Origin of the sequence: Streptomyces sp. ISL-12 (genome assembly GCF_018614415.1) — a bacterium.
GTDB lineage: Bacteria > Actinomycetota > Actinomycetes > Streptomycetales > Streptomycetaceae > Streptomyces.
Map to the genome: position 1 here is coordinate 1 of NZ_JAGGOO010000081.1, position 56157 is coordinate 56157.

General features: G+C 71.6%; 54 protein-coding genes and 1 pseudogene (1 of these 55 only partly in view). 22 read left to right on the forward strand and 33 right to left on the reverse strand.

What is annotated here, in order from left to right:
• On the reverse strand, positions 1–1141 hold a 1141-nt coding region (locus J7I94_RS22550), incomplete at its 3' end, for a DUF6545 domain-containing protein (protein WP_215169348.1).
• Between the two features lie 204 nt (positions 1142–1345).
• Between J7I94_RS22550 and J7I94_RS22555 the strand changes: the two genes are divergently transcribed.
• Genes J7I94_RS22555 through J7I94_RS22575 form a run of 5 tightly spaced genes read left to right on the forward strand, consistent with a single transcriptional unit; the run spans position 1346 to position 7038 of the window.
• On the forward strand, positions 1346–2704 hold the full coding sequence (locus tag J7I94_RS22555; RefSeq protein WP_215169350.1) for an extracellular solute-binding protein: 1359 nt from the start codon (positions 1346–1348) through the stop codon (positions 2702–2704).
• Positions 2701–3642, forward strand: coding sequence for a carbohydrate ABC transporter permease (locus J7I94_RS22560; protein WP_215169352.1), 942 nt, complete (start codon positions 2701–2703; stop codon positions 3640–3642). The genes J7I94_RS22555 and J7I94_RS22560 overlap by 4 nt, the downstream gene beginning before the upstream one ends.
• The gene (locus J7I94_RS22565) at positions 3639–4496 is read left to right on the forward strand and encodes a carbohydrate ABC transporter permease (RefSeq protein WP_215169354.1); all 858 of its coding nucleotides are present in this window, start codon (positions 3639–3641) and stop codon (positions 4494–4496) included. The genes J7I94_RS22560 and J7I94_RS22565 overlap by 4 nt, the downstream gene beginning before the upstream one ends.
• Before the next feature lie 21 nt (positions 4497–4517).
• Complete coding sequence (locus tag J7I94_RS22570; RefSeq protein WP_215169356.1) at positions 4518–5483, forward strand: arabinan endo-1,5-alpha-L-arabinosidase; 966 nt, start codon at positions 4518–4520, stop codon at positions 5481–5483.
• 49 nt (positions 5484–5532) lie between these two features.
• Entirely contained in the window at positions 5533–7038 is a 1506-nt protein-coding gene (locus tag J7I94_RS22575) for an alpha-N-arabinofuranosidase (RefSeq protein ID WP_215169358.1), read from the forward strand.
• 7 nt (positions 7039–7045) lie between these two features.
• Here the strand turns inward: J7I94_RS22575 and J7I94_RS22580 are convergent, their stop codons facing one another.
• The gene (locus tag J7I94_RS22580; protein ID WP_215169360.1) at positions 7046–9730 is read right to left on the reverse strand and encodes a beta-galactosidase; all 2685 of its coding nucleotides are present in this window, start codon (positions 9728–9730) and stop codon (positions 7046–7048) included.
• Positions 9731–9971: 241 nt separating this feature from the next.
• On the opposite strand from J7I94_RS22580, the gene J7I94_RS22585 reads away from it, so the two are divergent.
• On the forward strand, positions 9972–10979 hold the full coding sequence (locus J7I94_RS22585; RefSeq protein WP_215169362.1) for a sulfite exporter TauE/SafE family protein: 1008 nt from the start codon (positions 9972–9974) through the stop codon (positions 10977–10979).
• Between the two features lie 50 nt (positions 10980–11029).
• Here J7I94_RS22585 and J7I94_RS22590 read toward each other — a convergent pair whose 3' ends face one another.
• From J7I94_RS22590 to J7I94_RS22600, 3 genes are all read right to left on the reverse strand, one after another.
• Entirely contained in the window at positions 11030–11230 is a 201-nt protein-coding gene (locus J7I94_RS22590) for a DUF2191 domain-containing protein (protein WP_215169365.1), read from the reverse strand.
• Between the two features lie 97 nt (positions 11231–11327).
• Positions 11328–12098, reverse strand: coding sequence for a type I methionyl aminopeptidase (map, locus tag J7I94_RS22595; protein ID WP_215169366.1), 771 nt, complete (start codon positions 12096–12098; stop codon positions 11328–11330).
• Positions 12099–12325: 227 nt separating this feature from the next.
• Complete coding sequence (locus J7I94_RS22600; protein WP_215169367.1) at positions 12326–13222, reverse strand: SDR family oxidoreductase; 897 nt, start codon at positions 13220–13222, stop codon at positions 12326–12328.
• 120 nt (positions 13223–13342) lie between these two features.
• Here J7I94_RS22600 and J7I94_RS22605 point away from each other — a divergent pair, with 120 nt between their 5' ends.
• Positions 13343–13936 carry a TetR/AcrR family transcriptional regulator gene (locus J7I94_RS22605; protein WP_215169368.1) on the forward strand — a complete coding sequence of 198 codons (594 nt, stop codon included), beginning with the start codon at positions 13343–13345 and terminating at the stop codon, positions 13934–13936.
• A gap of 19 nt (positions 13937–13955) precedes the next feature.
• On the opposite strand, the gene J7I94_RS22610 is transcribed toward J7I94_RS22605, so the two are convergent.
• Positions 13956–14729 carry an intradiol ring-cleavage dioxygenase gene (locus J7I94_RS22610; protein ID WP_215169369.1) on the reverse strand — a complete coding sequence of 258 codons (774 nt, stop codon included), beginning with the start codon at positions 14727–14729 and terminating at the stop codon, positions 13956–13958.
• Positions 14730–14962: 233 nt separating this feature from the next.
• Between J7I94_RS22610 and J7I94_RS22615 the strand changes: the two genes are divergently transcribed.
• Complete coding sequence (locus tag J7I94_RS22615; protein WP_215169370.1) at positions 14963–16054, forward strand: hypothetical protein; 1092 nt, start codon at positions 14963–14965, stop codon at positions 16052–16054.
• A gap of 138 nt (positions 16055–16192) precedes the next feature.
• Positions 16193–17083, forward strand: coding sequence for an AraC family transcriptional regulator (locus J7I94_RS22620; RefSeq protein WP_215169371.1), 891 nt, complete (start codon positions 16193–16195; stop codon positions 17081–17083).
• Here J7I94_RS22620 and J7I94_RS22625 read toward each other — a convergent pair whose 3' ends face one another.
• Positions 17084–18214 (reverse strand): alkene reductase, encoded by a 1131-nt coding sequence (locus J7I94_RS22625; RefSeq protein WP_215169372.1) that lies wholly within the window; start codon positions 18212–18214, stop codon positions 17084–17086. It lies immediately after the preceding gene.
• 61 nt (positions 18215–18275) lie between these two features.
• Between J7I94_RS22625 and J7I94_RS22630 the strand changes: the two genes are divergently transcribed.
• Positions 18276–18635 (forward strand): MerR family transcriptional regulator, encoded by a 360-nt coding sequence (locus tag J7I94_RS22630; RefSeq protein WP_215169374.1) that lies wholly within the window; start codon positions 18276–18278, stop codon positions 18633–18635.
• Here J7I94_RS22630 and J7I94_RS22635 read toward each other — a convergent pair.
• The gene (locus tag J7I94_RS22635; protein WP_215169377.1) at positions 18624–18866 is read right to left on the reverse strand and encodes a DUF397 domain-containing protein; all 243 of its coding nucleotides are present in this window, start codon (positions 18864–18866) and stop codon (positions 18624–18626) included. The genes J7I94_RS22630 and J7I94_RS22635 overlap by 12 nt on opposite strands.
• Positions 18863–19672: a helix-turn-helix transcriptional regulator gene (locus J7I94_RS22640; RefSeq protein ID WP_215169379.1), complete on the reverse strand. Its 810-nt coding sequence runs from the start codon at positions 19670–19672 to the stop codon at positions 18863–18865. Before J7I94_RS22640 ends, J7I94_RS22635 begins: the two co-directional genes overlap by 4 nt.
• Before the next feature lie 129 nt (positions 19673–19801).
• On the opposite strand from J7I94_RS22640, the gene J7I94_RS22645 reads away from it, so the two are divergent.
• Positions 19802–20257, forward strand: a complete 456-nt coding sequence (locus J7I94_RS22645; protein ID WP_215169381.1) for an ATP-binding protein — start codon at positions 19802–19804, stop codon at positions 20255–20257.
• A 23-nt stretch (positions 20258–20280) separates the two neighbouring features.
• Here J7I94_RS22645 and J7I94_RS22650 read toward each other — a convergent pair whose 3' ends face one another.
• A complete protein-coding gene (locus J7I94_RS22650; RefSeq protein WP_215169384.1) occupies positions 20281–21105 on the reverse strand; it encodes a DUF1963 domain-containing protein in 825 nt (274 codons plus the stop codon).
• A 661-nt stretch (positions 21106–21766) separates the two neighbouring features.
• On the opposite strand from J7I94_RS22650, the gene J7I94_RS22655 reads away from it, so the two are divergent.
• Positions 21767–23167 (forward strand): DUF3500 domain-containing protein, encoded by a 1401-nt coding sequence (locus tag J7I94_RS22655; protein ID WP_251075568.1) that lies wholly within the window; start codon positions 21767–21769, stop codon positions 23165–23167.
• Here the strand turns inward: J7I94_RS22655 and J7I94_RS22660 are convergent.
• Entirely contained in the window at positions 23161–23403 is a 243-nt protein-coding gene (locus J7I94_RS22660; RefSeq protein ID WP_215169386.1) for a hypothetical protein, read from the reverse strand. The genes J7I94_RS22655 and J7I94_RS22660 overlap by 7 nt on opposite strands.
• Positions 23404–23601: 198 nt before the next feature.
• Between J7I94_RS22660 and J7I94_RS22665 the strand changes: the two genes are divergently transcribed.
• Complete coding sequence (locus J7I94_RS22665; protein WP_215169388.1) at positions 23602–24570, forward strand: arabinan endo-1,5-alpha-L-arabinosidase; 969 nt, start codon at positions 23602–23604, stop codon at positions 24568–24570.
• 63 nt (positions 24571–24633) lie between these two features.
• Here J7I94_RS22665 and J7I94_RS22670 read toward each other — a convergent pair whose 3' ends face one another.
• From J7I94_RS22670 to J7I94_RS22710, 9 genes are all read right to left on the reverse strand, one after another.
• Entirely contained in the window at positions 24634–25053 is a 420-nt protein-coding gene (locus tag J7I94_RS22670; RefSeq protein ID WP_215169390.1) for a hypothetical protein, read from the reverse strand.
• Positions 25054–25223: 170 nt separating this feature from the next.
• Positions 25224–26801 (reverse strand): histidinol-phosphate transaminase, encoded by a 1578-nt coding sequence (locus tag J7I94_RS22675; RefSeq protein ID WP_215169392.1) that lies wholly within the window; start codon positions 26799–26801, stop codon positions 25224–25226.
• Positions 26802–26912: 111 nt separating this feature from the next.
• A complete protein-coding gene (locus tag J7I94_RS22680; protein WP_215169394.1) occupies positions 26913–28064 on the reverse strand; it encodes an aldose epimerase family protein in 1152 nt (383 codons plus the stop codon).
• A 58-nt stretch (positions 28065–28122) separates the two neighbouring features.
• On the reverse strand, positions 28123–29367 hold the full coding sequence (gene mmsB, locus J7I94_RS22685; RefSeq protein WP_215169396.1) for a multiple monosaccharide ABC transporter permease: 1245 nt from the start codon (positions 29365–29367) through the stop codon (positions 28123–28125).
• Entirely contained in the window at positions 29364–30914 is a 1551-nt protein-coding gene (gene mmsA, locus J7I94_RS22690; RefSeq protein WP_215169398.1) for a multiple monosaccharide ABC transporter ATP-binding protein, read from the reverse strand. The genes mmsB and mmsA overlap by 4 nt, the downstream gene beginning before the upstream one ends.
• A 32-nt stretch (positions 30915–30946) precedes the next feature.
• On the reverse strand, positions 30947–32059 hold the full coding sequence (gene chvE / locus J7I94_RS22695; protein WP_215169400.1) for a multiple monosaccharide ABC transporter substrate-binding protein: 1113 nt from the start codon (positions 32057–32059) through the stop codon (positions 30947–30949).
• Between the two features lie 96 nt (positions 32060–32155).
• Positions 32156–33124, reverse strand: coding sequence for a hypothetical protein (locus J7I94_RS22700; RefSeq protein WP_215169402.1), 969 nt, complete (start codon positions 33122–33124; stop codon positions 32156–32158).
• Positions 33125–33251: 127 nt separating this feature from the next.
• On the reverse strand, positions 33252–34256 hold the full coding sequence (locus tag J7I94_RS22705; protein WP_215169404.1) for a zinc-binding dehydrogenase: 1005 nt from the start codon (positions 34254–34256) through the stop codon (positions 33252–33254).
• Positions 34253–35416: a mandelate racemase/muconate lactonizing enzyme family protein gene (locus J7I94_RS22710; RefSeq protein WP_215169405.1), complete on the reverse strand. Its 1164-nt coding sequence runs from the start codon at positions 35414–35416 to the stop codon at positions 34253–34255. The genes J7I94_RS22705 and J7I94_RS22710 overlap by 4 nt, the downstream gene beginning before the upstream one ends.
• A gap of 214 nt (positions 35417–35630) precedes the next feature.
• Here J7I94_RS22710 and J7I94_RS22715 point away from each other — a divergent pair, with 214 nt between their 5' ends.
• On the forward strand, positions 35631–36515 hold the full coding sequence (locus J7I94_RS22715) for a hypothetical protein (RefSeq protein WP_215169406.1): 885 nt from the start codon (positions 35631–35633) through the stop codon (positions 36513–36515).
• A gap of 21 nt (positions 36516–36536) precedes the next feature.
• Here the strand turns inward: J7I94_RS22715 and J7I94_RS22720 are convergent, their stop codons facing one another.
• On the reverse strand, positions 36537–36920 hold the full coding sequence (locus J7I94_RS22720) for a helix-turn-helix domain-containing protein (protein WP_215169407.1): 384 nt from the start codon (positions 36918–36920) through the stop codon (positions 36537–36539).
• A gap of 103 nt (positions 36921–37023) precedes the next feature.
• On the opposite strand from J7I94_RS22720, the gene J7I94_RS22725 reads away from it, so the two are divergent.
• Positions 37024–37893 carry an alpha/beta fold hydrolase gene (locus J7I94_RS22725; protein WP_215169408.1) on the forward strand — a complete coding sequence of 290 codons (870 nt, stop codon included), beginning with the start codon at positions 37024–37026 and terminating at the stop codon, positions 37891–37893.
• On the opposite strand, the gene J7I94_RS22730 is transcribed toward J7I94_RS22725, so the two are convergent.
• Positions 37796–38269 (reverse strand): ATP-binding protein, encoded by a 474-nt coding sequence (locus J7I94_RS22730; RefSeq protein ID WP_215169409.1) that lies wholly within the window; start codon positions 38267–38269, stop codon positions 37796–37798. The two genes, J7I94_RS22725 and J7I94_RS22730, sit on opposite strands and share 98 nt — an antisense overlap.
• Positions 38270–38424: 155 nt before the next feature.
• Here J7I94_RS22730 and J7I94_RS22735 point away from each other — a divergent pair, with 155 nt between their 5' ends.
• Positions 38425–38958, forward strand: coding sequence for a GntR family transcriptional regulator (locus J7I94_RS22735; protein WP_215169410.1), 534 nt, complete (start codon positions 38425–38427; stop codon positions 38956–38958).
• On the forward strand, positions 38955–39713 hold the full coding sequence (locus J7I94_RS22740) for a GntR family transcriptional regulator (RefSeq protein ID WP_215169412.1): 759 nt from the start codon (positions 38955–38957) through the stop codon (positions 39711–39713). Before J7I94_RS22735 ends, J7I94_RS22740 begins: the two co-directional genes overlap by 4 nt.
• 12 nt (positions 39714–39725) lie before the next feature.
• On the opposite strand, the gene J7I94_RS22745 is transcribed toward J7I94_RS22740, so the two are convergent.
• Positions 39726–40181, reverse strand: a complete 456-nt coding sequence (locus J7I94_RS22745; protein WP_215169414.1) for a MarR family winged helix-turn-helix transcriptional regulator — start codon at positions 40179–40181, stop codon at positions 39726–39728.
• An 87-nt stretch (positions 40182–40268) separates the two neighbouring features.
• Between J7I94_RS22745 and J7I94_RS22750 the strand changes: the two genes are divergently transcribed.
• Positions 40269–41291: an NADP-dependent oxidoreductase gene (locus J7I94_RS22750; protein ID WP_215169416.1), complete on the forward strand. Its 1023-nt coding sequence runs from the start codon at positions 40269–40271 to the stop codon at positions 41289–41291.
• A gap of 93 nt (positions 41292–41384) precedes the next feature.
• Here the strand turns inward: J7I94_RS22750 and J7I94_RS22755 are convergent, their stop codons facing one another.
• Positions 41385–41813 (reverse strand): MerR family transcriptional regulator, encoded by a 429-nt coding sequence (locus J7I94_RS22755; RefSeq protein ID WP_215169417.1) that lies wholly within the window; start codon positions 41811–41813, stop codon positions 41385–41387.
• A gap of 281 nt (positions 41814–42094) precedes the next feature.
• Here J7I94_RS22755 and J7I94_RS22760 point away from each other — a divergent pair.
• Both J7I94_RS22760 and J7I94_RS22765 read left to right on the forward strand, forming a co-directional pair.
• A pseudogene (locus J7I94_RS22760) lies at positions 42095–43596 on the forward strand (SulP family inorganic anion transporter).
• Between the two features lie 55 nt (positions 43597–43651).
• A complete protein-coding gene (locus J7I94_RS22765) occupies positions 43652–44458 on the forward strand; it encodes an EI24 domain-containing protein (protein ID WP_215169419.1) in 807 nt (268 codons plus the stop codon).
• On the opposite strand, the gene J7I94_RS22770 is transcribed toward J7I94_RS22765, so the two are convergent.
• Both J7I94_RS22770 and J7I94_RS22775 read right to left on the reverse strand, forming a co-directional pair.
• Complete coding sequence (locus J7I94_RS22770; RefSeq protein WP_215169421.1) at positions 44427–45770, reverse strand: pyroglutamyl peptidase; 1344 nt, start codon at positions 45768–45770, stop codon at positions 44427–44429. The two genes, J7I94_RS22765 and J7I94_RS22770, sit on opposite strands and share 32 nt — an antisense overlap.
• 119 nt (positions 45771–45889) lie before the next feature.
• Positions 45890–46465, reverse strand: coding sequence for a TetR/AcrR family transcriptional regulator (locus J7I94_RS22775; protein WP_215169423.1), 576 nt, complete (start codon positions 46463–46465; stop codon positions 45890–45892).
• A gap of 104 nt (positions 46466–46569) precedes the next feature.
• On the opposite strand from J7I94_RS22775, the gene J7I94_RS22780 reads away from it, so the two are divergent.
• The gene (locus J7I94_RS22780) at positions 46570–49002 is read left to right on the forward strand and encodes a glycoside hydrolase family 3 C-terminal domain-containing protein (RefSeq protein WP_215169425.1); all 2433 of its coding nucleotides are present in this window, start codon (positions 46570–46572) and stop codon (positions 49000–49002) included.
• Positions 49003–49094: 92 nt separating this feature from the next.
• On the opposite strand, the gene J7I94_RS22785 is transcribed toward J7I94_RS22780, so the two are convergent.
• Positions 49095–50072: an aldose epimerase family protein gene (locus tag J7I94_RS22785; RefSeq protein ID WP_215169427.1), complete on the reverse strand. Its 978-nt coding sequence runs from the start codon at positions 50070–50072 to the stop codon at positions 49095–49097.
• A 25-nt stretch (positions 50073–50097) separates the two neighbouring features.
• On the reverse strand, positions 50098–50994 hold the full coding sequence (locus tag J7I94_RS22790; protein ID WP_215169429.1) for an SGNH/GDSL hydrolase family protein: 897 nt from the start codon (positions 50992–50994) through the stop codon (positions 50098–50100).
• A gap of 265 nt (positions 50995–51259) precedes the next feature.
• Here J7I94_RS22790 and J7I94_RS22795 point away from each other — a divergent pair, with 265 nt between their 5' ends.
• Positions 51260–51754, forward strand: a complete 495-nt coding sequence (locus J7I94_RS22795; RefSeq protein ID WP_215169431.1) for a DUF3145 domain-containing protein — start codon at positions 51260–51262, stop codon at positions 51752–51754.
• A gap of 163 nt (positions 51755–51917) precedes the next feature.
• Here J7I94_RS22795 and fabF read toward each other — a convergent pair whose 3' ends face one another.
• The 5 genes from fabF to fasR form a co-directional block, all read right to left on the reverse strand.
• On the reverse strand, positions 51918–53189 hold the full coding sequence (gene fabF / locus J7I94_RS22800) for a beta-ketoacyl-ACP synthase II (RefSeq protein WP_215169433.1): 1272 nt from the start codon (positions 53187–53189) through the stop codon (positions 51918–51920).
• 83 nt (positions 53190–53272) lie between these two features.
• Positions 53273–53521, reverse strand: coding sequence for an acyl carrier protein (locus tag J7I94_RS22805; protein ID WP_215169434.1), 249 nt, complete (start codon positions 53519–53521; stop codon positions 53273–53275).
• 81 nt (positions 53522–53602) lie between these two features.
• Positions 53603–54634 (reverse strand): ketoacyl-ACP synthase III, encoded by a 1032-nt coding sequence (locus tag J7I94_RS22810; RefSeq protein WP_215169436.1) that lies wholly within the window; start codon positions 54632–54634, stop codon positions 53603–53605.
• Positions 54635–54650: 16 nt separating this feature from the next.
• On the reverse strand, positions 54651–55574 hold the full coding sequence (locus J7I94_RS22815) for an ACP S-malonyltransferase (RefSeq protein WP_215169438.1): 924 nt from the start codon (positions 55572–55574) through the stop codon (positions 54651–54653).
• An 89-nt stretch (positions 55575–55663) separates the two neighbouring features.
• Positions 55664–56157 carry the final stretch of a fatty acid biosynthesis transcriptional regulator FasR gene (fasR, locus tag J7I94_RS22820; RefSeq protein WP_215169440.1) on the reverse strand. The gene runs 709 nt beyond the window's last position, so 494 of the gene's 1203 nt are visible here — the last part of the coding sequence; its start codon lies beyond the right edge, outside the window; its stop codon occupies positions 55664–55666.

Consider the following 56157-nt stretch of genomic DNA (forward strand, 5'->3'; position numbering starts at 1 on the left):
GCCCCGCCCCGGCGCGGTCCCGGACGGCCCCTGAGGGGCCCCGGACGGCCTCCACGGAGTCCACGACCGCCACCGCCGCGGCCAGCGCCCTCGCCCGGTCCGGGGCGTGGCCGAGGGCGCGGGCGGCCTCGTAGGACCTGCGGCGCAGGTCCTCGTCGAGGGACCGGGCCAGCGGCAGCAGCGCGTCGCGGATGAATGTCTCCCGGCGGGTCAGCCGCAGTTCCGGGCTGCCCCGCCGGACGAACCCGGCGCGGTCCCCGGCGACCGTGCGCATCAGCACGTACAGCGGGCGCAGTTCGCGGTGGGCGAGCCGGACCCGCCAACGGTCGTGCAGGTACTGTCCGGCGTGCGGCAGGATGAAGCCGGCCGCGATCAGCACGGCGGAGACGCAGGCGGCCGCCGGGGCCACGTCCGTGTTGAGCCGGTCCAGGTCGTGCCCCGTCCAGCGGGCGACGACGGCGGTGAGTTTGGCGGCGTCGAACAGCAGGTTCATCGCGTAGCCCACGCCCAGGAACTTCAGGCCCCAGCGCAGCCAGGCGTCCAGGCCGTCGGCGCGGATCCAGTTGCGGATCAGCCGGGACGTGATGAGCGCGGCCGTGGTGTGCGCGAGCAGGTAGAGCAGGATCATCTCGCGCATGAACGGCGTGGTGGCGTAGTACGTGTCCAGGTCCCGCAGCCGCTCCACGGGCGCGTGCGCGAGGGCGAACAGCACCCACAGGGCGACGATCACGCCCGCGTAGACGCCGACGACCCAGCGGGCGGCGCGGCGGGTGGCGCCCGAGCGGCCGGACCGGTCGTCCAGGTCACCCCGCCCGCCCCGGTCGTCCAGGTCGCCCCGCCCGCCCCGCCAGGCGATGATCAGCAGCAGACACGACCCGCAGAACGCGGTGAGCAGCGAATACACCCAGGGCGCCGAGATGTTGGGCACGCCGGTGAGCCGGTTGACGCGGGCGATGGTCGAGGGCGCGACGAAGACGAACACCGCGCAGGCCAGCAGCAGCAGACCGCCGACCGCGCGCAGCATCGGGTCGGCCCGGAAGCGGATGATCACGGGCAGCTTGATGGTCAGGGCGGCGGCCAGCACGGTGGCCGGGATCCACCAGAAGTCCGTGTAGAAACCGCTGAGGACCGCGAAGTCCATCGCTCCCCCTTCGCGACTCCTCCGGCCCGCCGTTCGGCGGGGTACAGAGCGTACGCGCCTGTGGATGTGCGCGTCATCGTGTCCAACCCATTGACGTGGGAGGTGTTCGACTTTACGGTCCGTTCGAAGTTACGGGCATCATTCGAGATACCGAACACCAGGGGACCGGTGTGCCCGGTCACCGACGGACAGATGGGGCAGGGCATGGGACGACCTGGCCTGAATCGCAGGCAACTTCTCGCCGGACTCGGCGGGTTGACGGTCGCCGGAAGCTTCGGCTTCGCGGCGCTCGGAACCGGAGCCGACGCGCTCGCCTCCGGAGCGGACACCCGCGTGCGCTACTGGAACCTCTTCAGCGGCGGCGACGGATACAACATGATCGCGATGCTGGACTCCTTCCGTAAGGACAATCCGGGCATCGAGGTGAAGGACTCCACCCTCCAGTGGGGCAGCCCCTTCTACACCAAGCTCGCCATGGCCGCGGCGGGCAACCGCGCACCGGACCTCGGCGTGATGCACCTGGGCCGCGTCACCGGCTTCTCGCCCGGCCGCCTCCTGGACCCCTGGGACGTCGACCTGCTCGCCAAGTACGGCGTACGGGAGCGGGACTTCAACCCCGAGCTGTGGAAACGCGCCGTCATCGACGGCAAGCTCTACGCCCTCCCGCTCGACATCCACGTCCAGCTCTGCTTCTACCGCAAGGACGTGCTGGGGAAGGCGGGCCTGCTCGGCGCCGACGGGCACATGGTGTCGCCCACCTCGGTCGACGAGTGGTTCGCGATGCTGAAGGAGGCCAAGGCGGCCACCAAGAAGGGGCTGCAGACCATCGGCCTGTGGCACAACGACCAGAACTTCCAGTGGTGGTTCTTCGTCGCCTTCTACACCCAGCTCGGCGGCACCTGGTTCAGCGCCGACAACACCGAGGTCACCTTCGACACCGACAAGGCCACCCAGGTCCTGGAGTTCCTGCGCCGGCACCTCGCCGAGGGGTACGCCGACCCGGGCTTCGGCGGCTCCGCGGGCGCCGAGCAGTTCGTCAACGGCTCCCCCTTCTGCTGGGAGGGCAACTGGTCGGTGCCGGTCTTCGACAGCGCGAAGGTCGAGTACGGGGCGGTCCCGCTGCCGCCCGTCTTCGGCAAGCAGGCCACCCACGCCGAGTCGCACTCCTTCGTGCTGCCGCACCAGTCCGGCCGCGGCGGCGCCACCAACGAGGGCGCCCACCGCCTCGCCGCCTACGTCGTCAAGCACGCCCGGCAGTGGGCGGCCGGCGGACACATCCCCGCCTACACCCCCACCCTGACCACGGCCGCGTACCAGAAGCTCCAGCCGCAGAGCGAGTACGTCACGGCGATGGACCACCAGGCCACCGAGCCCAAGGTGTGGTTCGCCGGGTCCACCGGCATCCTCGCCCAGCGCGTCGGCCCGATCGTCGTCTCCTCGACGACCGGCTCCGCGAAGCCGGACGCCGTCGCCCGAAAGATGAAGAGCACCCTGGCCACGCTGCTCGCCATGAAGAACCCGATGGACGGCAAGACCGCCGCCGAGGGAGGTGCGGTCGCATGACGACGACCAGCGCTGAGACCGTCATCCGCCCGGCGCGCGCCAAGGCCGCCGCCGACAGCGTGACCGTCCGCCGCAAGCAGGGCTTCCAGCACGGCGGCTGGTTCGTCGCCCCGTTCCTGCTGCTGTTCACGCTCTTCGTGATCTGGCCGCTGGTGCGCGGCGTCTGGCTCAGCTTCACCGACGCCAACATCTCCGGCGACGCCGCGAGCTTCGTGGGCCTCGACAACTACCGGGAGGCCCTGGGCGACTCGCTGATGTGGGACGCGCTCGGCCACAGCGCGTTCTTCACGCTGCTGGTGGTGCCCTGCATCACCGTCCTCGCCTTCCTCCTCGCGATGCTCGCCCACCACATCGAGCGCGGCAAGTGGCTGTGGCGGCTCTGCTTCTTCCTGCCGTTCCTGCTGCCGTCCACCGTCGCGGGCAACCTGTGGCAGTGGCTGTTCAACCCCGGCAACGGCATGATCAACCACGTCTTCGGCCTGGAGACGCCCTGGCTGACCGACAAGTCGTACGCCATGTTCGCCATCGTCATCTGCACCCTGTGGTGGACGGTCGGCTTCAGCTTCCTGCTCTACCTCGCCGCCCTCCAGGGCATCCCCGCCCACCTCTACGAGGCCGCGCGCCTCGACGGGGCCAACGCCTGGCACCGCATGGTCCACATCACCCTGCCGATGCTGCGCAACATCACCGGCCTGGTCGTCGCCCTGCAGATCCTGGCCTCGCTCCAGGTCTTCGACCAGGCCGTGGTGATGACCGACTTCACCACCGGCCCGGAGGACAGCACCCGCACCTTCGTGCAGTACACCCTCGAACAGGGCTTCACCAGCTACCGCGTGGGCTACGCCTCCGCGATCTCCATCATCTTCTTCGTGCTCATCGCGGCCGTCGCCCTGGGGCGGATGTGGCTGCTGCGCAACCGTGAGGAGGGCGGCCGATGACGACCGTACCGATGACCAGGCGGCCCCGCCGGTCCTGGACCCCCAGCCAGATCGTCCTCACCCTGCTCGGCGTCGCCGTCTCCGCGGTGATGCTCTCCCCCCTCCTGTGGGCCCTGTTCACCTCGCTCAAGTCGGAGACCGAGTCCGTCGAGGTGCCCACCCACTGGCTGCCCGAGGACTGGACCGGCCAGGCGTGGTCGGCCATCTTCGAGAACGGCAACATCACCAACTGGTTCGTGAACTCCCTGGTCGTGTCGGTGTGCGTGACCGCCGTCGTCCTCCTGGTCAGCAGCCTGGCCGGATACGGCTTCGCCCGCACCGAGTTCCGCGGCAAGGGCCTGCTCATGGGCGTGGTGATGGCGGGGCTGATGATCTCCCCGGCCGTACTCGGCGTCCCCCTGTTCACCACCGTCCAGCAGATGGGGATGGTCGACACCTACTGGGGCATGATCCTGCCGCAGTGCGCGCCCGCCGCGATGGTCTACATCCTCTACAAGTTCTTCCAGGGCGTCCCGCGCGAACTGGAGGAGGCCGCGTTCATCGACGGAGCCGGCCGCTGGCGCGTCTTCTTCACGATCATCCTCCCGCTCTCCCGCCCCTCCCTCGCGGCGGTCGGCATCTTCACCTTCATCAGCTCCTGGAACAACTTCCTGTGGCCGTACATGGTGACCAACAACCCCGACCTGATGACCATGCCGAACGGCATCGCGACCGTCATGAACTCCTACGGCATCCAGTGGGCCCAGCTCATGGCCGGCGGCCTGATGGCGGGCCTGCCCCTGATCATCGTCTTCGTCTTCTTCCAGCGGCAGATCGTGGCGGGTGTGGCGCACACCGGCCTCGCCGGCCAGTAACCCACCCCCAGGGAACCCGACTTGAGACGCTTCCGACTCGCGGCACTGCTCGCCGCGGCCGTCGTCGCCCTGCTCCCGTCCACCGCGACGGCGGCCACCTACCCCGACCCGCGGCCCGTCACGGGCCAGCAGATCATCCACGACCCGACCGTCATCCGCCTGAAGTCCGGCGGCTACGTGGCGTACTCCACCGGCGGGGTCATCGGCGCCCGCACCTCCACCGACCGTGAGCACTGGGAGGACGCGGGCAACGCCTTCGCCACGCCCCCGTCCTGGTGGTACGAGTACAACGCCACCGGCGACCCGTGGGCGCCGGACATCAGCTACCGGGCCGGCCGCTACTGGCTGTACTACGCCGTCTCCTCCTGGGGCACCAACCACTCCGCGATCGGCGTGGCCACCTCCCCGACCGGCCTGCCCGGCACCTGGACCGACCAGGGCAAGGTCTTCACCTCCGAGACCACCGACACCTGGAACGCCATCGACCCGGCGCTGATCCGCGCCGACGGCAAACTGTGGATGGCGTTCGGCTCGTACTGGTCCGGCATCCGCATGGTCGAACTCGACCCCCGCACCGGCAAGGCGCTCCCCGGCACCACCGTCCACCACCTGGCCACCCGCCCCGACGAGCCCTACGCCGTCGAGGGCCCGTACATCGTCAAGCACGGCCGCTACTACTACCTCTTCGCCTCCTACGACGCCTGCTGCTCGGGCGTGAACTCCACGTACAAGATCCGCGTCGGCCGCTCGGCGTCGGTCACCGGCCCTTACGTCGACAGCACCGGCACCCCGATGCCGGCGGGCGGCGGCGACCTCCTCCTGGCGGGCCACGGCCGCTACATCGGCACGGGCGGCCAGTCCGTGTTCCGCGACCGGGGCCGCGACGTCCTCGCCTACCACTACTACGACGCCGAGGACGAGGGCACGCCCAAGCTCGGCCTGAACGACCTGACCTGGCAGAAGAACGGCTGGCCGGTGGTCCGTTAGCCACCGTCCCCCTCCCCGGACCGGACACCCACCCCCCTGGAAGGAAAAAATGCGCACCGCCCGCTTCACCCTCGACCCCGCCTTCACCGTCGCCGAAGTGAACCCCCGCCTCTTCGGCTCCTTCGTCGAACACCTCGGCCGCTGCGTCTACACCGGCGTCTACGAGCCCGGCCACCCCACCGCCGACGAGGCCGGCCTGCGCCAGGACGTCCTGGACCTGGTCAGGGAACTCGGCGTCACCGCCATCCGCTACCCCGGCGGCAACTTCGTCTCCGGCTACAAGTGGGAGGACTCCGTCGGCCCCGTCGAGGACCGCCCCCGCCGCCTCGACCTCGCCTGGCGCTCCACGGAGACCAACCGCTTCGGCCTCTCCGAGTACATCGCGTTCCTGAAGAAGATCGGCCCCCAGGCCGAGCCGATGATGGCCGTCAACCTCGGCACCCGCGGCGTCGCCGAGGCCCTGGAACTCCAGGAGTACGCCAACCACCCCTCCGGTACCGCCCTGTCGGACCTCCGTGTCGAGCACGGCGACAAGGACCCCTTCGGCATCAGGCTGTGGTGCCTGGGCAACGAGATGGACGGCCCCTGGCAGACCGGCCACAAGACCGCCGAGGAGTACGGCCGGGTCGCCGCCGAGACCGCCCGCGCCATGCGCCAGATCGACCCCGGCGTCGAACTGGTCGCCTGCGGCAGCAGCGGCCAGGCCATGGAGACCTTCGCCGAGTGGGAGGCGACGGTCCTCAAGGAGACCTACGACCTCGTCGACTTCATCTCCCTGCACGCCTACTACGAGCCCCTCGACGGCGACGTCGACTCCTTCCTGGCCTCCGCCGTGGACATGGAGTCGTTCATCGAGAACGTCGTCGCCACCTGCGACCACATAGGCGCCCGCCTGAAGTCCAAGAAGAAGATCAACCTCTCCTTCGACGAGTGGAACGTCTGGTACCTCTCCCGCACCGACGCCGAGGTCGCCGCCCTCGACTGGCCCGAGGCCCCCCGCCTCCTGGAGGACAACTACAGCGTCACCGACGCCGTCGTCTTCGGTTCCCTGCTGATCGCCCTGCTCCGGCACGCCGACCGCGTCACCGTCGCCTGCCTCGCCCAGCTCGTCAACGTCATCGCCCCGATCATGACCGAGCCGGGCGGCCCGGCCTGGCGGCAGACCACCTTCTTCCCCTTCGCCGCCGCCTCGCGGTACGGCCGCGGCCAGGTCCTCGACGTCCGCGTGGACTCACCGACGTACGAGACGAAGAAGTACGGCGAGGCCGACCTGCTGCACGCCACCGCCGTGCGCGCCGAGGACGGCACGGTCACCGTCTTCGCCGTCAACCGCTCCCGCACCGACGCGCTCCCCCTCGACGTGGCCCTCAACGGCCTGGACCTCACCGAGGTCGTCGAGCACAGCGCCCTCGCGGACGCCGACCCCGAGGCCCGCAACACCCTCGCCGAGCCGGAGCGCGTCGTCCCGCACCCGGTGGACGGCACGGCCCTGGACGGCGGCCGGCTGACCGCCACCCTGGAGCCGCTGTCCTGGAACGTGATCCGCCTGGCCTGAGCCGCGTTCAGCGGCCGGGGGAGGACACCGCCTGAAGCGGCACGCCCCCGGCCGCGCCGCCCAGCACCGTCAGCCGTACGGTGCCGGGCCCGGCGTCCGTCGTCCCGTCGGTCAGCACCGCGAGCGCGAGGGTGTTGGCGGAGCGGGGGCGCAGGATGCCGCCTGGCAGGACGAAGGTGTGCTGGGCGCCGTCCTGTCCGGGGGCGTACTGGCCGATGTTCCAGCCGTTGAGGAAGATCTGGGCGCGGCAGGCGCCGCCGTCCTCCAGGACGAGCCCGAACGAGGCGTCGACCCCGGCGGGCACCTCCGGCCGGAAACCGGTCCGGTACCAGGTCTCGCCCTGGCGCCGCCCGGTCCGCGTCGACTCCACCGGCTCCCAGCCGTCGCCGTCGGCACCCGGCAGGTGCCAGCCCTCCCGTTCCCCGTGCAGCCCGCCGTTGTTCAGGGGACCGCGCACGGGGTCGGGCGTGCCCGCGCCCCGGATCCGCCACGCGGCCCGCGGCGCGGCACCGCGGAAGGACACCTCCGTCAGCCCCCGGGCCGTCTTGTGGCCGTCGTGCGGCCCCGGCCGGACCAGTACGGCCAGTACGGCCTCCCCGTCCCGGTCCGCGAACCGCTCCCGCAGCCGCCCGGACAGCCTGAGGACCGTCTCCGTCTCCCCGTCCGCCCCGCCTCCGCCGCCCAGCGGCTCCCCGTCCAGCCAGGCCAGCACCAGCCCGTCCGGCCCGGTGCGATGGGCCAGGGACACCGACGTCAGGCCGGCGGGGTCCGTCAGCCGCGCCCGGTACCAGACGTCGCCGTAGTGGCAGCCGTAGTCGTCGGCGAAGAGCACCGGCCCCCCGGCGGGCACGGGCGTCGTGCTGTACGACTCCGTACGGTCGGCGCGGGTCCAGTCCGCGTCGTCGAAGCCGGGGTCGGACTCCGGGTTCCCCCTCCGCCGCCGCCAGCCGTCCAGCGCGGGCGGCTGCACCGGGGGCGCGCCCGGCAGCATGCCCTCGATGGTCAGGCTGCCGGCCCGGGTGACGTTCGCGCGCCGCGCGGTGCCGTTCCAGGTGACGGACGCCATCCCCGGCGGCCCCCACACCTCAAGACCGGTCGCCCCCGTCGTGTCCCCGGTGAGGTGCGCGGTGGAGCCCTTCAGCGTCACGCCGCGCAGCAGCGCCGGGCCGTACACGAGGAAGGTCCCCGAGCCGGTCTCGTACGGCCACATCCGCAGCGAGGTCGCGTCGTCGGCGAAGAGCAGGATCAGCGTCCGGTCGGACCCGCCGCCCGCCACCGACACCCGGGCCAGCCCCCCGATGCCGAGCGGCACGTTGACGTTGAGCCGGCCGTGGTCGTGCGCCCAGGCCGCCTCCGCGTCCAGCCGCATCGTCTCCGGCTCGCTCGGGCACTCCAGCACCACCTGCGCCATCTCACCGTGCCGCCCGGCGAACACCGCGATGTCCTGGCCGCCCACGTCGCTCAGGAACATCATCGGCTGCGCGGTGGAGTACGCGAGCTTGCGCTCCCCGCCCATCGACAGCCCGGTGGCGAGCAGCTTGGCGTCCCGCGCCGCGACCTTCACCGGCGCCTCGACGGCGGTGCCCGGCAGGGTGGTGGTGACCTCGTCGTCGGAGTCGTTGCGCAGGACGTACACCTGGGTGCCGGTGTCCGGGTTGGCCAGGTGCCGCACGCTCACCCGCCGGTCGCCCGCCCGCACCCGCGCCGCCTCCTTCAACCGGGCGAAGTCGGGCACGTGACGCGTCAGTTGACCGAGCTGGTGGACCGGCGCCAGCCGGGACGTCGGCTTCCGGCCCCCGTCGAAGGCGGCCCCCTCGTCGTACCGGGTCGGCAGCGCCGGCGCGCCCAGCCACCCCGGGTTGATCCCGCCGAAGGCCAGCGACCCGGCCGGCACCGCCGTCCCGCCGGCGCCGAGGCCGGCCAGCCGCAGCCGCCGTTCCTCCTCGGGCCCCGAGGTCCGCCGGACCTCCGTACCCCCCGCCACCAGGGGTACGTCGATCCCGTCCGCGCGCACCTTCCCGCGCACGTGCCGGGCCAGCGCCCGCGCGTCGGCGGAGTCCCCCGCCTCCTCCAGCCGGTAGAGCAGGACCGTGCCCTTGCCCCGGGTGTACAGGTGCCGCCGGACCGTCGCGTCGACCCGGGCCAGCCACGCGTCGGCGTGCCGCAGGTACGCGGCGTCGGTGGTGCGCGGCCGGGCGCCGGTCCCCGCCAGCCACCCGGGCAGACCGCCGCCGTCCACGTCCGCGCCGATGTACGGGCCCGGCCGCACCACCACGTACAGGCCGGTTCCGGCGGCCGTGCGCAGGAACAGGTCCAGGTCGCGGACGCCGGTGAAGTCGTAGCGGTCCGGGGCGGGGGAGTGGACGTTCCAGGCCACCGGGACCTCGACCGCGTTGTAGCCGTGCGCGCGCATCTTCTCCAGCGCGTCCCGCCACAGGGAGGGGCTCGGCAGCCGGAACGGGTGCAGTTCGCCGGGCCACAGCACCAGACGCCGACCGTCGACCAGCAGCGAGTACCGGTCCCGGCCGACCCGGTGCCGGACCCCGTCGGCCCGGGGCCGGGGCGGCGGCGGGCCGGTGGGCACCGTCAGGCCGGCCCCGTCGGGCACCGCGCCGCTGCTCCCGCCGCCGAGCACGAGACCGAGGACGGTGGTGCCGGCGAGGGCGCTGAAGGTACGTCTGGTCAGCTCCAAGGGGGAGCGCCTCCCATCGAGCGCCGCCGTCGGCGCGGGTTCATGCGCTGTTCATGTGCGGCCCCATTCTGTACAGCGGACCCCCGAATGGTCATATGGCCAGTTGAGAAGGGGTGCGTCGAACTCTCAGGTCCCGCTCAGATTGGTGCCTTACCATCATCCCCGGCCTTTCCCTACCAGTCCGATGGGAAAGCCAGGGAACTGTGTCACTCCGCGAACCCGAAAGGACGGCGGGCCGACGATGCGCACGCTGATACTGCTCGCCCTCGCGGGCCTGGGAGCCCAACTGGTCGACGGCAGCCTCGGCATGGCCTACGGGGTGACCTCCACCACCCTGCTGCTGGCGATGGGCACCAACCCGGCCGCCGCCTCCGCCACGGTCCACCTCGCCGAGATCGGCACCACCCTGATGTCGGGCGCCTCGCACTGGCGCTTCGGCAACGTCGACTGGAAGGTCGTCGCGAAGATCGGCGTCCCGGGCGCCGTCGGCTCCTTCCTCGGCGCGACCGTCCTGTCGAACCTCTCCACCGAGGTCGCCGAGCCGGTGATGTCCCTGATCCTGCTCGGCCTCGGCCTGTACGTCATGTCCCGCTTCACCCTGCGCGGCCTGCCCAAGGACCGCCTCGGCAAGCCGCTGCGCCGGCGCTTCCTGACCCCCCTCGGCCTGGTCGCCGGGTTCCTCGACGCGACCGGCGGGGGCGGCTGGGGCCCGGTCGGCACCCCGGCGCTGCTGGCCAGCGGCCGGATGGAACCCCGCAAGGTCATCGGCTCCATCGACACCAGCGAGTTCCTGGTGGCGATCGCCGCGAGCCTCGGCTTCCTCTTCTCCCTCGGCTCCCAGGGCATCGAGTGGACCTGGGTCCTCGCCTTCCTCCTCGGCGGCCTGATCGCCGCGCCGATCGCCGCCTGGCTGGTCCGGATCTTCCCGCCGCGCGTCCTCGGCTCGGCGGTCGGCGGCGTCATCATCGTCACCAACGTCCGCACCCTGGTCAACAGCGACTGGGCCGGGGTGTCGGGCACCCCCGCCGTCCTCCTGTACGTCGCCCTGTACGCCCTGTGGGCGGCGGCCCTCGCGTACTCGATCCGGGCGCACCTGCGGGAGCGGGCGGAGGAGGAGCGGACGGCCGCCGGTGCGACGGCCGTCGATGCCGGGGCTGCCGACGTCACGGCCGACGGGCCGGCTGACGGACCGGCGGACGGACCGGCGGACGGACCGGCCGGGCGGGTGCCGCAGCCGGTCGGCGAGTAGGCCGGCCACCGTGGCAGGGCTCAAGGCGGCCGGGCTCAAGGCGGCCGGGCTCAGGCATGGGGTTCCTGCGGTTTGACCTCGACCTCGCGCAGGCTCTGCTCCTTGAGCCCGGCGCGTGCCTCGGTGCGGTGTCCCCGGGCGATGTAGTCGCGCACGACCGCCTCGACGGCGTCCTGGGGCGAGCCGACTCCGGCCAGGACCATCACCTCCACCACGAGTTCGGCATCGAGACTGACGGTGACCTTCGCCATGAGCTGCCCCCTTCGTCGGTGCGGGACCCGAACGCCCGCGCGGCGGCGACCGGTTCGGGCACCGGGCCCCGCTCGGGGGAGCATGTCACGGCCGCGCTCACCTCGGCAGGGTGAGGATCTCCGCGCCGTCGTCCGTGATGGCGATCGTGTGCTCGCTGTGGGCCGTACGGCAGCCCGTCGCGCTGCGGAGCGTCCACCCGTCGGCGTCGGTGACCAGCTCGGCGGTGTCCGCCATCACCCACGGCTCCAGCGCCAGCAGCAGGCCGGGGCGCAGGGGGTAGCCGCGGCCGGGCCGGCCGGTGTTCGGGACGTGCGGGTCCTGGTGCATCGTCGATCCGATGCCGTGGCCTCCGAAGTCGGTGTTGATCCGGTACCCCGCCTCCTTCAGCACCGTGCCGATGGCGTGGGAGAGGTCGCCGATGCGGGCGCCGGGCCGGGCGGCGGCGATCCCCGCGGCCAGCGCGCGTTCGGTCGCGTCGATCAGCGCGACGCTCTCCGGGGGCCTCGCCTCACCCACGACGAAGCTGATGGCGGCGTCCGCGGCGACACCGCCGAGGGAGACGGCGAGGTCGAGGGTGAGGAGGTCGCCGTCGGCCAGCGTGTAGTCGTGCGGCCGTCCGTGCAGTACGGCGTCGTTGACCGCCGTGCAGATGTAGTGCCCGAACGGGCCGCGGCCGAAGGACGGCGCGTAGTCGACGTAGCAGGACTGCGCCCCCGCCTCGGTGATCATGGCCTTGGCCCACCGGTCGATGTCCAGCAGGTTCGTGCCGACCGTGCTGCGGCGCTTCAGCGCGTGCAGGATGTCGCCGACGAGGCCGCCGGTGTCTTTCGCCCGGGTCAGCAGGGTGGGGTTGAGGATCTCGATCACGGGGCGTCCTTCTGGTGCGGCCAATAACTATACCGGCCATACTATACCGGTATTGAAATTGCCCGCCGCGTCCGCCGCGTCCGCCGCGTCCGCCGAGTCCGCCGCGTCCGCCGGGTGCGACGCTCCGGTTGCGCGGGCAGGCGGGCAGGCGGGCAGGCGGGCAGGCGGGTCCGGCCGACGGGTGCCGGACCCGCCCGCCCGCGCAACCGGTCGGGCCGACCGCCCGCTCACCGCCCCCCGTACGCCCCCGCGTCGATGTCCTCCAGCAGCGTCGGCCCGGTGGGCGTCCAGCCCAGCAGTTCCTGGGTCGCGGTGCTGGTCGCGGCCCCGTTCATGCCGAAGAACGCGCCGATCCAGCCGAAGTGGCTCTGCGCCTCGGCCGGGTCGACGGAGGCGACGGGCAGGCCGTAGGCGCGGCCGATCGCCTCCGCGATGGCGCGGGTCGGGACGCCCTCCTCCGCGATGGCGTGCAGCCGGGAGCCCGCCGGCGCCTTCTCCAGGCCGAGCCGGACCATGCGGGCGGCGTCGGTCACGTGCACGGCGGCCCACCGGTTGGTGCCGTCGCCCGGGTAGCCGGAGAAGCCCTTGTCCTGGGCCGTCGAGGCGATGATCGAGATGAACCCGTGGTCGCCGGTGCCGTGCACGGTGGGTGGGAAGCGCAGGCTCACGCTGTGCACGCCGCGCTCGACGTAGTCCAGGGCGAGGTTCTCCGTGCCGCCGCGCGGCGAGTCGGGGCCGTGGGCCGGGGACGGGTCGTCCTCGGTGGCGGGCCGGCCCTGCGCGAGGCCCGCGATCCCCGCCGCGAGCAGGAACGGCCGGCCGCTCCCGGCGAGCGCGTCGCAGATGGTCTGTACGGCGGCCCGCTCGGCCGCCGCGGTCGCCACCGGGTCGGTGAAGTCGTGCTTGTTGGCCAGGTGGATGACGGCCTCGGCGGCCTCGGCGCCGAGCCGGATGCCGTCCAGGTCGTCGAGGTCGCCGCGGCGGACCAGGGCGCCCTTCGCCTCCAGGGCCGCGGCGGAGGCGTCCGACCTGGCCAGACCGGTGACCTCGTGACCCGCGGCGAGCAGTTCGTCGACGACGGCGGAGCCGATCCAGCCGGTGGCTCCGGTGACGAAAACGCGCATGACGTGCTCCTCGTGTTCGGACATGCGGTGATGTCTGTGACTGACGTCAGTCACAGACATCACTGTACGCCGGTACGTCAGTCCCTGTCATCACTTGGCGCGCAGCCTTAGACTCACCGCATGGCGAGATGGGAACCCGGAACCGCGAAACGGCTGCAGGCCGCCGCGCTGGAACTGTTCGCGACCCGCGGCTACGAGCGCACGACCGCCACGGAGATCGCCCAGTCCGTCGGTCTGACCGAGCGCACGTTCTTCCGGCACTTCAGCGACAAGCGCGAGGTCCTCTTCCACGGGACGCAGCTGCTGGTGCAGGCGCTGGTCGACGGCGTGCGGGGGGCGCCGCCCGACGCGTCGCCCCTCGACGCCGTCGCCCGCGCGCTGTGGTCCGCGGCGCCCTTCTTCTCGGCGGAACGCCGCCCGCACTCTCGTACCCGCAAGGCGGTGATCGACGAGAACCCCGCGCTCGCGGAGCGCGAACTGCGCAAGATGGACGACCTCGCCGCGACGCTCGCCGACACCCTCCGCGCGCGCGGCGTGGACGAACTCGCGGCCACCTTGGCGGCGCAGACGGGCGTCGCGGTGTTCGGGGTCGCGTTCGGGCGCTGGGTGCGCGACGGCGAGGAGCGGTCCTTCGAGGAGATCGTGACGGAGGTGTACCGGGAACTGCTGTCCCTGGCCGGCGCGGCGGCTCCGGTGCCGCACGGGACGCGGTGACGCCGGAGCCGCCCGCCTCTCAGCCCTGGTCGACGCCCAGGGTCAGGCTGCCGGTGTAGCCGGCCGTGGCCGAACCGGTGACGGTCATCAGGCCGGCCGCGGCGCCCCCGTTCCCGTAGATGCCGTCCTGCGCGAGCGTGGTGCGCGGCACGGTGTTGGTCGAGTACGGGGAGACGCGGGCGACCGCGGTGGTGATCGCCTCGTCGATGAAGAGCTGGCCGGTGTGCAGTTCCTCCCCGCCGCTGAACGAGCCGTCCGAGGTCAGGGTGACGTCCGTGTGCACCTTGACGTGGATGTGCACGCACCGGCCGCGGTACCAGCCGGGGTAGATGGTGCTGATGCGGGCGACGCCGTCGCTGCCGGTGAGGATGCCGCCCCGCAGGAACGTGCCGTTGTCCGGCTCCTGGTGCCCGTTGTTGCCGACGAAGCCGGAGTACTCGCCGAGCGCGTCGCAGTGCCACAGCTCCACGAGGGCCTCGTTCAGCGGGGCGCAGGTGGCGTCGTCGACGACGGTCAGGACCAGCTCCAGCGGCACGCCGGGTTTGTCCTCGGTGAGGTCGGCGCGGACGAGCGCGCCGTCGAGGTAGTACGGGCCCTCGGTCAGCTCCTTGGTGAGGGTGCAGACGGCCGCGGCGGCGACGGGAGCGGTGCGGTCGGTCTCCGCGCCCTCGGCCGTCACGGCGTCCTTGGCCGACACGGCGCCGACGGTGAGCGCGGCGGCCGTGGCGCCGGTACCGAGCAGGACGGTACGGCGGCGGATGTGGGGGGTGTGGGGGTCGATGTTGTCTGTCATGAACACGGCACCGTAAGGAGGTCACCTGGCAGAGCGCTGTGAATTCGGCAAAGTGACGGACTGTCAAGTCGCGGACCGGTCACGAGCGGACGGCCGCGCACTGTACGCCGCCGTCCATGCCGGGAGTCGGCAAGGTGTGGGGTCCGGACTTGCCGCGGCGCCGCCTTCCCCGCAGCCCCGTCGCCCCGTACGGTGCCGGGTGCCGTCCGGCAGCGCGAACCGTGGGAGGACCCGTGCCGAGAGAGCCCCGTACCTGGCAGCCGGCCGTGTCCGCCGCCCTCGGCCTGATCCTCGTACTGGTCTCCGCCCGGCTCTTCACCACCGTGCCGGACCGGCAGGCGGAGGAACGCGCGTACACCGCCGCGTCCGCCTGCCCGGCCGGTACCTCCGGCACCCGCGCGGACGACTGCCTCATGGCCGTACCGGCCAGGGTGGAGCGCAAGGAGCACGAGGCCACCCGGGGGCGCGGCAAGGACTGGCTCCATGTCGTCGTGTCCGGCTCGGACACCGCGCGCCGGATCCGCATGGACGACGCCGGCGGCCCCGTCTACCGGTCCGTCGAGCCCGGGGACCGCGTCACGGTGACGTACTGGCGGGGCGAGATCCGCGGCGTCGGGGCCGACGGCCTGACGCAGGCCACCCGCGCCACTCCGGTCGACGGCTGGCGGACGCCGATGGGCATCGGGCTGGCGCTGTTGCCGATGGGCCTCATGTTCCTGTGGAACGGCTGGTGGCTCCGGTACCGCCACCGTCCCGGCACGTCCCCCGCCCGGTACGTCTGGAGCGTCTCGGCGGCGTGGGTGGCCGCCGTGCTGCTGGGCGCCTGGGCCTTCTTCGCGAGCGGCACCGGCAGCGGCGTGCCGGACGTGCTGCTGGCGGCGGTGTACGGAGTGCTCCCGGCGGCGGTCCTGAGCGGCCTGCTGATGTGGGCGATGCGGCGGCGCCTGCGCCGGGCGAACGACACCGGTGACGTCGTCCCGGTACCGCCGGCCGGACGCCGGGTGGTCCCGGCGAGCGTGCGCGGGAACGTCCCCTACGCCGTGGACGGTTACGGCCTGCTGGTGGTCGGCGACGGCCGCCCGTCGGCCACTCCGGACCCCGGGGGCCGCGTGGGCCTGCGGGAACTGGCGGGGACCCTGACCGTGGCGGGCGTCCGGGGCTTCCGGATCGGCGAGGACCCGGAGCAATGGTTCCAGGCGTACAAATGGAACGGCGTGGCCATCGAGTGCCGGGACGGCGACGAGACGGTCCTCATCGCCGCGAAGCGGCGCGACGCACCGGTGATCCTCGGGGCCCTCAACGCCACCGCCGGGGCGCGCGCGTAGCGACGGGGACCGCGGCCGCCGCCCGCGACGTCCGTCCCCTCGGAGCGGACCTCCGTGCCGCGTCCGACCGGACCGGTCCGCCGCGGTCGGGCCGGACCGTGCCGCCCTCTGCGACGGTGGTCACCGGAAGGAGGCGCAGTGATCTCAGCGCTGAACGAACTGGTCGACCTCGTCGAGGAACACCTGGCCGAGGATCCCGACCTCAACGCACTGGCCACGGGGCTCGGTACGACCGAGTACCACCTGCGCCGGATGTTCTCGTCCCTGGCCGGCCTGCCCCTGTCGGAGTACGTGCGGCGCCGCCGCATGACCGTGGCCGCCGCCGACGTGGTCCGGGGCGAGGACGACCTGCTGAGCATCGCCGTCCGGCACGGCTACGGCTCCACGGAGGCGTTCGGACGCGCGTTCCGCGCGGTCCACGGTGCCGCGCCCCGCGCGGTACGCCGTGACGGAGGCCCGCTGCGCACACAACCCCGGCTCAGGTTCCGCCTGACCGTAGAAGGGAGCATCTCCATGGACACCCGTATCGCCGACCGCCCCGCGTTCCGCCTGATCGGCCACGCGGCCCGGGTCCCGCTCGTCCACCGGGGCGTCAACCCGCACATCCAGCGGCACGTCGCCGCGCTGCCGCGGCAGGAGCACGACCGGCTGAAGGCCCTTTCCGACACCGACCCGGCCGGCTTGCTCCAGGTCAGCGACGACCTCGCCCCGGACGCCCCCGAGGGCACCGGACTGACCTACCTCCACGGGGTCGCCGTCACCGGGGACACCCCGGTCCCCGACGACCTCGACGCCATCGAGGTACCGGGCGGGCGGTGGGCGGTCTTCCGCAGCGCCGGGCCGTACCCGGAGACCCTCCAGACGACGTGGGCCGCGACCGCGGCCGAGTGGTTCCCGTCCAACCCGTGGCGCCTGCGGCCGGGCCCGTCGATCGTCGCGGTCCTCGACCGCGCGGCGGATTTCAGTACGGCGACGTGTGAACTGTGGCTGCCGGTGGAACCGGCCGTGCCGGAACCGGACCGGGGCTGATCAACGCCCGCCGCCCGCGCCGCCGACGGGCTCCGCCCGGTAGGTGGGGTAGTCCGTGTACCCGACGGGTCCGCCGGTGTACATGAAGTACTTCGCCCGTACGTCGTTGACGGGTGCCCCGGCGCGGATACGGGCGACCAGGTCGGGGTTGGCCAGGAAGGGCCGGCCGAGCGCCACGAGGTCGGCCCCGGCCGCGAGGAGGCGTTCCCCGGCCGCCCGGCCGCCGTCGGCGGGGAGGCGGTCGGCGGGCAGGACGGGGTTGGCGATGAGCGTGCCGGTCCACAGCTCGCGCAGCCGGTGGAACAGCGGCCGGTCGGGATCGGCGTAGGCGAGGTGCAGACAGGCGAGCCCCTGTCCGGAGACGGCCGCCAGCAGGGCCGGGTAGAGCGTCTCGGTGTCGGTCTCGGCGATGCCGTTGACCGTGTTGCCGGGGGAGACGCGCAGCCCGGTCCGCTCGGGCCCGATCGCCTCGGCCACGGCGGCGACGACCTCCGTGGCGAACCGGATGCGGCCGTCGACGCCACCGCCGTAGCCGTCGGTCCGCCGGTTGGTGCCGGACGTGAGGAACTGGTGCAGCAGGTGGCCGTTGGCGCTGTGCACCTCGACGCCGGCGAAACCCGCGTCGACCGCGCGGCGGGCGGCGGAGGCGAAGTCGCGGACCGTCCGCCGGATGTCGTCGGCGGTCATCTCCCGCGGCATGACGCTCGGCCGGGGGCCGCCGGGCGTGTGGATCGTCCCGGGCAGCGGTACGGGGGAGGGGGCGACCGGGGTCAGACCGCTCGTGTCGGGGTGGCCCACCCGGCCGCCGTGCTGGAGCTGGACGAACACGGGTCCGCCTCCGGCCGCCCGGACGGCCTCGACGACCCGCCGCCAGCCGGCCTCGTGACGGTCGGTGTGCAGGGCGGTGATGTTCGGGTAGGTCTGCCCCTCCGCGTTCGGCGTGGACGCCTCCGCGATGATCATCCCGGCGGTGGCGCGCTGCGCGTAGTACTCGGCCATCAGTGGCGTAGGCGTGCCGTCGGGCTCCGCGCGGTTACGGGTCATGGGGGCGATGACCAGGCGGTTTGCCAGCCGGTGGCTGCCGAGGCGGGCCGGGTCGAGGAGCGGGGAGGTGGTTGGTCCGTAGGTCATGCGCTTACGCTAGAACTTGACATCACTGTCAGATTCAAGGCGGAAAGGTGTGACGTGCGTCATGCGCATCGGTGAGCTGGCCCGCCGTACGGGCGTCAGTGAGCGGTCCCTGCGCTACTACGAGCAGGAGGGCCTGCTGTGGGCCTCGCGCACTCCCGGCGGGCACCGCGAGTTCACGGAGGCCGCGGTGGAACGGGTGCGGCGTATCCAGGAGTTGTACGCGGCCGGGCTGCGCAGCTCGAAGATCGCCGAGCTGCTGCCGTGCATGCGCGACAGCGACGGCGGCCCCTCCCGCACCGCCGACGCGCGCCTCGTCGAGGAACTGACGGCGGAACGGGCCCGAATCGACCGGATGATCGACGACCTGCGCCGGTCGCGTGCGCTGCTGGACGCGGTGATCGAGGCGGCGTCAGCCTCGTAGGCGCGTGAGGAAATCGTCCCAGGCGGCGGGGGAGAGGGTGAGGCGGGGGCCGGTCTTGTCCTTGGAGTCGCGGACGTGGACGGTGTGGGAGGCGGTGGATATCTCTACGCAGTCGTCGCCGGAAGCGCTGCTGTGGCTGGACTTGCGCCAGGTGAGGGCGACCTCTACGCAGTCGCCGTCGCTGCTGCTGCTGTAGCTGGACTTGAACCAGTTCAGTCGGTCGGTAGTCATAGATTTCCTCGCATCCGCCGCAACAGGCTCGCGGAGTCCGGGACGGTGAGAGCCTGTGAACGCATACTGGCATACCGCTTCAGCAACACGCTGACTACTTTTCGGTCCGTGATCAGCTGTCCGCTCTTCTGCCCCTCGTTGTAGGCGAGCCACTGGTTCTCGGGTGTCTCCAGCAGATGGATGGGGCCCTGCAACCCGGCGTGTTTCTCCTGTACCAGGGGCATAAGCTGAATTTGGACATTGCGTAGCTCAGCAATTTCCAGCACGTGGTCGATCTGTCCCCGCATCACTTCGGCTCCGCCCGTACGTCGCAGGAACACCTGCTCTTCCAGGATGAAGCTGAACGTGGTGTTCGGACGCTCTCTCAGCAGCTTCTGCCTCTCTGCTCGCGCGGTCCACCGTTCCGTGATCTCGGCGTCGCTCAGCGGCGGCACCGCAGTCGCGGACAGAGCGCGTACATAGGCTTCGGTCTGCAACAAGCCGGGAATCATCCGGCACTCGTACGTGTACAAGGCGATGGCCATCCGCTCCAACTGTGCCCACCGCCGGAACCACGCCGCCAACCCCGGTTGCCGCACCAGATGCACGGCCGCCTTCCGCAGCGCGCCCGTGTTGCCCGTGGCCACCTCGCCCCGCTCGACGAAGTCGACGTCCGGCATCCGCCTCCCCAACTCCACCGAAGCCACCGTGTGCTTGGAGAACCGCACCAGCTCCGCGAACTGCTCCCGGCTCAACCCCACGTGCTCGCGCAACGCCTGGACCACCGCACCGAACGTCCGCAGACTGTCCGAAGACTCATCGACCACAGTCGGCCACCTCCCGCGCCCATGGTCACGGCACGTGACGAGTACTGTCCAGTCAGTCACCGCGTACTCTCGCGCGGAGTACGCACTGCCGCCCTGGTGAAGCGGGCGAGAGGGCGTCAGATTGGGCGCATGACCGCACCACCCGCCCGGCAGGGCATCGTCACCGTATGTGTGTTCGCTCAGCGTCTCAGTGCCACCCCGCGCGGTGCCCGCCTCGCCCGGCGGCTGGCGGGGAACCAGTTGGAGGCGTGGGGCATCCCCTACGGCTCGGACGTCTCCGAACGGGCCGCCGTGATCGTCGCGGAGCTGGCCGCCAACGCCGTGACCCATGGCCGGGTTCCCGGCCGGGACTTCGAACTGCGCCTCACCCTCCGCCCGGAGGGCCTCCGTATCGAGGTGACGGACACGCACACCAGTCCGCCGCGCCCGGCTGTACGCCCCGTGGGTGCCCTCGACGAGCACGGCAGGGGGCTGGTACTGGTCGAGGCGTTGGCGGACCACTGGGAGGTGCTGGACCAGGAGCCGCCCGCCAAGACCGTTCGCGCGGACATCACTCGGGTGAGCGGCGTGCACCGGACCCGTTGAACGGCGCTGCGGACGGCGTCGGTTCAGACTGGCCCCTCGAAGAAGCCCAGGACCGTCACCGCGTCGAAGCGTCCGGCCGCCGCGTCCCGTTTTCTGATCGTCCAGTAGACGTCGCCGTCGATGTGGGCGGCGCCGTGCCACTGGGCGAGGAGGGCCCAGTCCGCGGGGCGGGGCGCCTGCCCCGTCTTCCGTGCCGCCTGCCAGGCGGACGCGGTGACGAGGTCGGTCTCGCGGTAGGGGTCCGAGGAGTAGCCGTCGAGCTGGAGGTGCGAGGTGCCGGCGTCCTGCCGGTCCTCGTACTGGACCTCTCGCCAGGCGTCGCGCAGATCCTCGGCGCGGGGGTGCTCGGCGGGGTCGAAGAGGGACGCGTTGTCCGGCAGGGAGACGTCATGGCGCAACCGCAGCTCTCCTCCCGCTGACCGCAGTCCCTCCTCCAGGCCCGCCCACGCGTCGTCGGATGCGTAGCCGGGTGCCAACGGTCGTTGTCCGACGGGGGTTCCGGCGGGTACGTACACCGCCTCGCCGTCCGCGTCGAGGCCGTCGTCGTAGGAGCGGGCGAAGAGCAGGAGCCGGCCGTCGGACGGCAGCGGGAGTGTCGTCGCGTCGGAGGGCAGGGCGGCCAGGTCGAGGGAGGCGATGAGGTAGGTGCGTTGTGGGAGTTCGGGGTGGGCGGTGGGGAGCAGCGCGGGGCCGCCGAAGCGGCCCACGACCGGGCCGTTCCCTTGGGGGGCGAGCGTTGCGCACGGGCGGGCGGCAGCCAGCCATCGGTCGATGTCGGGGAGCGGAACCCCGCGTGTGAGGGCCTTCTCGCGGACGCGGTCCAGCTTCCGGAGTATCTCGGGTCTCATACGGGGAACGACATCACACGTGGCCGTCGGGCCACTCGCTTCTTGGCAGTGTCGTGCTTCCACGGCCCGCGTCAAGGGCGCTCCGCTGTCGCTCCGCGTCGCCTGCGGCGATGGGCCTGCGGCCCACCCTTGACCCGGGCCGTTCCAGCACGGGGGAGAAGCGAGCGCGCGGCCCGGAAGGGCGGGTGTCCGGGCCCGACGGGCCCTCAGGTCTCTTCGTGTCCCGCCCGGCGTGACGGGTGCGCGTTCGCGCCTCGCATGCACGCCGGGCCGTCTCGGCGGCCAACGGTGGGGGGGTAGGGGGTACCCCCTCCCGAAAAGGGATGACACTTCGGCCCGAAGTGTCATCCCTTTTCGGGAGGGGTGGTCGGGCTCGACGGCCGAGCAGGTGGCCGAGGGGTTCGGCCACTCCGGTCAGCACCCTGTGATGCCGGGGGGCGGGGGCCGGGTCGTCCTCGTGCCGCAGCTCACTCGATGTCGTCCACCAGCGGGGCGCAGGCGGTGGCCAGCACGAGAGCCACCGTTCCGCCTTCCGGCGCGGCGGGCGGGGTTCCCGTACGTCGGACAGGGCCGGGGGCGGTGCATGACAACCGACGCCTTCATGGGTGTCACACAGGAACAACTCACGGAAAAATAAGGTCCGTCGGGGAATGTTGCGCCCATGCACGCACACAGACCACGCACCCCCCAGACCGAGCGCACCCGCCGCTGGTTCATGAACCGGTCGCTGCTGCTCGGCGGCGCCGCGGCCGTGACGACCATGACCGGCGTGGCCGGCTGCTCCACCGACTCCTCCGGCACGTCGGACACCGCCTCCAGCGGGGCGCCGAGCGGCGGCCCCGGCGGTGACACCGGCGGCATGGGACCGGGTGTCACGGCGGTGAAGTACGCCGATTTCGTCGGTGTCACCACCGACGGCAAGGTCGTCGACGACCTGTACTCGATCCACTCCACCGACGTCTCCACCGACAAGGTGGTCCAGGCCGCGCAGAAGTTCCTGGACGGGCTGACCGCCAAGGAGCGCAAGGCGTCCGTCTTCGAGGTGGACGACGACGAGTGGCTGGCCTGGAGCAATGTCGACGGGTACGAGCGCGAGGGCGCCCGCATGGGCGACCTGACCGAGGCGCAGCAGAAACTCGGCTACGCCCTGCTGGGCGCGGCACTCTCCGCCGACGGGCTCAAGCAGACCCGCGGCATCATGAAGCTCAACGGCTTCCTCGGCGAGTACAACGGCGGCAACCGGGAGACCCTGGAGGAGGGCGCCTACTTCTTCACCTTCATGGGCACCCCCTCGACCACCAAGCCGTGGGGTTTCCAGTTCGAGGGCCACCACGTGGCCATCAACTACTTCGTCCTCGGTGACCAGGTCGTCATGACCCCGACCTTCATGGGCTCGGAGCCGACCGAGAAGACGTACAAGGGCGAGAAGATCTCCCTGTTCAAGTCGGAGACCAAAGCCGGTCTCGCGATGATCCGCGCGCTGACGTCGGCCCAGCGGGCCGAGGTCATCGACTCCAGCAAGGAGAAGAGCGGCACCGACATGATCGCGGGCGCGGGCGCGGACAACCTGGAGCTGCCCTACGCGGGCCTGCCCGGCTCCAAGATGACCGACGCGCAGAAGCAGAAGCTGCTCGACCTGGTCGGCGTCTACGTCGGCTACATGGACGACGGGCACGCCGCGGTGAAGATGAAGGAGGTGGAGGAGCACATCGACGAGACCTACTTCTACTGGCTCGGCGAGACCAAGGACTCCTCCGCGTTCTACTACCGCGTGCACAGCCCGGTCGTCCTCATCGAGTACGACGCCCAGTCGCCGCTGTTCTACGGCACCGACTCGGCGGCGGGCGGCGGGATGCCGAGCGGTCAGCCGTCCGGAATGCCCAGTGGTCAGCCGTCCGGGATGCCCAGTGGTCAGCCGAGCGGCGGGCCCGGCGGTGGCGGTGGCATGGGCATGGGCGGCGGCACCCCCACCCAGGAGCACATCCACACCATGATCCGCACCCCCAACGGCAACGACTACGGCGTGGACCTCCTCAAGCTGCACCTGGAGACGGATCACTGACCGCTCGCGGTCGCCTCACTTCTGGCCGGATCGTCTCCCCGGCGGCGGGTCAGGAGTGAGACGCCGGCGACCACGCAGCCGATGGCCGCGACCCGGCCGGCTCCGTAGTAGCTCGCCCAGTCCTCGTCGAAGGACTTCCCGGACAGCACCAGCCACAGCAGCAGGGCCGCGCCGACGGCGAGGACGGCCGCTCCGCCCACCGGCCGGAGCCCGGCCCACCAGGGTTGTCGGCTCATCCGTCCATGTCTCCTTCGGCCGGCCGGTGGTGTGATCACGGGAGAGGACGCCGTCCGTCGCCACCGGGTTCCGGGACGGAAGAGGCTGTGTGAATCTGCGCGAACCATTGACGCGCAAGGGGTTCGATTCTACGGTCCGTTCGAACTTGCGATCGCTGTTCGACACTTCGAACATCCCCCTTCCGCAAGGAGACCCGTATGAGCCGCAAGCGCACCGCTCTCCTCGCCCTCCCCGTAGCCGCCCTGCTCGCCCTCGTGCCGGGCACGGCGTCGGCGTACCCGAACCCCGGTTACGTCACCGGCTCCGTCGTCACCCACGACCCGACGATGATCCGCACCTCGTCCGGGCAGTACCTGCTCTACGCCACCGGCGGCGGCATCTCCAGCAAGACCTCCACCGACCGCACCGCCTTCAGCGCGGGCGCCGACGCGTTCTCGTCCAAGCCGAGCTGGTGGTCGGCGTACTCCTCGGTCCCGGAGTCCTGGGCGCCGGACATCTCGTACCACGGCGGGAAGTACCTGATGTACTACTCCGTCTCCAGCTTCGGGGTGAACACCTCCGCCATCGGGCTGGCGGGCTCGACCACCGGACAGCCGGGCAGCTGGACCGACTACGGCATCGTCTACACGTCGAACGGCTCCAGCGACTACAACGCCATCGACCCGAACCTCTTCGTCGACGACGACGGCAAGTGGTGGCTGTCGTTCGGCAGTTGGTGGACCGGGATCAAGATGATCCAGATCAACCCGTCCACCGGGAAGCAGCTCTCCAGTAACACCACGCGGTACTCGCTGGCCTCCCGCCCGACCGGGACGAAGGCCGTCGAGGCGCCGTACATCGTCAAGCGGAACGGGTACTACTACCTCTTCGCCTCGTACGACACCTGCTGCGCCGGCACCAGCTCCACGTACAAGGTCAAGGTGGGACGGGCCACCTCCGTCACCGGGCCCTACTACGACAAGAACGGGGTGTCGATGATGAACAACGGAGGCACGCCGGTGCTGGAGTCGCACGGCAGCGTCATCGGCCCGGGCGGGCAGTCGATCATGAACGACTCCGACGGTGACCTGATCGTCTACCACTACTACGACGGCAACGACGGCGGCACCCCGAAGCTCGGCATCAACCTGCTGAACTGGAGCACCGGCTGGCCCGTCGCCTACTGACCGGCACCGCGCGGACCCCGCCGGCCGGGCAGGGCGGCGGGGTCCGCGCGGCAGGGCGGTCGGTCACACGCGCCGCAGGTTCACCACCTGGCCGCTGTTCCGGCCGAGCCAGATCGCGGGGGCGCCGGCCAGCCGCGGGTTGTCGTAGCGGGCCCCGCCGGGGGTGACGGTGACGATGACGCGCTCCAGGCGCCACGTCTCGTCCGGCTTGTCCGACGGCGGCGCGTAGCGCAGATAGGCCGGGTAGCGGTCCAGGTCGTCGGTGTCCAGTTGCGGATCGCGGGGGTCGTTGCGCTCGGGCTCGTAGATGTTGGCGCCGTCGCCGAGCACATAGGTGACGTCGGTGCCGGGCTCCCACTCGTCGCGGCTGGAGTCCAGGGCGAACTCCCGGCCGGCGACGTTGACGTAGACCCAGCCTCTCACTCCTGACGGGCTGTCGCTCGCCGTGACGATCCGTACTTCGATCCGCTCGATGGCTGCCACTGTCGTTCCCTTCGGTGGAGGTGCCCTCCGTGTCGGCTGGGGCACCTCATCGCTACCCTCCGGGGTTGTTCGGATGCGCTGAGTGTTGGCAAGTCCGGGGCGTGCGGCGGCACTTGGGCGGTGGTCGGTGGCTTTCCGGCCCGTCCGCGCTCCGGAGCGGGAAACGGGTGTCACCCCGTCCGGCCCACGCCCGCCGCGTCCGGCCAGCGCTGCGTCCCCGGCCAGCCCGTCGCCGGGGCCGCCGCCAGACCGTCGGTGCCCCGTACCTGGGCGGCGGTGAGCCCGCCGCGCGCGGGGACGCCGGGCGGGGTGGGACCGGCGGACGCGGCTGCGGCGGCCGGTATCTGCGGCTGCGGGGCCGGCATCGGCATCGGCTGGGGTGCCGGCTGCGGAGCCGGCTGGGGCGTCGGCTGCGGGAACTGCTGCGGGATCTGCTGTGGGACCTGCTGTGGGATCTGCTGTGGGATCTGCTGCGGTGCCGCCGGTATCGGCATCGGCATCGCGGCCGCGACGGCCTGCGCGGCCAGTCCCCGTGTTCCGCCGCCGTTGGTCTCGCCCATCAGCCGGTCCACCGCCGCCGTGCCCGAGCTGTAGCCGCTCCCCGTGGCCTGCTCGGGCCCGGCGGCTCCCCTCCTGGTCCCGTACAGCACCTGTTCCAGGCCGGACACCAGGCGGCGTACGTCGACCTGGGGGCGCACCACGAGCCGCAGGAAGCGGCTGGAGGAGCCGATCTTGTTGCCGCACTCGCGGACCAGCACCCGGTGCTCGGTCAGCAGCCGGTCCCGGACCACGGTGCCCTCGGCGCCGACGGGGAGGCGGACGAAGAGGAAGTTGCCCTGGGAGGGGTAGACCGTCAGGCCGGGGAGGGAGGAGAGCCGGCTGGACATCTCCAGGCGGTCGCGGCGCACCTCGTGCAGGCTCTGCGCGTACTCCGCGCCGTGGTCGCGCAGCATGAAGACGACGTGCTCGGCGAAGGAGTTGAGGTTCCACTTGGGCAGCATGGAGCGGACCTTGCCCGCGAGCGCCGGGTTGGCGACCAGGTAGCCGAAGCGGATGCCGTGCAGGCCGAAGTTCTTGCCGAGGCTGCGCAGGACGATGACGTTGGGGCGGAGCATCGCCTCCTGGACCACGCTGGGCTCGGCCTCCGCGTCGGCGAACTCCAGGAACGACTCGTCGATCACCACCAGGTCCAGGTCGGCCATCGCGTCCATGAACTGCACGAGCGCGTGCTTGTGCAGGAAGCCCCCGTCGGGGTTGTTGGGGTTGCAGATGACGGCGACCCGGGTGCCCCGGGCCCGGATGAACTCGGCGTACTGCGCGAGGTCCAGGGCGAAGCCGCCGGACTCCTGGAGCGGGAACATGTCGACCCGCTTGCCGGTCTCCATCGGCTGGTCGGTCCAGCGGCCGAAGGTGGGGACGGGGACGGCGAGGGACTCGCGGACGAGGAGGTGGTCGATCCAGGTGATCAGTTCCGTGGAGCCGTTGCCCATCGCCACGCACTGCGGGGGCAGTTGCAGCAGTCCGCACAGCTCGGCGGTGATGGTGTCGGCGCCGCTCGGGTAGTACGTGATGATGTCCCGCAGCCGCCCCGCCATCTCCTGGAACATCTCCGGCGTCGGGAAGTACGGGTTGCAGGGGATGCAGAAGTCCACGGGCCCCGCGCCGTCGCCGGTCTCCCGGGTCAGCGTCGCCATCGACGGGCTGTGCGCCGAGGCGGAGCGGAACAGCGAGGTGACGTTGCCGGCCAAGGGAACCTCCGTAGCGGGAACGGCCCGCGCGGGGGAGCGCGGGCCGCCCATGAGTACGGAGGTGCCTGGGCCGGCGTTCACCTCATGTGAGGGAAGTGTGACGACCGGGGCTCAGGAGTCGAACGAGTGGACGGTCGTCGTCCGGTAGGTCTCGCCGGGGCGCAGCACGGTCGACGGGAACGACGGCTGGTTCGGGGAGTCCGGGTAGTGCTGGGTCTCCAGGCACAGGGCGTCGCCCTGCCGGTAGAGCCGGCCGCCGGTGCCGGCGAGGGTGCCGTCGAGGAAGTTGCCCGAGTAGAACTGGAGGCCGGGCTGGTCGGTGGCGATCCTCAGGGTGCGGCCGGAGGACGGGTCGCGCAGGGTGGCGATGTGTTCGGGGCGGGCGGTGATGCCCTTGTCGAGGACCCAGTTGTGGTCGAAGCCCTTGGCGAGGACCAGTTGCGGGTGGGCGGCCCGGATGTCGCGGCCGATCGGCTTGGCGCGGCGGAAGTTGAAGGGGGTGGCGGCGGTCGGGGCCAGTTCGCCCGTCGGGATCAGGCCCGCGTCGGTGGGCGTGAAGCGGGACGCGGCGATCGACAGCTCGTGGTCCTCGATGGTGCCGCTGCCCTCGCCGGCCAGGTTCCAGTAGACGTGGCTGGTGAGGTTGACGACGGTGGCCTTGTCGGTGGTGGCCTCGTAGTCGATGCGCCAGTCGCCGGAGCGGGTGAGGGTGTAGGTGACCGTGGCCTTGAGGGTGCCCGGGTAGCCCATCTCGCCGTCGACGCTGGTGTAGTGCAGGACCAGGCCGACGTCGGAGCCCTTGGTGAACGGCTCGACGTCCCAGACCCGGTAGTCGAAGCCGAGGGCGCCGCCGTGCAGGGAGTTCTCGCCGTCGTTGACGGAGAGCTGGTACGTGGTGCCGTCCAGGGTGAAGCGGCCCTTGGCGATGCGGTTGCCGTACCGGCCGATCAGGGCGCCGAAGTGCGGGCTGCGGGCCACGTAGTCGTCGAGGTTGTCGAAGCCCAGGGAGACGTTCGCGTACCGGCCGCGCCGGTCGGGGATCTCCAGGGACTGCACCACACCGCCGTACGACAGCACCTTCATCCGCGTGCCGCCGTTCTCCAGCGACCAGCGGTACACCTTCGTGCCGTCGGCGAGCTTGCCGAAGAGTTCCTTCACCGGCTTCCTGCCTCCCCCTGCTGCGTGTGCCGTGGTGCCGATCGCGGTGGCGGCGACGCCCGCCGCGGCGGCGCCTGCGATGACCGTGCGTCTGCTCAGTTCCATGCGGCTCTCCTGAAAGGGATCGGCCCCCCGCCCGGGCGGGCGGGGGGCCGGAACTGACCTACGAACCCACCTTGCGCTTGTTCCACACGTCGAAGCCGACCGCCGCCAGCAGCACCAGGCCCTTGATGACCTGCTGCCAGTCGGTGCCGATGCCGACGAGGTTCATGCCGTTGTTCAGCACGCCCAGGACCAGACCGCCGATGATCGCGCCGAGGACCGTGCCGACGCCGCCGCTCATCGACGCCCCGCCGATGAACGAGGCGGCGATGGCCTCCAGCTCGAAGTTGAGGCCCGCCTTGGGCGAGGCCGCGTTGAAGCGGGCGGCGAAGACCAGACCCGCCAGGGCCGCGAGCATGCCCATGTTCACGAAGACCAGGAAGGTGACCTTCTTGTCCCGCACACCCGACAGCTTGGCCGCCGGGAGGTTGCCGCCGATGGCGTAGATGTGGCGGCCGATGATCGCGTTGCGCATGACATAGCCGAAGCCGACCAGCAGCACGCCCAGGATCAGCAGCACGATCGGGGCGCCCTTGTAGGAGGCGAGCAGCATGGTGACGACGAGGATGGCGGCGGCCAGCGCCACCAGCTTCAGGCCGAACAGCTTGGCCGGCAGCACGTCCAGGTCGAACTCCTGCTGGCGCTTGCGGTCCCGCAGCTCCTGGAAGACCACGAACGCGATCAGCGCGATGCCGAGCAGCAACGTCAGGTTGTGGTAGTTGGTCTCCGGTCCGACCTCGGGCATGAAGCCGTTGGCGACCTTCTGCAGGCCCTCCGGGAACGGCCCGAGGGTCTGGCCCTCCAGGAAGATCTCCGTCAGACCGCGGAAGATCAGCATGCCGGCCAGGGTCACGATGAACGACGGTATGCCGCCGTACGCGATGAAGAAGCCCTGCACCGCGCCCGCGACCGCGCCCATCAGCAGACACAGGATCAGCGCGACCGGCCAGGGGAGATCGTTCTTGACCATGAACACGGCGGCCATCGAGCCGATGAACGCCGTCAGCGAGCCGACCGACAGGTCGATGTGGCCCGCGATGATCACCAGCATCATGCCGATCGCGAGGATCAGGATGTAGCTGTTCTGCAGGACCAGGTTGGAGACGTTGCGCGGCAGCAGCAGGTCACCGCCGGTCCAGACCGCGAACAGCACCACGATCAGGCCGAGGGCGAACAGCATGCCGTACTGCCGCATGTTGCGGCGCATCCCGTCCAGCATCAGCTGGAGCAGGCCGTCGCCGCCGGCCGGCCCGCCCTTCCCGGCCGGCGCGGGGGCCGGCGACTTGGCGGTCACATCCGTGCTCATCGGGTTACCTCTTTGTCCTTCGTCATCTGACGCATCAGCGATTCCTGCGAGGCCTCGGCCCGCGAGAACTCACCGGTCAGCCGCCCCGCGGCCATCGTGTAGATGCGGTCGCACATGCCGAGCAGCTCCGGCAGCTCGGAGGAGATGAAGACGACCGCCTTGCCCTGGGCGGCCAGTTGGTCGATGACCGTGTAGATCTCGTACTTCGCGCCGACGTCGATGCCGCGCGTCGGCTCGTCCAGGATCAGTACGTCCGGACCGGCGAAGATCCACTTGCTGAGGACGACCTTCTGCTGGTTGCCGCCGGACAGCTTGCCCACCGGCTCGAACACGGTCGGTGCCTTGATGTTCATCGACTTGCGGAAGCCCTCGGCGACCTGACGCTCGCCGTGCTCGTCGACGACCCCTCGCTTGGCGACCTTGCCCAGGGCACTGAGCGAGATGTTGCGCCCGATGGTGTCGATGAGGTTGAGCCCGTAGTGCTTGCGGTCCTCGGTGACGTACGCGATGCCGTGCTTGACCGCCTCCGGGACGGACTTGGTACGGATCTCCGTGCCGTCCTTCAGCACCGTGCCGCCCGCGTACCGGCCGTAGGTGCGGCCGAAGACGCTCATCGCCAGCTCGGTGCGGCCGGCGCCCATCAGGCCCGCGATGCCGACGATCTCGCCGCGCCGTACGTTCAGCGAGACGTCGTCGACCACCTTGCGCTGCTGGTCGATGGGGTGGTGCACGGTCCAGTTGCGGATCTCCAGGGCCGGTGCCCGGCCCTCCTCCGGCTCGTGCGGGGAGCGCTCGGGGAAGCGGTGCTCCAGGTCCCGGCCGACCATCCCGGAGATGATCCGGTCCTCGGTGGTCTCCTCGGCCTTCACGTCCAGCGTCTCGATGCTCCGCCCGTCCCGCAGGATGGTCACCGAGTCGGCGACCCGGCGGATCTCGTTCAGCTTGTGCGAGATGATGATCGAGGTGATGCCCTGTTCCTTCAACTGGAGGATCAGGTCGAGCAGTTTGCCGCTGTCCTCGTCGTTGAGGGCCGCCGTCGGCTCGTCGAGGATGAGCAGCTTCACCTTCTTCGACAGCGCCTTGGCGATCTCGACGAGCTGCTGCTTGCCGACGCCGATGTCCGCGACCCGGGTCTCGGGGTGCTCGTCCAGACCGACCCGGCGCAGCAGCTCGGTGGCGTGCCTGAGGGTGTCGTTCCAGTTGATGAAGCCCCGGGCGGCGTGCTCGTTGCCGAGGAAGATGTTCTCCGCGATGGGGAGATAGGGCACCAGGGCCAGCTCCTGGTGGATGATCACGATGCCGCGCTGCTCACTGGCCCGGATGTCCTTGAAGGCGCAGGTCTCCCCCTCGAAGAGGATCTCGCCCTCGTAGGTGCCGTGGGGGTGGACCCCGGAGAGGACCTTCATCAGCGTCGACTTGCCGGCGCCGTTCTCCCCGCAGATGGCGTGGACCTCGCCCTGCCGTACGGTCAGCGTGACGTCCGACAGCGCCTTGACGCCGGGAAAGGTCTTGACGATCGAGCGCATTTCCAGGACGGGTCCCGCCATGGTCGTGCCTTCCAATCACTCGGTGCCGGCGGTTACTTGAGGTCGCTCGCCTTGATGTAGCCGGAGTCGACGAGTTCCTTCTGGTAGTTGTCCTTGTCGACGGCGACCGGCTCCAGGAGGTAGGCCGGGACGACCTTGGCACCGTTGTCATACGTCTTGGTGTCGTTGACCTCGGGCTTCTTGTCGTTGAGGAGGCCGTCGACCATGTCGGCGGACACCTTCGCCAGCTCCCGCAGGTCCTTGAAGACGCTCATCGACTGCTCGCCGGCGATGATCGACTTCACCGAGGCCAGCTCGGCGTCCTGGCCGGTGACGATCGGCAGCGGCTTGCTCTTGGAGCCGTAGTCGTCCGACTTCAGGGCGGACAGGATGCCGATGGAGATGCCGTCGTACGGCGACAGGACCGCGTCGACCCGCTCGCTCTTGTAGGACGAGGTCAGGATGTCGTCCATGCGCTTCTGGGCGGTGCCGCCGTCCCAGCGCAGGGTGGTGACCTGGTTGAGGGCGGTCTGCCCGGAGCGGACGACGAGCTGCTTCTTGTCGATGTACGGCTTGAGGACCTTCATCGCGCCGTTGAAGAAGTAGCGGGTGTTGTTGTCGTCGTTGGAGCCGGCGAACAGCTCGATGTTGAAGGGGCCCTTCTCGCTGCCGTCCTTCAGCCCGAGCTTCTCCAGGATGTAGGTGCCCTGGAGCTCGCCGACCTTCTCGTTGTCGAAGGAGGCGTAGTAGTCGACGTTCTCCGTGCCCAGGATCAGGCGGTCGTAGGAGATCACCGGGATGTCGGCGTCCTTGGCCTGCTGCACCACGTTGTTCATCGACTTGTTGTCGATGGCCGCGATGATCAGCGCCTTCACGCCCTGGGTGATCAGGTTCTCGATCTGCGAGACCTGCTGGTCGGGGTCGTCCTCCCCGTAGACCAGCTTGGTCTCGTAGCCCTTGGCCTCCAGCTCCTTGACGACGTTGGCGCCGTCGGCGATCCAGCGCTCGGAGGACTTGGTCGGCATCGCGATGCCGATGGTCGCCCCCTCCGAGCTTCCCTTGTCCTCCTCGCTGCCGCCCTCGCTGCTCTGGCCGCAGGCGGTCAGGGTCAGGGCGAGGGAGGCGGCCGAGGCGATGGCGGCGAGTGCGGCTCTGCGGTTACGCATGATCATCATCCTTGATGTGTGCGAGGAGGAACCGAGACGAGGTGTGTCGGATTGTGCGCGGTCGTGTCTTCTTTTGAGAAGGGAGTTTCCAGAACGTTATGACGAGATCTCGAACCGGTTGAGCGAGCCGGGCAGCCGCGTGCCGAGCGGGGCCATGTCGCCGCCGGCACCGTGCCGCGCGAGCAGGTCCAGCGCGAGCCGCCCGCGCCGCACCCGCTCCTTGGCGGTGGCCAGTGTCAGTTCCCGCAGGTGGTGGCCGTACGGGTAGATGCCGGGGGACTTCGACAGGCCGAACTTCAGGTAGAGCGGGGCGCCGCGCCGGATCAGCTCCGCCACCTCGTACATCCGCACATAGCCGCCCAGGTCGTCCGGAGCCTCGATGTACATGTCCATCGGCGCCGCCGACACCCGGCGGATCTCGGTGAGGTGGTCCAGCGTCAGGTCGCTGGGCACGTTGACGGAGTCGGCGCCGAGCCGCTCGTAGACGGCGAACGAGGCCGGGTTGACGGGGCCCACGAGCGCCGAGACCTTCAGGGTGGTGTCGGCGGGGATGATCCCCTGGGCCCGCGCCCGGTGCAGCGTCCACAGCACGCCCTCGTCGGCGACGAGCAGGCACTTGACGCCCAACTCGGTGGCCCGGACGGCGTCTTCGACGCATCCGGCGACGGCGTCGTGGCCGCGTGCGCGCAGCCCGCCGCCGCCGGAGTCGGTCCGGGTGGAGCCGCCGATGTCCCAGGTCCCGCGCGGACCGGTGAACAGGCACAGTTCGATGTCGCGGGCGGCGGTGGCCTCGACCATCTCGGTGATCTCGGCGTCGGAGAGCATCCACACCCCGCTGCCCTGGCTGATCCGGTGGATCGGCACGTCGAGGCGGGAGGACTCCTTCAGGACCACCGCCAGCGCCTCGGGACCCTCGCAGGACGGGATCTCGGTGCGCCAGCGACCGCCGTCCGGGAAGGTGTGCGGCGAGGCGTCGGCGGGGTCGAGGGCGGGCGCGCCCAGGCCGAGGGCGGTGAGCGCCTGCTCACCGGGCCGGCGGGGCGCCGTGGCGGAAGCGTCGGTCACAAGCTGTCCTTCGTGTTCGATATGCCGGACAAGGTTCGCGGCACATGGCAGACGGGCGGGGCATGGGTGTACGCCGGTACGGAGGCCGTCAGGTCGCCCCCGTACCGGCGTACGGCTGGGGGCTGCCTCAGGGACGCAGCAGTACCTTGCCGACCTTCGGATCGCCGGACCCCACCAGCTCGATGGCGTGCGGGAACTCGGCGAGCGGCAGTTCGTGCGTCACCAGCGGCAGCGGGTCGAGCAGCCCGGCGGCGAACACCCGGACGGTGTGCGCCCAGGCGTCCGGGGGCGCCCCGAAGACGGTGTGCACCTCCAGCTGCCGCACGACCAGGCCGGTGGGGTCGAGGCCGGCGGCGCCGGGCGCCGGGATGCCGGTCAGCACCAGCCGTCCCCCGCGCCGGAGCAGCGCCGCCGCGGTACGGGCGGCGTCGGCCGACCCCGCGGTCTCGATGACGACGTCGAAGTCGTCGGGGAGCGGCTGGTCCTTGGTGCGGAAGTCGGTCGCCCCGAACTGCCGGGACAGCGCCTCCCGGTCGCCGCGCGTACCGACGGTCAGCAGCTCGGCGGGGGAGCCGGCGGCGAGGAACTGCACGGCGAACATCCCGAGCGTGCCCGTGCCGACGACGGCGACCCGCTCACCCGGCCGGGCGTTCGCCTTCAGCGCGGCGGCGGCGATACAGGCGGCCGGCTCCAGCAGGGCGGCGGCCGAGAGGTCGGCGTCGTCGGGCAGGACGTGCAGCAGCCGGGCCGGGAGCGTCAGCGTCGGGGCCATGGCGCCCGGCTGGGTGAACCCGGTCTCCTCGTACCCGGCGGTGCACAACGTTGTCTCACCGGCGTGGCACCGGTCGCACACCTGGCAGTTGCGGAACCCCTCGCCGACCACTTTCCGCCCGACGAGCGAGACCGGCACCCCGGCCCCGACCGCCTCGACCGTCCCCGACCACTCGTGCCCGGGGACCAGCGGGTAACGGACGTACCCCTCCGGCCTGTTGCCCTGGTGCACCTCACGGTCGCTGCCGCAGATACCGGCGGCGTGCACCCGTACCAGCGCCTCCCCGGCGGCCGGGTCGCGCGGCTCGTGCGGGACGAGCCGGTGCGCGCCCGGCGCCTCGATGACGACGGCGGTGCTCACTGGGTGCCCTTGGGCTTGCGCTGCTCCCAGCCCTCGGCCCACAGGTCGAACCGGGCCTGCTGCTGCGGGAACTCGGCGGCGGCGTCGGTGTCCAGCTCCACGCCGAGCCCGGGGGCGTCGGAGAGGTGGAAGCACCCGTCCTCCGGGTCCACCTGCGGAGCGCCCTTGACCACCTTCTTGATCTCCGCGTCCGCGAAGTCGTTGAAGTGCTCCAGGATCTTGAAGTTGGGGGAGGTGAAGCCGACCTGGAGCGAGGCGGCGGTGAGCACGGAGCCGCCCACGTTGTGCGGCGCGACCAGCGTGTAGTGCGTCTCGGCGGTCGCGGCGAGCTTGCGGGTCTCCCAGATGCCGCCGATGTGGCCGACGTCCGGCTGGATGATGTCGACGGACTGGTCCTCGAACAGCTCCCGGAACTCGATCCGGTCGTGGATGCGCTCACCGGTGGCGACGGGGATGTCCACCTTCTCGGCGACCTTCTTCAGCGCCCGCAGGTTCTCCGGCGGCACCGGCTCCTCCAGCCAGGCCGGCTTGAAGGGAGCCAGTTCCTTGGCGAGCCGTACGGCGGTGGAGGGGGAGAACCGGCCGTGCATCTCCAGCATCAGCTCGGCCTCGGGCCCGATGGCGTCCCGCACGGCCTCGATGAGCGAGACGGCGTACAGCGTCTGCTCGTGGTCCAGCTCGAAGTGCCCGGTCCCGAACGGGTCGATCTTCAGCGCCCGGTACCCGCGCTCCATGACCCCCTGGGCGGCCTTGTGGTACGCCTCGGGCGTCCGCTCCGTGGTGTACCACCCGTTGGCGTACGCCTTCACCTTGTCGGTGACCTTGCCGCCCAGCAGCTGCCACACCGGCACGCCGAGCGCCTTGCCCTTGATGTCCCAGCAGGCCATCTCGACGACGGCGATGCCGGACATCACGATCTCGCCCGCGCGCCCGTAGTCGCCGTACTTCATGCGCTTGACGAGGTCCTCGACAGCGAACGGGTCGGAGCCGAGAATGTGGTTGACCTCGGCCTCCTTCAGGTAACCGAGGAGCGCGTCGGTGTGACCGAGCATCCGGGTCTCGCCGACTCCGGTCAGGCCCTCGTCGGTGTGCACCTGGACATAGGTCAGGTTGCGCCACGGCGTTCCGACCACGTGCGTGCTGATTCCGGTGATGCGCACGGCAGCTGCCCTCCGCTACGTTCGATATTTCGTCACTCGTTCGAAATGCTGGCGTGACAGTAAGGACGGGGTGGCGGGGGTGTCAATGGGTCGGACGCATAACGGTTTCGGGAGCTTTCGAAACCTCGTCACCTGCCGGGGCGGCCGTTTCCCACACAACTTTCACAGGCGGCACTAGGAAGGCGGCCGACGCGGAACTTAACCTTCACGCGTCATGGACTACTGCGAGCCGTGCCGACGGCACGTCAACGGCGCCCTGGTCTGCCCGGGGTGCGGCGCACCGGCCGGCCCGGCGGACATATCGGCCACGGAGACCCTGGAGGTGCCGGAAGCCCCGAACGGCGGACGGCACATCACCGCAGGGGCGGCGGGGGAGTCCACGGCCGTCGCCGTCGCCGTCGCCGGGGCAGCGGCTCCGGGGGGCCGTGCCGCCCGCAGACGCGAGCAGCGGCAGGGCGGGCGGCGGAGCCGGGAGCGGGGCCCGGCGGGCGGCGGCCCCGACGCCGAGGGTCCGGCCGCCGAGGGTCCGGCCGCCGACGGTCCCGCCACCGATGGGGACGTGCCCGGCCGACGCGATCGCAAAGCGGCGGCCCACCGCAGGCGCCGCCGCCGGGTCCTGCTGATCACCGCCGGGTTCGTACTCGCCGCCGGCGGCCTGAGCCTGGCCGAACTCGGCACCGACGTCCCCGGCTTCCCCTCCTCGAAACCGGCCACGTCCGGGGAAGGGGCCCCCGAGTCCGACCGGGAGGACGAGGACGATCCCGCGCCGGGAACCACGGCCGCCCCCGTGGACGACGCGACGTCCGCCGGCGCGACGGGCACGGCGTCCCCGGACGCCTCGGACTCGGCGTCGGCGGACCCGGACGCGTCGGGCACGACGGAGGCGACGGACTCCGGCGCCCCGGACGACGACGAGGACACGGACCCGACGACCTCCCACGCCACCACCCCGGGCGCCTCCTCGGCACCCCCGGCGGAGACCACCCCGGCGGACGAGTCCCCTTCCCTCCCGGAAACCTCCGGCCCCGAGCCCTCGACCTCCGACCCGGAGCCGTCGGCGTCGGAGACGTGTGACCGGTGGCTGTGGTGGTGCTCGTGAAGCGCCGCCGCGCCTCCGCGCCTACTCGCTGACCGGCGCGTCGGCGAGCCGGTTGTTCCGGTCGATCTCCGACATGTGCGTCTCGGCCCAGACCCGCAGGGCGGACAGCGGCCCTTCGAGGGAGAGGCCCAGCTCGGTGAGCCGGTAGTGGACGGCGGGCGGCACGGTGGGCTCGACGCGCCGGGCGACCAGGCCGTCGCGGTCCAGGCTCCGCAGGGTGGTGGACAGCATCTTCTGCGAGATGCCGGGGACCCGGCGCCGCAACTCCGCGAACCGGATCTCGCCCGGCGCCTCCTCGGCCAGCACCTTGACCACCATCGACGTCCACTTGGTGCCGACGCGGTCGAGCAACTGCCGCGTCGGACAGCGCGGATCGAGCAGATCACCGGGACGTGACGTGGTCACCCGTACCTCACCACCTGAAACAGAAGTGCCGTCTTGGGCCCACCAGGCTAGTTCCTTACGGTGACCAGGTCACCTCTGTTCACCCCCGCACCCGGAGCCCGCCATGCCCGACCTGCGCCGCGTCCCCGTCAACGGCACCGAACTCAACGTCGCCCTCGCCGGATCCGGCCCCGCCGTCCTGCTGCTGCACGGCTTCCCGCACACCTGGCAGGTGTGGACGGACGTCCTGGCCGACCTGTCCCGCGACCACCTCGTCATCGCGCCGGACCTGCGCGGCTTCGGCGCGAGCGCCCGGCCCGCCGCCGGATACGACGCCGGCACCCTGGCCGAGGACGCCGAGGCGCTGCTCACCGCGCTCGGCGTCTCCTCGGCCGCCGTGGCCGGCATCGACGCCGGCACCCCGCCGGCCTTCCTCCTCGCCCTGCGCCGCCCCGGCCTCGTCCGGCGCCTGGTCGTCATGGAGTCCCTGCTGGGCCGGCTGCCCGGCGCCGAGGACTTCCTGGCCGGCGGGCCGCCGTGGTGGTTCGGCTTCCACGCCGCCGAGCCCGGCCTCGCCGAAACCGTCCTCGAAGGACACGAGGCCGAGTACGTCGACTGGTTCCTCAACGCCGGCACCCTCGGCGCGGGCGTCCGCCCGTCCGTCCGGGACGCCTTCGTCCGCGCGTACACCGGCCGGGCGGCGCTCGGCGGCGCGTTCGCCACCTACCGGGCCCTGCCCGAGAGCGCCGAGCAGATCGAACGGGCGCTCACCACCACCCGCCTGACCGTCCCGACCCTGGCCGTCGGCGCCCACCCCGTCGGCACCGCCCTGGAACGCCAACTCCGCCCCGTCACCGACGACCTCACCGGACACGTCATCGAGGACTGCGGCCACATCATCCCCTTGCACCGGCCTCAGGCCCTGCTGACGGTGCTGCGGCCGTTCCTGTCCGCCGGGCCGGACGAGGCACCGGGACCGACGGCGTCGTCCTGAAGACGGCCCACACGGCCTTGCCGACGACATGCCGCGTGACTCCCATGCCGTCGGCCACTTCCCGGACCAGAGGCAGCCCGCGCCCGGAACACGCACCGGGGCCGGCCTCCGGCCCGTCGAGGACCAGGCTGCGGTCGCCGCTGTCCCGGACCGAGAGGAGGATCGACCTCTCGTCGAGCGTGAGACTCACGCAGTACTCCCTGCCGGGCGGCGCTCCGTGCAGAAGCGCGTTCGTGGCCAACTCGGAGACGCACAGCGTTATGTCGTCCAGTCGATCGGTGTGACCCCAGTCCGTCAGCACCTGACGGACGAAAGCGCGGGCGTCGCGCACCGAGGTGCGTGAGCGTGGGAAACGACGGTGCCGTGACAGGGGCACGGGGCCACCTCCGGGAACTGGGGCGTCCGACGAGCGGCAACCTTACTGCGTTTCGCGAATGGTGGCTAGGTGGCAGGATGGTGGGGAACATCCGGGCGAGGTCGCTAACGTTGAGGCCACCGTGGGAGTCTGGCATCGGTCACGAGGAGGGCTTTGTGAGCACGAGCAGCTGGGTCAGCGCATCCCTTCCGTATCTGACCCCGCAGAAGAAAGACGCCTGGGCCGCCGAAGCCGCCGCGCAGGGCCGTCGGGGAACCCAGCGCATCCTGCACGCCGGCGAGGTGCCCGCACCGGCCGAGGTCGCGGAGCTGTTCGGCATCGCGGCAGGGGAGCCGGTCGTCGTGCGCCGCCGCCTGATCCTCCTCGACGAGCGTCCGAACGAACTGACCGACACGTACTACCCCCTGCCCATCGCCCAGGGCACCGACCTCGCCCGCACCGCCAAGATCCGCGGCGGAGCCGTCGCCTTGCTCGCGGAACTCGGCCACGTCGGCGTCCTGGTGAGGGAGGACGTGACGGCCGCGCTGCCCGACGAGGAGGAGTGCCGGACCCTGGACACCGCCCCTGACGAGCCGGTCCTCCGGCTCACCCGGCTCACGCTCGACCGCGACGACCGCCCGATCCAGGCCGACCGTATGGTGATGCCTGCCCTACGGCAGAGACTGCGTTACGAGATCAGGATCGGATGACCGTGCCCCAGGCAGAAACGGAAGCCGTCGACCGCCGCTCGCTGCACGAGCGCATCGCCGCCGATCTGCGCGACGACATCATGAGCGGCGAACTCGCGCCGGGTGCGAACCTGCCCTCGACGGCGCGGCTCAAGGAACGCTTCGACGCGTCGAACGCCACGGTGCAGAAGGCACTCCAACTCCTCAAGGAGGAGAGCCTCGTGGTCGGCCGGGCGGGAGCCGCCGTCACGGTGCGCGAGCACCGGCAGCGCAGGGTCCGGCCCGCCGCGCTCACGGCTCCGGGCCGCTGGCTCACCGAGGCCGCCAAGCACGGCACCCACGCCCGCAGCGCCCTGCGCGAGGTCGCCGAGGTCATTCCGCCCGCCGACGTCCGAGCCGCCTTCGGCCTCCCGGCGGACGGCACGGCTCTGCTGCGCGCCCAGCTCCTCCTGATCGACGACGAGCCCGCCGAACTCGCCCACTGCTACTACCCACTGGACATCGCCCGGGGCACGGCTCTCATGGAGCGCCGCCGGATCAAAGGCGGTGCCACTGCACTGCTCACGGAAGTGGGGCATCCCCCGCGCCACAGCGTCGACCGCGTCTCCGCACGCATCCCCACCCAGGAGCAGTACCAGGCCCTCCGCCTCACCAGCAGCACGCCCGTCCTGCGCACCCTCCGGGTCGTCCACAGTGACGGGGAGGCCCCGGTCGAGGTGACCGTCATGGTGAAGGCCGGGCACCTCTACGAGCTTCAGTACGAGTTCGACGCGTAGGCGCCCGACGGCTCAGCCCTCCGCCCCCTCGTCCTCCCCCACCATCCTCCGCAACGCGTCCCGCAGCGCCAGCCGCTCCCCCTCCGCCAGCCCCGCCAGCGGCTCCCGCGCGAAGCGCAGTGACTCCCGCAGGCTCCGGGACACCCGCAGGCCCTCCTCCGTGGCCGCCGCCACCTTCACGCGCCGGTCGCCGGGGTCGGGGCGGCGCTCGACCAGCCCGCGTGCCTCCAGGCGGTCCACGATGCCGGTGACGTTCGACGGTTCGCACCGCAGCTTGCGGGCGAGCCTGCGCATCGGCAGCGGCTCCAGGGACAGCAGCCTCAGCAGCCGCGCCTGCGCCCCGGTCAGCGCGTGCTCGGCCGCCGCCTCCTCGTAGTCCGCGTGGAACCGGGCCACGGCCACGCCGATCAGCTCGACGACCTCCAGGGTCAGTGCGTCCGGTCGGGGGGTGGGGTGCGCGTCGGCCATGGATTCAGGGTACCCATTGTTTGACAACCTGAAATTTCCAGGCGCACAGTTGTTTCAGGTACTGAAACATCTTCGAAAGGGCCGCTCATGACCGAGTCCCCCACGCTCCCCTCCGTCAACCGCGAATGGCACCTGCTGAGCCGCCCGGTCGGCTGGCCGAAGGAGGAGGACTTCGCCCTCGTCGAGGCGGACGTTCCCACCCCCGGTGAGGGCCAGGTGCTGGTCCGCAACACCTATCTCTCCGTCGACCCGTACATGCGCGGCCGGATGAGCGCCGCCAAGTCCTACGTCGCCCCCTTCGAGCTGGGCAAGGTCATGCAGGGCGGCGCGGTCGGCGAGGTCGTGGCGTCGAACGCCGAGGGCCTCGCCGTCGGCGACCACGTCCTGCACTGGCTCGGCTGGCGCGAGTACGCCGTCGTGGACGCGCAGCAGGCCGTCAAGGTCGACCCCGAGGTCGCGCCCCTGTCGACGTACCTCGGCGTGCTCGGCATGCCCGGCCTCACCGCGTACGCCGGTCTGCTGCGCACCGCCTCCTTCAAGGAGGGCGACGCCGTGTTCGTGTCCGGTGCCGCGGGCGCCGTCGGCGGTCAGGTCGGGCAGATCGCGAAGCTGAAGGGCGCCTCGCGGGTCATCGGCTCCGCCGGGTCCGACGAGAAGGTCAAGCTGCTCACGGACGAGTACGGCTTCGACGCCGCCTTCAACTACAAGGACGGCGACGTCAGCGGCCAGCTCCGCGCCGCCGCCCCGGACGGTGTCGACGTCTACTTCGACAACGTCGGCGGCGACCACCTGGAGGCCGCCATCGGCTCCCTCAACCGGGGCGGCCGGATCGCGGTCTGCGGCATGATCTCCGTCTACAACAACACCGAGCCCGCCCCCGGCCCGAAGAACCTCGCCCGCCTCATCCAGACCCGCGGCCGCATCGAGGGCTTCCTCGTCGGCGACCACTACGACCTCCAGCCGCAGTTCGTGGAAGAGGTCGGCCCCTGGGTCCGCGACGGCCGGCTGAAGTACCGCGAGACCGTCGTCGAGGGCATCGAGAACAACCTGGAGGCGTTCCTCGGCGTCCTGCGCGGCGACAACACCGGGAAGATGATCGTCAAGCTCTGACGTCCGGTTCTGGAACCTACCCTGACGCGAGGGTAGGTTCCGGCCCCGCCGGTTTCCGGTCGGCCCCGTCGACCCCGCCCGGCCCCGCCGCCCCTACTGCCGAGCCGGCTCCCCGCCGGACTCGGCCAGCCGCTGCCGCAGCGTGGCGGCGAAGTCCTCGGCCATCGACAGCCGGGCCCGCAGCGTCTCGCAGCGCGCGTCGGCCACCTTGCGGTAGGAGTCCAGGCGCTCCCGCAGCCGCTCCCGCTCCTCCTCGGAGGGCGTCTCACCGGAACCGGCCGCCGACAGCCGGTCGGTGATCTCCAGCAGGTCCCGCATCTCCTCCAGGGAGAAGTCCAGCGGCTTCATCCGGCGGATCACCATCAGCCGCTCGACATCCGACTCCGTGTACAGGCGAAAACCGCCCTTGCTGCGGGCGGAGGGAACAACGAGGCCGACTTCTTCGTAATGACGCATGGTGCGCAGCGACAAACCGGTCCGTTCGGCGACCTCGCCGATCTGCATCTGTCGCTGTTCCGTCATCGCCGTGTCTCTCCTCGTACTGGGCAACTCGCACTCTTCCCTCACGTCAGGGTAGAGTCATCGAGCGGGTAGAACCATGATGCCCGACCGGCGCCCCGAACGGGCCGCCGCTCTGTCCGTCGAGTCTGTCCGTCGAGGCCCGTCGAGGCGGCCGGGCCTCGGACGATTCCCCCGGACGAATCCCCGGACGGTTTCCCGGGGGATTCCCCCTCGGAGTCACGCACACCGCGCGCGAGTGCCCAGCGGCAAGTGGATACGTGCGCCTGAACAGAAACGGTCGCATGTCCTCACCGCTGTCCCAGACCCCCAGGCCACGCCTGTCCAAGCCGGACTGGCTCGCCTCGCCCAAGGTGCTGCGCACCGAGGTGCTGGCCGGCCTGGTCGTCGCCCTCGCCCTGATCCCCGAGGCGATCTCCTTCTCGATCATCGCCGGCGTCGACCCCGCGATCGGTCTGTTCGCCTCGTTCACCATGGCGGTCGTGATCTCGGTCGTCGGCGGCCGCAAGGCGATGATCTCCGCCGCCCCGGCGCGGTCGCCCTGGTCATCGCCCCGCTCAACCGCGAGCACGGCCTCGGCTACCTGGTCGCCGCCGTCATCCTCGCCGGTGTCTTCCAGGTGGTCCTCGGTGCGCTCGGGGTCGCCAAGCTGATGCGGTTCGTGCCGCGCAGCGTCATGGTGGGCTTCGTCAACGCCCTCGCGATCATGATCTTCATGGCGCAGGTGCCGGAGATGCACGACGTGCCCTGGGCCGTCTACCCGCTGATCATCGGCGGCCTCGCCCTGATGGTGTTCTTCCCCAAGGTCACCAAGGTGGTCCCGGCGCCGCTGGTCTCCATCGTCGTCCTCACCGTGATCACCGTCGCCGCCGGCATCGCCGTACCGACCGTCGGCGACAAGGGCGACCTGCCCTCCTCCCTGCCGGTGCCGGGCCTGCCCGACGTGCCGTTCACCCTCGACACCCTGACCACCATCGCCCCCTACGCCCTCGCGATGGCGCTGGTGGGTTTGATGGAGTCGCTGATGACGGCCAAGCTGGTCGACGACATCACCGACACCCGCTCCGACAAGACCCGGGAGTCCATCGGCCAGGGCATCGCCAACATCGTCACCGGCTTCTTCGGCGGCATGGGCGGCTGCGCCATGATCGGCCAGACCATGATCAACGTGAAGGTCTCCGGCGCCCGCACCCGCCTGTCCACCTTCCTCGCCGGGTCGTTCCTGATGGTGCTGTGCATCGCCTTCGGGCCCGTCGTCTCGGACATTCCGATGGCCGCCCTGGTCGCCGTCATGGTGATGGTGTCGGTGGGCACCTTCGACTGGCACTCGGTCCGGCCGAAGACCCTCAAGCGGATGCCGCTGGGCGAGACGACCGTCATGGTCGTCACCGTCGTCGTGGTGGTCGCCACCGACAACCTGGCCATCGGCGTCGTCGTCGGCTCCCTCACCGCGATGACCGTCTTCGCCAAGCGCGTCGCCCACCTGGCCCAGGTGTCCGGCGTGGTCGACCCCGACGGCCAGCAGGTCGTCTACTCGGTCACCGGCGAGCTCTTCTTCGCCTCGTCCAACGACCTCGTCCACCAGTTCGACTACAAGAACGACCCGGACGACGTGGTCATCGACCTCTCCGGCACCCACATCTGGGACGCCTCCTCGGTCGCCGCGCTGGACGCCATCGAGACCAAGTACGCCGAACGCGGCAAGAAGGTCACCGTCACCGGCCTCAACGAGCCCAGCGCCGCCATGCGCGAGCGGCTCACCGGACAGCTCACCGGAGGCCACTGACCCCCGGGCCCCAGCGCCCATGCACCCGCGGCCCCCCGCCCGATAGAGTGCGCCCATGCGTGATCTTGGGGCGGGATTCGGTCATCTCCTGAAGGGCCAGCGCTGGGTGGCCCGGCACGGCAAGAGCTACGGTTTCGGGCTGCTGCCGGGACTGATCACCCTGGTCCTGTACCTGGCGGCCCTGGTGGCGCTCGCCCTGTGGGGCGCGGACTTCGTCGCCTGGGCCACCCCCTTCGCCGACGACTGGTCCAGCCCCTGGCCCGGCCTCTTCCGCGGCTTCCTCACCGCCGTCCTGTTCGCCCTCGCCCTGCTCCTGGCCGTCCTCACCTTCACCGCGGTGACCCTGCTGATCGGCCAGCCCTTCTACGAGAGCCTGTCCGAGCGGGTCGACCGGGACGTCTCCCCGGACGGCACCGCCCCCGAGTCCGACCTGCCGCTCTGGCGGGAGCTGTGGATCTCCGGCCGTGACAGCCTCCGTATCGTCGTCCGCGCCGCGATCTGGGGCGTGCTCCTCTTCGCGCTCGGCTTCATCCCGGTCGTCGGCCAGACGGTCGTCCCCGTGATCGGCTTCTTCGTCACCGGCTTCTTCCTCACCGAGGAACTGACCTCCGTCGCCCTCCAGCGCCGCGGCGTCGTCCTCCGTGACCGCCTCGCCCTGCTGCGCTCCCGCAAGACGCTGGTGTGGGGCTTCGGCACCCCGCTGGGCCTGGCCTTCCTGGTCCCCGTCGTCGCGGTGTTCCTGATGCCGGGCGCGGTCGCCGGAGCCACCCTCCTCGCCCGCGAACTGCTGGGCGAACAGACCCGCGACGGCGACGAGGAGACCGCCGCCGTCAGCTCCGCGCCCGTTCCGCCGACGCACTGACCGCCACCGACACGATCGCCCGCACCTGCGCCACGATGTCGCGCCGGTCGCGTACGAAGTCGGCGTCCGTGACCTCGGTGGTGTTCCCGGCGCCGAACTGGAGCACCGGCGTGTGCACATGCCCGCCGGGCAGCTCGCCGCGCAGCCCCAGCCGGTCGCGCAGCAGCGTCGCCCGGTAGGCGATCTCGTTGGACAGGTAGTCCCCGCCGCCCCCGGCCCGCGCCGCCGACCCGGGCGTGGGCCCGTCCGGCCGCACCACGGGCTCGGTGCCGCCCGCCGGGACCTCGGTCACGCTGGTGTTGTCGTACACCGGGAACCGCCCGGTGTCCGCCGCCACGATCTCCCGGTACGGCAGGGTGGTCGTCGTCCACTGCGGCTGGCCGGCCGGGTCGGACACCGGCACGACCCCCGTCCGCGAGACGTTCTCGTTGTCCGCGAAGCCGCCACGCCAGGCCCCGTTGGTCCGCTCCACGTCGAACCGGCCCACCCGCCCCTGGCTCACCGTCGCGAACAGGTCGACGCGCGGCAGGTACGGCCGCAGCGCCCGCTCCACCTCACCGCCCGCGAAGTCGTCCCAGCGCACCGGGAACACCGCCGTCTCCACCCGGGCCGGCCCCCGGTCGGTCTGGATCACCGCACCGTCCAGCGCCAGCGCGGACGCCCCCGACGGGTTGGAGATACGGATGTCCCGGTCCAGCGTGAACGGGTCGAACCCGGTGACCAGGACCCGCCGCACGCCACCCCCGCCGCCCGGCAGCCGGATGTCCTCCTGCCCCCGCGAGGTCCGCTCCAGGTCCTCCAGCAGCGCCGCCCGCTGACGGGACGGCAGCCCGGACTCCGGCTCCCACCCCCGCAGTTCCCGCGTCATGCCGAGCCGCGCCCAGTACAGCGGCCGGTCGTCGTCCCGCGCCAGGTCCCCGCGCGCCGGACCCCGCCCCCGCGCCCGGTCCACCGCCCGCTCCCACAGCGCCGACCCCTGCCGCAGGACCGTACGGCGGGCCTCGGCGTAAGAGTCCGCGCGGCCGAGGGCGCGGGCGAACGCCGGTGCCACCGCGTCGAATCCGGACCGCCGCAGGATCTCCTGGGGCACCGCCCGGTCGAGCCGCTGTTCCTCCACGGTGACCGCCGAGCCGACTGCCGCCGAGCCGACTGCCGCCGAGCCGACTGCCGCCGAGCCGACTGCCGCCGAGCCGACTGCCGCCGAGCCGACTGCCGCCGAGCCGACTGCCGCCGGGTCCGCCGCCGCCGGTGCCGAGAGCCCCGCCACCAGGGCCAGGGAGAGTACACCGATCCGAACGCCTGTGCCGGTCAAGGGAATCCAGGTCCTTCCGTCACGCCATACGGCCGCCCTCGGGCGGGTCCGCCGGACGGCGGCAGTATCGCGTGACGGAAGTGACGCGCGCTACGGCGCCTGACGCTGCCGGACGCGCCTCACGACTCGCCCAGCAGCGTCAGGAAGTCCCGGAACGCCCCCGGCATGTCCACCGACTCCGGGTCCAGCAGCCACTGGTACTGCAACCCGTCCAGCACCGCCACCATGAGCGGCGCCGCCCGCTCCGGGGCCAGCCCGCTCGGCAGCCGGTCGCCGTACTCCGCGCGCAGCAGCTCCGCCATCGAGCCGCGCACCCGGCCGTACCGCTCGGCGAAGTACGCACGCGCCGGATGCCCCTCCGTCACGCTCTCCCCGAGCAGCGCGGAGAAGGTCTGGACGATGCCCGGCCGCATCGCGTTGTACTCGACCAGCGAGGCGAGCAGATCCAGGCGCAGGCCGTCGGCGGGCAGGGCGTCCCAGCGGTCCCGTTCCTCCAGGACCGCGACCAGCAGCGCCTCCTTGTTCGGGAAGTGGTGCATCAGCCCCTGCTGGGTGAGCCCGACCCGCTCGGCCACGGCGGCCAGGCTCGCGCCCCGGTACCCCCGCTCGGCGATGACCTCGACGGCGGCCCGCAGGATCTCCGCGCGCCGGTCCGCGCTCCTGGCCCTGGTCGTCATGGCGTCACCGTACGTCATACGAACGGTCACCATATAACGACAAGGTAACGAAACCTACCGATCACCAGGTGCCGGGTGCAGGATGAGGACGTCCGAACGGCTTTCGACGAGGAGGTGCCGCGGTGGCTGAGACAGCGGTGGAGACCGAGGCTCGGGAGGCGGCCGTCGAGGCCGCCCTCGGCAAGCTCGACCTGGAGGCGAAGACACGGCTGCTGGCCGGGCAGGACATGTGGACCCTGCCCGCGTTCCCGGAGATCGGCCTCGCCTCCCTGGTGATGTCCGACGGCCCGATCGGCGTCCGGGGGGTGCGCTGGAGCGCCGACGACCCCTCCGTGGCGCTGCCCTCCCCGACCGCGCTGGCCGCCTCCTGGGACCCGGAGCTGGCCCGCCGCGCCGGGGTGCTGCTGGCCCAGGAGGCCCGCCGCAAGGGCGTCCACGTGCTGCTCGCCCCGACCGTCAACCTGCACCGCTCCCCGCTCGGCGGCCGGCACTTCGAGGCGTACAGCGAGGACCCGTACCTCACCGGCCGGATCGGCACCGGCTATGTCACCGGCGTCCAGTCCGGCGGCGTCGGCACCACCGTGAAGCACTTCGTCGCCAACGACGCCGAGACCGACCGCTTCACCGTGAACAACCTGGTCTCCGAACGCGCCCTGCGCGAGCTGTACCTGGCCCCCTTCGAGGCGATCGTCGCCGACGCCCACCCCTGGGGCATCATGACCGCCTACAACTCGGTCAACGGGCCGACCATGACCGAGCACCACAGGCTGGTCGAAGAGATCCTGCGCGGCGAGTGGGGCTTCGACGGCTTCAACGTCTCCGACTGGACCGCCGCCCGCTCCACCACCGGCGCCATCGACGGCGGCCTGGACGTCGCGATGCCCGGCCCCGGGACCGTCTACGGCGAGGCCCTCGCGCAGGCCGTACGCGACGGCCGGGTCGAGGAGGCGAAGGTCGACGCGGCCGTGCGCAACGTGCTGCGGCTCGCCGCCCGCGTCGGCGTCCTCCAGGGCGCCGAACCGGTCGTCCCCGAGCCCCCGGCCCCGGTGGACGGCGCCGCCCTCGCCCGTGAGATCGCCCGCCGCTCCTTCGTCCTGGTCCGCAACGAGGGCGGGGCGCTTCCCCTGCGGCCCGGCACCGTCGCCCTCATCGGCGCCGCCGCCCGCGACGCCCGCGTCCTCGGCGGCGGCTCCGCCACCGTCTTCCCCGCGCACGTCGTCTCCCCGCTCGACGGCCTCACCGCCGCCCTCCCCGAGGGCACCCTCCGCTACGCCGTCGGCGCCGACCCGAACACCGAACTCGCCGTCGCCGGCAAGGGCTTCGCCCTGCGCACCGTCTGCCACGACACCGACGGCCGGGTCATCGGCACCGCCAACGCCCCCGACGGCCACGTCCAGTGGATGGGCTCCGACCTGCCCGAGGGCGTCACCCACGAGGCCCTGCACACCGTCGACCTCACCGGCACCTTCACCCCGCGCGAGACCGGCACCCACACCTTCGGCATCAAGGGCCTGGGCGCCTTCACCCTCACCGTCGACGGCACCACCCACTTCGACGACGTGCAGCGCCCCGTCAAGGACGACCCCTTCCTGTCCTTCTTCGGCGCCCCCGAGCCCCGCGCCGAGGTGGAGCTGACCGCCGGGCAGCCGGTCGAGGTCAGCCTGCGGTACGTCGTCGACCTCCCCGACGACATGCCGATGAAGGTCATCACCTTCTCCCTGTGCCACGCCGAACCCGTACGCGACCCCGACGAGCTGATCGCCGAGGCCGTCGAGACCGCCCGGGGTGCCGACACCGCCGTGGTCGTCGTCGCCACCACCGAACGCGTCGAGTCCGAGGGCTTCGACCGCACCGACCTGAAGCTCCCCGGCCGCCAGGACGACCTGGTCCGCGCCGTCGCCGCCGCCAACCCGAACACCGTCGTGGTGGTCAACGCCGGCTCCCCGGTCGAACTGCCCTGGCGGGACGAGGTCGCCGCCGTGCTGCTGAGCTGGTTCCCCGGCCAGGAGGGCGGCGCCGCGCTCGCCGACGTACTGACCGGCGCCCACGAACCGGGCGGCCGGCTCCCCACCACCTGGGGCTCCCTGGCCGACGCCCCGGTCACCCAGGTCGTCCCCGAGAACGGCGAACTCCCTTACACCGAGGACGTCTTCATCGGCTACCGCGCCTGGGAACGGGAAAGCCGCACCCCCGCCTACCCCTTCGGCCACGGCCTCGGCTACACCGACTGGACCTACGAGTCCCTCCAGGTCACCGGCACCACCGTGCGGGTCCGCCTGCGCAACACCGGCGACCGCCCCGGCCGCGAGGTCGTCCAGCTCTACCTGGCCCCCGCGCAGCCCGACCCCACCCGCCCGGCCCGCTGGCTGGCCGGATTCGCCGGCGTCGAGGCCGCCCCCGGCGAACGCGCCGAGGTCACCGTCGAACTGCCCCGCCGCGCCTTCGAGGTCTGGGACGAGGCGGCGGGCACCTGGTCGTTTGTGAAGGGTTCGTACGAACTCCAGGCCGGGCGCTCGATCGCCGACCGCCGGATCACCGCGCCGATTACCGTCTGAGACCGAGGCCGCTCACCTGACGAGCGGCCTCCCGGGACAGCCCCGGCCCGGACCTGACGACCGGGCCGGGGCTCAGTCCTGTCCGCCGTGCCTCAGCGCGCGGAGAACCCGTACACCGTCTCCGACCGGAACACCTCGCCCGGCGCCAGCACGGTGCTCGGGAAGGCCGGCCGGTTCGGCGAGTCGGGGAAGTGCTGGGTCTCCAGCGCGATCCCGTCCCCGGGCGCGAACGGCTCCGACAGGTGGTCGGCGGTGTACAGCTGGAGCCCGGGCTCGGTGGTCGCCACCGTCAGCACCCGTCCGGACGCCGGGTCGTACAGCTCCGCGACCTCCTCGGCCGCCGCCGTCACCCCCTTGTCCAGCACGAAGTTGTGGTCGTACCCCGACCCGGCCTTCCGCGCCTCACGGAAGTCGAAACGGGTCCCGTCCACGTCCGCCAGCTCGCCCGTCGGGATCAGGTCCGCGTCCACCGGCGTGATCCGCGAGGCGGCGATCCGCAGCTCGTGCCCGCCCGCGTGACCGGCGCCCCGGCCGCCCAGGTGGAAGTAGCTGTGGTTGGTCAGGTTCACCACCGTCGGCGCGTCCGTGACCGCCTCGTACGCGATCCGCAGCGCCCCCGACCCGTCCAGCGTGTACGTCGCCGACAGCTCCAGCCGGCCCGGGAAGCCCTCCTCGCCGTGCGGACTGACCCGGCGCAGCCGCACCCCGTGCTCGACGGGCGCCGCGTCCCACACGTACTTGTCGAAGCCGCGCTCACCGCCGTGCAGCGTGTTCGGCCAGTTGTTGCGCGCCAGCGCGTACGTCTCGCCGTCCAGCGTGAAGCGCCCGCCCGCGATCCGGTTGGCGTACCGCCCGACCAGGGCGCCGAAGTAGGGCCCCGGATGCGTCAGATAGCCCTCCAGGTCGTCGAACCCCAGCACCACGTCGTCGCTCCGCCCGTCCCGGTCGGGGACCTCGGCCGACTGCACGATCCCGCCGTACGACAGGACCCGTACCCGCACGCCCGCCCGCTCCAGGGTCCAGCGGTGCACCGGGGTGCTGTCCGGAAGTGTTCCGAAGAGTTCGTTCATGTGCGAACTCTAAGACACGGTGAGATCAGGACTCCCGCGCCGTGACCGCCCGGTAGGCGATCGCCGCCAGCCGGGCCTGCCCGTCCACGCTCGGATGGAACCAGTCCCAGTGACTCAACTGCCCGGTCCCGAACCGGTAGTCGTACACGGCACCCCCGTCGGTCCGGCACCGCTCGTCCGCCGCGCACACCTCGGCCAGCACCGCGTTGTAGTCCTCCACCCGCTGCGCCACGGCCGCCCGCCGCGAGGTCGCCGCCGCGTCCACCGCGTCCGCGTCCCCCAGCATCGACGGGCAGATCCCCAGCTTCCACACCTGCTTGCCCAGCGCGCTGGTCCGCCCCTGCGACCACAGCCGCTTCAGGTCCGGGATGCTCGACACGTACACCTGCGCCTTGGGCAGCTCCGCGCGCAGCGTCCGCATCGCCTCCTCGAACTGCTCCCGGAACTCCGCCACCGGCGTCATCGCCGCCGTACTCGCCCGGCAGGCGTCGTTGGCCCCCACCATCACCGTCACCAGCTCCGGCCGGTGCTTCGCCGCCCGGGTCACCTGCCCGGCCAGATCCGCCATCCGGGCCCCGGTCACCGCGTGGTTCCAGCTCCGCCCGGCCGCCCCCTTCTTCCCCAGCAGCCGTACGGCGAGACTGCCGACCTCGGCGCTGTCGCCCGTCGCCCACGACACCTCCGGACAGTCCGACAGGACCGTACAGGCGTCGAACCCCCGGGTGATGGAGTCGCCCACCGCCGCGACCGACTCCGGGGAGGTGTCCCACACGGGCGTCGGAGTCGGGGACGGCGACCCGCCGGACTCGGCGGAGCCGCCGGAGTCACACGCGCCGGCCCCCAGCACGGCCGCGACGAGGACGGCGAGCACGGCCCGCGTACGCCGGCGGCCCCGCCCGCCCCGGTACGTCCCCTGTCCCATGCCCGCGTCCCATCCCTCGTCGTGCCGCCACGATCTCCCACAGCTCCAACCCATGACACCGCGCCAGGGTTCCCGGGGCCCGCGAAGCAACGTCTCACACCCGCACAAGCGTCCTGCCGGGTGAATGGCGGAGGTTTCCCGCTGCCGGGACCGACGGTACGTCACACTCCGCACGCCACCGCACGGTAGCCTCGCCCTCAACACGGCCCACCGGGCCGCTGCCGTTCCGCCCGCCTGAGATGTCCCGCTCTGCCCGGAGGTTCCGGTGACGACACGTGGAGTTCTGTACGTGCACTCCGCTCCGCGCGCGCTCTGCCCCCACGTCGAGTGGGCCGTCGCGGGCGTACTCGGCACGCGCGTCAGCCTTGACTGGATCCGGCAGCCCGCCGCCCCCGGCACCTGGCGCTCGGAGTTCTCCTGGCAGGGCCAGGCCGGCATCGCCTCCAAGCTGGCCTCCGCGCTGCGCGGCTGGCAGCTGCTGCGCTTCGAGGTCACCGCCGAGCCGGGCGCCTCCCACGAGGGCGAGCGCTACAGCTGCACCCCCGACCTCGGCATCTTCCACGCCGTCACCGGCATCCACGGCGACATCCTCATCCCCGAGGACCGCCTGCGCGCCGCCCTGCAACGCTCCCAGCGCGGCGAGACGGACCTGGCATCCGACCTGGCTCGCCTCCTGGGCAAGCCCTGGGACGACGAACTGGAGCCGTTCAGGTACGCGGGCGAGGGCGCCCCGGTGCGGTGGCTGCACCAGGTGGTCTGACCGCAGCGCCCCGTAGGGGCGCGGGACTGTTTCGATCTGCGGCTCCGCCGCGTGGGCGCGACCAGCCACATCCGGCCCGCACCCGGCACACGACACACACCGAAACGGCGATGGCCCGGACCCTCTCTCAAGGGCCCGGGCCATCACAACTCACGGCGCTGCGTCACACCGTCCGGAACGCCAGCACCACGTTGTGCCCCCCGAACCCGAACGAGTCGTTCAACGCGGCGATCCGCCCGTCCACGGGCAGCTTCCGCGCCTCCCCCCGCACGATGTCCGCGTTGGCGGCGGCCTCGGGGTCGAGGTCGGTCACATTGATCGTCGGCGGAGCCACCCGGTGGTACAGCGCGAGCACGGTCGCGACCGTCTCGACACCGCCCGCACCGCCGAGCAGATGCCCGGTCATCGACTTCGTGGCGGAGACGGCCATGTGGTCCGCGTCGTCCCCGAACACCTTCCGCAGCGCCTTCAGTTCGGCGATGTCACCGGCCGGCGTCGACGTGGCGTGCGCGTTGACGTGCACGATCTCCGCCGGGTCCAGGTCGGTGCGGTCCAGCAGGTTCTGCAGGGCGTGGGAGATACCGCGCCCCTCCGGCTCCGGCTGCACGATGTCGTGGCTGTCGGCGGAGATGCCCTGGCCGACCGCCTCCGCGTACACACGGGCGCCGCGCGCCGCGGCGTGCTCGGCGGACTCCAGGACGATGACGCCCGCGCCCTCACCGAGGACGAAGCCGTCGCGCCCCGTGTCGAAGGGACGGGACGCGCCCTGCGGGTCGTCGTTGTTCTTGGACATCGCCATCATGTTGCCGAACGCGGCGATGGGCAGCGGGTGGATCGCCGCCTCCGTGCCGCCGGCCACGACGATGTCGGCACGGCCGGTGCGGATCATCTCGATGGCGTAGCCGATGGCCTCCGCGCCCGACGCGCAGGCGGAGACCGGGGTGTGCACGCCCGCCCGGGCGCCCACGGCGAGGCCGACGTTGGCGGACGGGCCGTTCGGCATCAGCATCGGCACGGTGTGCGGGGAGACCCGGCGGACGCCCTTCTCCTTCAGCACGTCGTACTGGTCGAGCAGCGTCGTCACCCCGCCGATGCCGGAGGCGACGACCGCGCCCAGCCGGTCGGGGTCGACGTCCGCGCCCTCACCGGCCTTGGCGTCGAAACCGGCGTCCTTCCACGCCTCCTGCGCCGCGATCAGCGCGAACTGCGCCGAACGGTCCAGGCGGCGGGCCTGCGGCCGCGGGATGGTCTCGGTCGGCTCCACGGCCACCGGGGCCGCGATACGGACCGCCTGGTCGGCGGCCCACTCCTGGTCGAGCGGCTTGACACCGGACTTGCCGGCCACCAGGCCCTCCCAGGTGGAAGCTGCGTCGCCACCCAGCGGTGTGGTTGCGCCGATACCGGTGACGACCACGGTGCGATTGGTCGAGCTCACGGGAATTCATTCTCCAGATACGAGGATTCGAACGGCGCCACCGCCGGGTGGCGGGGCATCAGCCCAAGGCAGTGATCGGCGGATCAGCCCTGGTGCTTGAGGATGTACTCGGTCGCGTCGCCGACCGTCTTGAGGTTCTTGACGTCCTCGTCGGGGATCTTGACGTCGAAGCGCTCTTCGGCGGCGACGACGACCTCGACCATGGACAGCGAGTCGACGTCCAGGTCGTCGGTGAACGACTTGTCCAGCTCGACGTCCTCGACCGGGATGCCGGCGATCTCGTTCACGATCTCCGCGAGACCGGCGACGATCTCTTCCTGAGTGGCGGCCATGAGGGCGCTCCTTCGTTGTGTTCCGTAAGGGTGTGGCGGTGCGTTCCGCACCGGACTCATGAATGATCCGGCACGGAGTGCCTAGGGGAGAGTAACGACCGTCGCGGCGTAGACGAGACCCGCCCCGAAGCCGATGACGAGTGCGGTGTCGCCGCTCTTCGCCTCGCCGGTCGCCAGGAGCCGCTCCATCGCGAGCGGGATCGAGGCGGCCGAGGTGTTGCCGGTGGTGCGGATGTCACGGGCGACCGTGACGTGCTCCGGCAGCTTCAGCGTCTTCACCATCGAGTCGATGATCCGCACGTTGGCCTGATGCGGGATGAAGACGTCCAGTTCGTCCGAGGTGATTCCGGCGGCGTCCAGGGCCTGCTGGGCGACCTTCGCCATCTCGAACACGGCCCAGCGGAACACCGCCTGGCCTTCCTGCGTGATCGCGGGGAACTTCACGTGGCCCTCGCTGTCGAGGGGCAGTTCGGCGACATCGCCGATCCTGAACCGGTCCCAGGACACGGTCTGCTTGATCGTCTCCGACTTGTCGCCCTCCGACCCCCAGACCGTCGGGCCGATCGCCGGCTCCTGCGAGGGGCCGACCACGACCGCGCCCGCGCCGTCGCCGAAGAGGAACGCGGTGGCCCGGTCCTCCAGGTCGGTCAGGTCGCTGAGCCGCTCGACGCCGATGACAAGTACGTACTCTGCCGAACCCTCGACGATCATGCCCTTGGCCAGCGTCAGCCCGTAGCCGAAGCCCGCGCAGCCCGCCGAGATGTCGAACGCGGCGGCCTTGTCCGTGCCCAGCTGGTCGGCGATGGCGGTGGCGATGGCCGGGGTCTGGGAGAAGTGCGACACGGTCGACACGACGACGGCACCGATCTGGCGGGCGTCGATCCCCGCGTCCGCGATCGCCTTGCCGGACGCCTCGATCGACATCGCGGCGACGGTCTCCTCGGGGCCCGCCCAGTGCCGGGTCTCGATGCCGGAGCGGGAGCGGATCCACTCGTCGGACGAGTCGATCTTCTCCAGGATCACCTCGTTGGGCACCACCCGGGTCGGGCGGTAGCCGCCGACACCGAGGATGCGCGCGTACGGGGCTCCCTTGCTTGGCTTGATCTTCGACATGCTCTCGGGCTCCTTCTCACGCACCGTGTTCCGCGATCAGATCGCGGGCGGCGTCGAGGTCGGCGGGGGACTTGAGGGCCAGCGTCTTCACGCCGGGCAGCGCGCGCTTGGCCAGCCCGGTGAGCGTGCCGCCGGGGCACACCTCGATCAGGGCGGTGACACCCAGCTCCTTGAACGTCTCCATGCACAGGTCCCAGCGGACCGGGTTGGCGACCTGGCCGACCAGCCGGTCGAGCACCTCGGCGCCGGCGGCGACGGTCCGGCCGTCCTTGTTGGAGACGTAGGGAACGGCGGGGTCGGCGGGGGACAGCTCCTTGGCGGCCGCGGCGAGCACGTCGACCGCGGGTGCCATGTGGTGCGTGTGGAAGGCGCCGGCCACCTTCAGCGGGACGACCTTGCGGACGCCCTCCGGCTTGTCCTCGGCGAGCGCGGCGAGCTGCCGCATCGTTCCGGCGGCGACGATCTGACCGGCGCCGTTGACGTTGGCCGGGGTCAGGCCGAGCTTCTCCAGGTGCGCCACGCTCACCTCGGGGTCGCCGCCGAGCAGCGCGGACATCCCGGTCTCGACGGTGGCGGCGGCCTCGGCCATGGCCAGGCCCCGCTTGCGTACGAGGGTCAGCGCGGCGGTGTCGTCCAGGACGCCCGCGAAGGCCGCGGCGGTGATCTCGCCGACGCTGTGGCCCGCGACCGCGCCCGGGGCGATATCGGAGACGGCGCCGAGTGCCGAGGCCGAGAGCAGACCGGCGGCGACCAGCAGCGGCTGGGCGACGGCCGTGTCACGGATCGCGTCGGCGTCGGCCTCGGTGCCGTAGTGGGCGAGGTCGAGGCCGATGGTGTCCGACCACGCGGCGACGCGGTCGGCGGCGCCGGGGAGCTGGAGCCAGTCAGTCAGGAAGCCGGGCGTCTGGGCACCCTGGCCGGGAGCGACGAGTACGAGCACTCTCACACTCTCTCTTGGGGACGGGCGTGGCCGCCCGTGGGGACAGGGACGAAGAACGTGAAGGGGTTTTGTCGACCCCCTACAAAAGACTAGGGTTGTGGATCTCCATCGGCCAGACGCCCCAGGATCAGCGCGATCCGCAGGGTGAACGCGGATCGTACATCGGAGGGTGACCAGCCGGTGACATCAGTCACACGTCGGAGCCGGTAGCGCACGGTGTTGGGGTGAACGAACAGCATCCGGGCGGCCCCTTCGAGGCTGCTCGCCTGTTCGAGATAGACGCTGAGCGTCTCCAGCAGCGCCGCGCCGGCTTCCTCCAGCGGTCTGTAGATCTCCTCCACCAGCTGCTCGCGGGCCGCGGGGTCCCCGGCCATCGCGCGCTCCGGGAGCAGATCGTCCGCCAGCACCGGGCGCGGGGCGTCCGGCCAGGCCGAGCCCGCTTTCAGCCCGGCCGCGGCGGCCTGCGCGGACCGGGTCGCGGCGAGCAGATCGGGCACGACGGGACCGGCCACGACCGCCCCCTGCGCGAACGGCCCGATCAGCGACTTGGCGACGGCGAGCGGATTGTCGCTGCCGCCCGCGA

Coding starts and splice junctions, on each gene's coding strand:
- J7I94_RS22555 (WP_215169350.1), top strand. CDS start 1,346: ATGGGACGACCTGGCCTGAATCGCAGGCAACTTCTCGCCGGACTCGGC.
- J7I94_RS22560 (WP_215169352.1), top strand. CDS start 2,701: ATGACGACGACCAGCGCTGAGACCGTCATCCGCCCGGCGCGCGCCAAG.
- J7I94_RS22565 (WP_215169354.1), top strand. CDS start 3,639: ATGACGACCGTACCGATGACCAGGCGGCCCCGCCGGTCCTGGACCCCC.
- J7I94_RS22575 (WP_215169358.1), top strand. CDS start 5,533: ATGCGCACCGCCCGCTTCACCCTCGACCCCGCCTTCACCGTCGCCGAA.
- J7I94_RS22585 (WP_215169362.1), top strand. CDS start 9,972: ATGCGCACGCTGATACTGCTCGCCCTCGCGGGCCTGGGAGCCCAACTG.
- J7I94_RS22590 (WP_215169365.1), bottom strand. CDS start 11,230: ATGGCGAAGGTCACCGTCAGTCTCGATGCCGAACTCGTGGTGGAGGTG.
- J7I94_RS22600 (WP_215169367.1), bottom strand. CDS start 13,222: ATGCGCGTTTTCGTCACCGGAGCCACCGGCTGGATCGGCTCCGCCGTC.
- J7I94_RS22605 (WP_215169368.1), top strand. CDS start 13,343: ATGGCGAGATGGGAACCCGGAACCGCGAAACGGCTGCAGGCCGCCGCG.
- J7I94_RS22610 (WP_215169369.1), bottom strand. CDS start 14,729: ATGACAGACAACATCGACCCCCACACCCCCCACATCCGCCGCCGTACC.
- J7I94_RS22625 (WP_215169372.1), bottom strand. CDS start 18,214: ATGACCTACGGACCAACCACCTCCCCGCTCCTCGACCCGGCCCGCCTC.
- J7I94_RS22630 (WP_215169374.1), top strand. CDS start 18,276: ATGCGCATCGGTGAGCTGGCCCGCCGTACGGGCGTCAGTGAGCGGTCC.
- J7I94_RS22635 (WP_215169377.1), bottom strand. CDS start 18,866: ATGACTACCGACCGACTGAACTGGTTCAAGTCCAGCTACAGCAGCAGC.
- J7I94_RS22645 (WP_215169381.1), top strand. CDS start 19,802: ATGACCGCACCACCCGCCCGGCAGGGCATCGTCACCGTATGTGTGTTC.
- J7I94_RS22650 (WP_215169384.1), bottom strand. CDS start 21,105: ATGAGACCCGAGATACTCCGGAAGCTGGACCGCGTCCGCGAGAAGGCC.
- J7I94_RS22655 (WP_251075568.1), top strand. CDS start 21,767: ATGCACGCACACAGACCACGCACCCCCCAGACCGAGCGCACCCGCCGC.
- J7I94_RS22660 (WP_215169386.1), bottom strand. CDS start 23,403: ATGAGCCGACAACCCTGGTGGGCCGGGCTCCGGCCGGTGGGCGGAGCG.
- J7I94_RS22665 (WP_215169388.1), top strand. CDS start 23,602: ATGAGCCGCAAGCGCACCGCTCTCCTCGCCCTCCCCGTAGCCGCCCTG.
- J7I94_RS22680 (WP_215169394.1), bottom strand. CDS start 28,064: ATGGAACTGAGCAGACGCACGGTCATCGCAGGCGCCGCCGCGGCGGGC.
- mmsB (WP_215169396.1), bottom strand. CDS start 29,367: ATGAGCACGGATGTGACCGCCAAGTCGCCGGCCCCCGCGCCGGCCGGG.
- mmsA (WP_215169398.1), bottom strand. CDS start 30,914: ATGGCGGGACCCGTCCTGGAAATGCGCTCGATCGTCAAGACCTTTCCC.
- chvE (WP_215169400.1), bottom strand. CDS start 32,059: ATGCGTAACCGCAGAGCCGCACTCGCCGCCATCGCCTCGGCCGCCTCC.
- J7I94_RS22715 (WP_215169406.1), top strand. CDS start 35,631: ATGGACTACTGCGAGCCGTGCCGACGGCACGTCAACGGCGCCCTGGTC.
- J7I94_RS22725 (WP_215169408.1), top strand. CDS start 37,024: ATGCCCGACCTGCGCCGCGTCCCCGTCAACGGCACCGAACTCAACGTC.
- J7I94_RS22740 (WP_215169412.1), top strand. CDS start 38,955: ATGACCGTGCCCCAGGCAGAAACGGAAGCCGTCGACCGCCGCTCGCTG.
- J7I94_RS22745 (WP_215169414.1), bottom strand. CDS start 40,181: ATGGCCGACGCGCACCCCACCCCCCGACCGGACGCACTGACCCTGGAG.
- J7I94_RS22750 (WP_215169416.1), top strand. CDS start 40,269: ATGACCGAGTCCCCCACGCTCCCCTCCGTCAACCGCGAATGGCACCTG.
- J7I94_RS22755 (WP_215169417.1), bottom strand. CDS start 41,813: ATGACGGAACAGCGACAGATGCAGATCGGCGAGGTCGCCGAACGGACC.
- J7I94_RS22765 (WP_215169419.1), top strand. CDS start 43,652: ATGCGTGATCTTGGGGCGGGATTCGGTCATCTCCTGAAGGGCCAGCGC.
- J7I94_RS22775 (WP_215169423.1), bottom strand. CDS start 46,465: ATGACGTACGGTGACGCCATGACGACCAGGGCCAGGAGCGCGGACCGG.
- J7I94_RS22785 (WP_215169427.1), bottom strand. CDS start 50,072: ATGAACGAACTCTTCGGAACACTTCCGGACAGCACCCCGGTGCACCGC.
- J7I94_RS22790 (WP_215169429.1), bottom strand. CDS start 50,994: ATGGGACAGGGGACGTACCGGGGCGGGCGGGGCCGCCGGCGTACGCGG.
- J7I94_RS22805 (WP_215169434.1), bottom strand. CDS start 53,521: ATGGCCGCCACTCAGGAAGAGATCGTCGCCGGTCTCGCGGAGATCGTG.
- J7I94_RS22810 (WP_215169436.1), bottom strand. CDS start 54,634: ATGTCGAAGATCAAGCCAAGCAAGGGAGCCCCGTACGCGCGCATCCTC.